Origin of the sequence: Stutzerimonas chloritidismutans AW-1 (assembly GCF_000495915.1) — a bacterium.
GTDB lineage: Bacteria > Pseudomonadota > Gammaproteobacteria > Pseudomonadales > Pseudomonadaceae > Stutzerimonas > Stutzerimonas chloritidismutans.
In genome coordinates this window covers 1-57,671 of sequence record NZ_AOFQ01000006.1, presented here as the reverse complement: position 1 = coordinate 57,671, position 57,671 = coordinate 1, and the positions used below count along the sequence as shown (strand labels likewise).

44 protein-coding genes (1 of these 44 running past the window's edge) are annotated in these 57,671 nt (G+C 65.5%); 30 read left to right on the top strand and 14 right to left on the bottom strand.

Annotated features, from left to right (window positions below; all coding sequences use genetic code 11):
- Positions 1-563 carry the 5' portion of a ribosome biogenesis GTP-binding protein YihA/YsxC gene (yihA, locus tag F753_RS27715; RefSeq protein WP_014818659.1) on the bottom strand. 91 nt of this gene lie to the left of the window's left edge, so only the first 563 of its 654 coding nucleotides appear in the window; it begins with the start codon at positions 561-563; its stop codon lies off the left edge, out of view.
- 267 nt (positions 564-830) lie between these two features.
- On the opposite strand from yihA, the gene F753_RS27710 reads away from it, so the two are divergent.
- The 5 genes from F753_RS27710 (at position 831) to F753_RS27690 (ending at position 5,878) form a co-directional block, all read left to right on the top strand.
- On the top strand, positions 831-1,463 hold the full coding sequence (locus F753_RS27710; RefSeq protein WP_014818660.1) for a c-type cytochrome: 633 nt from the start codon (positions 831-833) through the stop codon (positions 1,461-1,463).
- Between the two features lie 182 nt (positions 1,464-1,645).
- Entirely contained in the window at positions 1,646-2,275 is a 630-nt protein-coding gene (locus tag F753_RS27705) for a thiol:disulfide interchange protein DsbA/DsbL (protein WP_014818661.1), read from the top strand.
- Between the two features lie 6 nt (positions 2,276-2,281).
- Positions 2,282-3,151, top strand: coding sequence for an endonuclease/exonuclease/phosphatase family protein (locus F753_RS27700; RefSeq protein WP_014818662.1), 870 nt, complete (start codon positions 2,282-2,284; stop codon positions 3,149-3,151).
- Positions 3,148-4,959 carry a GGDEF domain-containing protein gene (locus F753_RS27695; protein WP_023444006.1) on the top strand — a complete coding sequence of 604 codons (1,812 nt, stop codon included), beginning with the start codon at positions 3,148-3,150 and terminating at the stop codon, positions 4,957-4,959. The genes F753_RS27700 and F753_RS27695 overlap by 4 nt, the downstream gene beginning before the upstream one ends.
- Positions 4,960-5,089: 130 nt before the next feature.
- A complete protein-coding gene (locus F753_RS27690) occupies positions 5,090-5,878 on the top strand; it encodes an N-acetylmuramoyl-L-alanine amidase (protein ID WP_023444005.1) in 789 nt (262 codons plus the stop codon).
- A gap of 1 nt (position 5,879) precedes the next feature.
- Here F753_RS27690 and F753_RS27685 read toward each other — a convergent pair whose 3' ends face one another.
- Genes F753_RS27685 through algB form a run of 3 tightly spaced genes read right to left on the bottom strand, consistent with a single transcriptional unit; the run spans position 5,880 to position 9,436 of the window.
- Complete coding sequence (locus tag F753_RS27685) at positions 5,880-6,284, bottom strand: DUF1330 domain-containing protein (protein WP_023444004.1); 405 nt, start codon at positions 6,282-6,284, stop codon at positions 5,880-5,882.
- 21 nt (positions 6,285-6,305) lie between these two features.
- Positions 6,306-8,093, bottom strand: a complete 1,788-nt coding sequence (locus tag F753_RS27680) for a KinB sensor domain-containing domain (protein WP_023444003.1) — start codon at positions 8,091-8,093, stop codon at positions 6,306-6,308.
- A complete protein-coding gene (algB, locus tag F753_RS27675; RefSeq protein ID WP_023444002.1) occupies positions 8,090-9,436 on the bottom strand; it encodes a sigma-54-dependent response regulator transcription factor AlgB in 1,347 nt (448 codons plus the stop codon). Before algB ends, F753_RS27680 begins: the two co-directional genes overlap by 4 nt.
- A 307-nt stretch (positions 9,437-9,743) precedes the next feature.
- On the opposite strand from algB, the gene F753_RS27670 reads away from it, so the two are divergent.
- The 4 genes from F753_RS27670 to F753_RS27655 all read left to right on the top strand — a co-directional run bounded on the left by F753_RS27670 (position 9,744) and on the right by F753_RS27655 (position 12,525).
- Positions 9,744-10,175, top strand: coding sequence for a ferritin-like domain-containing protein (locus F753_RS27670; RefSeq protein WP_023444001.1), 432 nt, complete (start codon positions 9,744-9,746; stop codon positions 10,173-10,175).
- Between the two features lie 179 nt (positions 10,176-10,354).
- A complete protein-coding gene (locus tag F753_RS27665; protein ID WP_003303271.1) occupies positions 10,355-10,591 on the top strand; it encodes a hypothetical protein in 237 nt (78 codons plus the stop codon).
- Between the two features lie 109 nt (positions 10,592-10,700).
- Positions 10,701-10,871 carry a DUF1328 domain-containing protein gene (locus F753_RS48900; RefSeq protein WP_003282841.1) on the top strand — a complete coding sequence of 57 codons (171 nt, stop codon included), beginning with the start codon at positions 10,701-10,703 and terminating at the stop codon, positions 10,869-10,871.
- 424 nt (positions 10,872-11,295) lie between these two features.
- A complete protein-coding gene (locus tag F753_RS27655; RefSeq protein WP_014818670.1) occupies positions 11,296-12,525 on the top strand; it encodes a nucleoside recognition domain-containing protein in 1,230 nt (409 codons plus the stop codon).
- 111 nt (positions 12,526-12,636) lie between these two features.
- Here the strand turns inward: F753_RS27655 and F753_RS27650 are convergent, their stop codons facing one another.
- Complete coding sequence (locus tag F753_RS27650; RefSeq protein ID WP_023444000.1) at positions 12,637-15,189, bottom strand: TRAP transporter permease; 2,553 nt, start codon at positions 15,187-15,189, stop codon at positions 12,637-12,639.
- A gap of 120 nt (positions 15,190-15,309) precedes the next feature.
- Entirely contained in the window at positions 15,310-16,275 is a 966-nt protein-coding gene (locus F753_RS27645) for a TAXI family TRAP transporter solute-binding subunit (protein WP_014818672.1), read from the bottom strand.
- Positions 16,276-16,884: 609 nt separating this feature from the next.
- Here F753_RS27645 and F753_RS27640 point away from each other — a divergent pair.
- The 5 genes from F753_RS27640 to F753_RS27625 all read left to right on the top strand — a co-directional run bounded on the left by F753_RS27640 (position 16,885) and on the right by F753_RS27625 (position 24,822).
- The gene (locus tag F753_RS27640) at positions 16,885-18,468 is read left to right on the top strand and encodes a methyl-accepting chemotaxis protein (protein ID WP_023443999.1); all 1,584 of its coding nucleotides are present in this window, start codon (positions 16,885-16,887) and stop codon (positions 18,466-18,468) included.
- A gap of 297 nt (positions 18,469-18,765) precedes the next feature.
- Complete coding sequence (locus F753_RS49675; RefSeq protein WP_014818674.1) at positions 18,766-18,930, top strand: hypothetical protein; 165 nt, start codon at positions 18,766-18,768, stop codon at positions 18,928-18,930.
- A gap of 123 nt (positions 18,931-19,053) precedes the next feature.
- Entirely contained in the window at positions 19,054-20,640 is a 1,587-nt protein-coding gene (locus F753_RS27635; protein WP_023443998.1) for a methyl-accepting chemotaxis protein, read from the top strand.
- 131 nt (positions 20,641-20,771) lie between these two features.
- Positions 20,772-22,694: a sensor domain-containing diguanylate cyclase gene (locus F753_RS27630; protein WP_023443997.1), complete on the top strand. Its 1,923-nt coding sequence runs from the start codon at positions 20,772-20,774 to the stop codon at positions 22,692-22,694.
- A 208-nt stretch (positions 22,695-22,902) separates the two neighbouring features.
- Positions 22,903-24,822: a sensor domain-containing diguanylate cyclase gene (locus F753_RS27625; RefSeq protein WP_023443996.1), complete on the top strand. Its 1,920-nt coding sequence runs from the start codon at positions 22,903-22,905 to the stop codon at positions 24,820-24,822.
- Between the two features lie 14 nt (positions 24,823-24,836).
- Here F753_RS27625 and F753_RS27620 read toward each other — a convergent pair whose 3' ends face one another.
- On the bottom strand, positions 24,837-26,237 hold the full coding sequence (locus tag F753_RS27620; protein ID WP_023443995.1) for a sensor histidine kinase: 1,401 nt from the start codon (positions 26,235-26,237) through the stop codon (positions 24,837-24,839).
- Positions 26,230-26,901 (bottom strand): response regulator, encoded by a 672-nt coding sequence (locus F753_RS27615; RefSeq protein ID WP_014818677.1) that lies wholly within the window; start codon positions 26,899-26,901, stop codon positions 26,230-26,232. The genes F753_RS27620 and F753_RS27615 overlap by 8 nt, the downstream gene beginning before the upstream one ends.
- A 181-nt stretch (positions 26,902-27,082) precedes the next feature.
- Between F753_RS27615 and F753_RS27610 the strand changes: the two genes are divergently transcribed.
- The 5 genes from F753_RS27610 to F753_RS27590 all read left to right on the top strand — a co-directional run bounded on the left by F753_RS27610 (position 27,083) and on the right by F753_RS27590 (position 32,409).
- Complete coding sequence (locus F753_RS27610; RefSeq protein ID WP_023443994.1) at positions 27,083-28,345, top strand: OprD family porin; 1,263 nt, start codon at positions 27,083-27,085, stop codon at positions 28,343-28,345.
- Between the two features lie 27 nt (positions 28,346-28,372).
- Positions 28,373-29,347 carry a Bug family tripartite tricarboxylate transporter substrate binding protein gene (locus tag F753_RS27605; protein ID WP_023443993.1) on the top strand — a complete coding sequence of 325 codons (975 nt, stop codon included), beginning with the start codon at positions 28,373-28,375 and terminating at the stop codon, positions 29,345-29,347.
- Positions 29,348-29,425: 78 nt separating this feature from the next.
- Complete coding sequence (locus tag F753_RS27600) at positions 29,426-29,869, top strand: tripartite tricarboxylate transporter TctB family protein (RefSeq protein WP_023443992.1); 444 nt, start codon at positions 29,426-29,428, stop codon at positions 29,867-29,869.
- Position 29,870: 1 nt separating this feature from the next.
- Positions 29,871-31,385: a tripartite tricarboxylate transporter permease gene (locus F753_RS27595; protein WP_023443991.1), complete on the top strand. Its 1,515-nt coding sequence runs from the start codon at positions 29,871-29,873 to the stop codon at positions 31,383-31,385.
- 1 nt (position 31,386) lies between these two features.
- Positions 31,387-32,409 (top strand): AbrB family transcriptional regulator, encoded by a 1,023-nt coding sequence (locus F753_RS27590; protein WP_023443990.1) that lies wholly within the window; start codon positions 31,387-31,389, stop codon positions 32,407-32,409.
- A gap of 16 nt (positions 32,410-32,425) precedes the next feature.
- Here the strand turns inward: F753_RS27590 and F753_RS27585 are convergent, their stop codons facing one another.
- Positions 32,426-34,114, bottom strand: a complete 1,689-nt coding sequence (locus tag F753_RS27585; RefSeq protein WP_023443989.1) for a Na/Pi cotransporter family protein — start codon at positions 34,112-34,114, stop codon at positions 32,426-32,428.
- 140 nt (positions 34,115-34,254) lie between these two features.
- Positions 34,255-35,151 carry a cache domain-containing protein gene (locus F753_RS27580; protein ID WP_023443988.1) on the bottom strand — a complete coding sequence of 299 codons (897 nt, stop codon included), beginning with the start codon at positions 35,149-35,151 and terminating at the stop codon, positions 34,255-34,257.
- A gap of 226 nt (positions 35,152-35,377) precedes the next feature.
- Here F753_RS27580 and recC point away from each other — a divergent pair, with 226 nt between their 5' ends.
- The 4 genes from recC to F753_RS27560 all read left to right on the top strand — a co-directional run bounded on the left by recC (position 35,378) and on the right by F753_RS27560 (position 44,717).
- Positions 35,378-38,680 (top strand): exodeoxyribonuclease V subunit gamma, encoded by a 3,303-nt coding sequence (recC, locus tag F753_RS27575; RefSeq protein WP_023443987.1) that lies wholly within the window; start codon positions 35,378-35,380, stop codon positions 38,678-38,680.
- Entirely contained in the window at positions 38,677-42,225 is a 3,549-nt protein-coding gene (gene recB, locus F753_RS27570) for an exodeoxyribonuclease V subunit beta (protein WP_023443986.1), read from the top strand. The genes recC and recB overlap by 4 nt, the downstream gene beginning before the upstream one ends.
- 70 nt (positions 42,226-42,295) lie before the next feature.
- Positions 42,296-44,143 carry an exodeoxyribonuclease V subunit alpha gene (gene recD, locus F753_RS27565; protein WP_023443985.1) on the top strand — a complete coding sequence of 616 codons (1,848 nt, stop codon included), beginning with the start codon at positions 42,296-42,298 and terminating at the stop codon, positions 44,141-44,143.
- A 130-nt stretch (positions 44,144-44,273) separates the two neighbouring features.
- Complete coding sequence (locus F753_RS27560; RefSeq protein ID WP_023443983.1) at positions 44,274-44,717, top strand: hypothetical protein; 444 nt, start codon at positions 44,274-44,276, stop codon at positions 44,715-44,717.
- Here F753_RS27560 and F753_RS27555 read toward each other — a convergent pair whose 3' ends face one another.
- Complete coding sequence (locus tag F753_RS27555) at positions 44,718-45,626, bottom strand: AEC family transporter (protein ID WP_031297162.1); 909 nt, start codon at positions 45,624-45,626, stop codon at positions 44,718-44,720.
- Between the two features lie 227 nt (positions 45,627-45,853).
- On the opposite strand from F753_RS27555, the gene F753_RS27550 reads away from it, so the two are divergent.
- Complete coding sequence (locus F753_RS27550) at positions 45,854-47,005, top strand: GGDEF domain-containing protein (RefSeq protein ID WP_023443981.1); 1,152 nt, start codon at positions 45,854-45,856, stop codon at positions 47,003-47,005.
- 8 nt (positions 47,006-47,013) lie between these two features.
- Here the strand turns inward: F753_RS27550 and F753_RS27545 are convergent, their stop codons facing one another.
- Entirely contained in the window at positions 47,014-47,415 is a 402-nt protein-coding gene (locus F753_RS27545) for an acyl-CoA thioesterase (protein WP_003303235.1), read from the bottom strand.
- Positions 47,416-47,638: 223 nt separating this feature from the next.
- Here F753_RS27545 and F753_RS27540 point away from each other — a divergent pair, with 223 nt between their 5' ends.
- The 5 genes from F753_RS27540 (at position 47,639) to phoU (ending at position 54,607) form a co-directional block, all read left to right on the top strand.
- Positions 47,639-48,607, top strand: coding sequence for a PstS family phosphate ABC transporter substrate-binding protein (locus F753_RS27540; protein WP_023443980.1), 969 nt, complete (start codon positions 47,639-47,641; stop codon positions 48,605-48,607).
- Between the two features lie 201 nt (positions 48,608-48,808).
- Entirely contained in the window at positions 48,809-51,085 is a 2,277-nt protein-coding gene (locus tag F753_RS27535; protein ID WP_023443979.1) for an ABC transporter permease subunit, read from the top strand.
- Between the two features lie 71 nt (positions 51,086-51,156).
- Positions 51,157-52,827, top strand: coding sequence for a phosphate ABC transporter permease PstA (pstA, locus tag F753_RS27530; RefSeq protein WP_023443978.1), 1,671 nt, complete (start codon positions 51,157-51,159; stop codon positions 52,825-52,827).
- Positions 52,828-52,901: 74 nt separating this feature from the next.
- The gene (gene pstB, locus F753_RS27525) at positions 52,902-53,732 is read left to right on the top strand and encodes a phosphate ABC transporter ATP-binding protein PstB (RefSeq protein WP_023443977.1); all 831 of its coding nucleotides are present in this window, start codon (positions 52,902-52,904) and stop codon (positions 53,730-53,732) included.
- 146 nt (positions 53,733-53,878) lie between these two features.
- Positions 53,879-54,607, top strand: coding sequence for a phosphate signaling complex protein PhoU (gene phoU, locus F753_RS27520; RefSeq protein ID WP_003303228.1), 729 nt, complete (start codon positions 53,879-53,881; stop codon positions 54,605-54,607).
- Positions 54,608-54,725: 118 nt separating this feature from the next.
- Here phoU and F753_RS27515 read toward each other — a convergent pair whose 3' ends face one another.
- Entirely contained in the window at positions 54,726-55,640 is a 915-nt protein-coding gene (locus F753_RS27515) for a LysR family transcriptional regulator (protein WP_023443976.1), read from the bottom strand.
- A gap of 88 nt (positions 55,641-55,728) precedes the next feature.
- Here F753_RS27515 and F753_RS27510 point away from each other — a divergent pair, with 88 nt between their 5' ends.
- On the top strand, positions 55,729-56,640 hold the full coding sequence (locus F753_RS27510) for a DMT family transporter (protein ID WP_031297159.1): 912 nt from the start codon (positions 55,729-55,731) through the stop codon (positions 56,638-56,640).
- Between the two features lie 30 nt (positions 56,641-56,670).
- Here F753_RS27510 and F753_RS27505 read toward each other — a convergent pair.
- A partial coding sequence (locus F753_RS27505) for a DUF3482 domain-containing protein (protein WP_023443974.1) occupies positions 56,671-57,671 on the bottom strand: 1,001 nt, incomplete at its 5' end.

The following is a 57,671-nucleotide window of genomic DNA, read 5'->3' as shown; positions in this document are numbered from 1 at the left end:
CGCTTCGGTGCCGAGAACAGCTGGACGCTGACGTCGGCGCCCCAGCCCTTGTGAATGTCGCGCTGGATGGCCAGCAACGCGTTCTTCGCGGCGCCGAAGGCCAGCTTGTCGGACTTGGTCAACAGGATGTGCAAAGGCATCTGGCTGGCGCTCGCCCAGTCCAGCATCATGCGGTCGAACTCGGTCAGCGGATGGCGGATATCCATCATCAGGAACACGCCGGCCAGGCTCTCGCGGCTGCCCAGGTAGGCTTCCAGGTGGCGCTGCCAGTGCTGCTTGAGCGGGATCGGCACCTTGGCGTAGCCGTAGCCGGGCAGGTCGACCAGTCGGCGTTCGTCATCGAGGCGGAAGAAGTTGAGCAGCTGGGTGCGGCCCGGGGTCTTCGAAGTGCGCGCCAGGTTGGCATGGGTCAGGGTGTTCAGCGCGCTCGACTTGCCTGCGTTGGAACGGCCGGCAAAGGCTACTTCCAGACCCTCGTCGGCCGGGCACTGATCGACCTTGGCGGCGCTGATCATGAAGGTGGCCTGTTGGCAAAGGCCGAGAATCGGGTTTTTCGGTAGCATGGTCGTTCCGGTGAGTGCACGCGGGTGCGGCAATGGTTCGTTTCCGTTTCAGAAACGGGAGTATATAATGCCGCAGTTTTTATGTGCGCTTTGGCCTGATATCGGGCCACGTGTGGTGTTCAGCCTGATCCGGACGCCGGTGCGGCGGTAGTTGCCACCGCAATGCGGATGCCCAGCGTGCCACTATAACGAGCGTCGCCCCGGTTCGATGGCCGTGCGCGACCCGATGAATTCCTTTCAAACCCTTAGCCGTAGTTGGATTAGCTGATGAACAAAGTACTCGTGAGTCTGCTGTTGACCCTTGGCATCACCGGTATGGCCCACGCGGCTGGAGACGCCGAAGCTGGTCAGGGCAAAGTTGCAGTGTGTGGTGCGTGCCACGGTGTCGATGGCAACAGCCCGGCGCCGAATTTCCCGAAACTGGCTGGCCAGGGTGAGCGTTACCTGCTCAAGCAACTGCAGGACATCAAGGCTGGCAGCACACCGGGTGCCCCGGAAGGCGTAGGTCGCAAGGTGTTGGAAATGACCGGTATGCTGGACCCGCTGAGTGATCAGGATCTGGAAGACATCGCCGCCTACTTCTCAAGCCAGAAGGGCAGTGTTGGTTACGCCGATCCGGCTCTGGCAAAGCAGGGCGAGAAACTGTTCCGTGGTGGCAAGCTCGATCAGGGCATGCCGGCGTGCACCGGTTGCCACGCACCCAACGGTGTCGGCAACGACCTGGCTGGCTTCCCCAAGCTGGGTGGGCAGCACGCGGCGTACACCGCCAAGCAGCTGACCGACTTCCGCGAAGGCAATCGCACCAACGACGGCGACACCATGATCATGCGTGGCGTCGCCGCCAAGCTGAGCAACAAGGACATCGAAGCGCTGTCCAGCTACATCCAGGGCCTGCACTGATAACAGCGGCAGGTTGAACAGAAGGGCGTCGGGGCCGTTGGCTCCGGCGCCCTTTTGCGTTTTCACGCCTGGCTACACAATCTTCGTCACGGCTTTACACGCGCGGATGAAAAACGCTGGCGAGTCCTGACGTTTTGCTGCAGCCTGTTGCGCCATCGGTCCGTCGTAAACAGGAGTATTTCATGCGCAATTTCCTACTCACTGCCGTTTTTGCCGCTGCGAGCCTGTTCGGTGTCGCAGCCCAGGCAGCGGAGTTTCAGGCCGGCAAGGAATATGTCGAGCTGAGCAGCCCGGTCCCCGTTGCCGACCCGAGCAAGATCGAGGTGGTCGAGCTGTTCTGGTATGGCTGTCCGCACTGCTATCAGTTCGAACCGGTGATCAAGCCCTGGGCCGAACAGCTGCCGGATGACGTCCAGTTCAAGCGTATTCCGGCCATGTTCGGTGGCATCTGGAATGCGCATGGGCAGCTGTTCATCGCCCTGGAATCCATGGGTGTCGAGCCGAAGGTGCATGACGCGGTGTTTGCCGCCTATCACCAGGAGCGCAAGAAGCTCGCCACTCCCGAGGAAATGGCTGACTTCCTCGCCGGTCAGGGCATCGACAAGCAGGCGTTTCTCAAGGCCTACAACTCCTTTGGTGTACGTGGCCGGGTTGAGCAGGCGAAGAAGCTCGGCATGGCTTATCAGATCACCGGCGTACCGGTGATGATCGTCAACGGCAAGTACCGCTTCGACCTCGGCTCGTCTGGCGGCCCGGAGCGTACGCTGCAGGTGGCGGACTTCCTCATCGAAAAAGAACGCGCAGCGCGGTAACCCGCGATGCTGCGCCGTTGGAGCGCTCCGCGCCTTGCCGGCCCAGGCAAGGCGCGCGTCAATTCGCAGTGCCTGGCCAGTAGCGGGCTGCCCGCCGATGGGCGGCTAAGACTGCTTAGCTTCAACATCCAGGTTGGCATCAGCACCGAGCGCTACCACCACTACCTGACGCGCAGCTGGCAGCATTTGCTGCCGCATCCCGGTCGCGCCAGCAACCTGCAGCGCATCGGCGAAGTACTGGGTAACTATGATTTGGTCGCCCTGCAGGAAGCCGACGGTGGCAGCCTGCGCTCCGGTTACGTCAATCAGGTCGAGCACCTCGCCCATCTGGGCGCCTTTCCCTACTGGTATCAGCAGCTCAATCGCAATCTCGGGCGTTTCGCCCAGCACAGCAACGGCGTCCTCAGCCGGCTCGAACCACAAGGCCTGGAAGATCACCCGCTGCCTGGCCCTTCGGGGCGCGGGGCGATTCTGTTGCGTTTCGGCGAGGGACCGGAGGCGCTGGTGGTGGTGATGATGCACCTGGCCCTGGGAGGCGGGGCGCGGACGCGCCAGCTGGCCTATATCCGCGAGCTGATTGGCGGCTATCGGCATCAGGTGTTGATGGGCGACATGAATACCCACGCCAACGATCTGCTGGAAAATTCGCCGCTGCGCGATCTCGGCCTGCTCGCGCCGCAGATCGAAGCGACCTTCCCGAGCTGGCGACCGCAACGCTGTCTGGACCATATTCTGCTAAGCCCGAGCCTGACGCTGGAACGCGTCGATGTGCTGGCGCTGCCGATCTCCGACCATCTGCCGGTGGCAGTGGAGATCCGTTTGCCGGACTCGCTTCAGGCCGATTCCCTGCCGGTACAGGTACAAGAAACGAAATGAGCGAAGAAGTCGAACGCTGGAAGGAAAAGTATCTTCAGCTCGCCGAGCGGCAGGAGCAGCTCGAAGCGCGCTGGGAGCAGCGCGTCGATCTGCTGCGGCGCAGCCTGGTGCGTAGCAGCCTGGCGGTGGAGGGTGCCGATCCCGCGGTCGAGCGCTGCCTGCACGAAATGCGAGAGATCCTCCGCGACGGCGATCTGGATGAGGGGCTCAGCCAGCTGGTGCCGCGCCTGGAGAAGGCTGTGCTGGAATCCGAACGCCACCGCCAGGAGCGGGCCGTTCGCCTGACCGAGGCTTTGCATCGGCTGGTCTCCCAGCTACTGGGCATGTCGGTGCCGGCGGAGCTGCGCAAGCCGCTCAAGCGATTTGCCAAGGAGCTGGACCAGCGTGCCGCCAGGCTGCGTGAGCTGCCGGTGCTGCTCGGCGAGCTGAGTGACCTGCAGGGCCAGGTGCTGGATCTGCAGGGGCTGGCGGCGCCGCAGCAGAGCGGTTTTCTGAAGCGCCTGTTTGGCGGGCGGGACACGCCGCTGGCGCCGCCTGCAGCCGAGCGGGGTGAGGAAACCCCGCCGCCCGCCGCAGTCAATGAGGTCGACGCTGGCCCGGTAGTAGTGGAAGCGCTAGGGCTGCCCAAGCCTGCCGTTCAGGCTGCCCCGCTGCTCGAGGACATGCCGCTTGCCGAGGTACCGGCCGACGAAGAAGCTATCGCGGAAACCGAGGCGGAGCAGAACGCTGCTGCGTATGCCCTGCCGGATTCGCCGGAGCCCGCGTTCAGCGTCGTCGCGGACCGCGTGGAGGCGACCCTCGGCAGCCTGCTGGACAGCCTTCATCTGCCGGAACACCCCCAGCCGCAACTGCAGACCCTGCGGGCGCGCATCCAGCACGGCTTGAACTGGTATGAACTGGTGCCGGTGCTGGACGATCTCGCGATGCTGATGATCGCCTTTAGCGACCAGGGTCAGCGAGATTTCGAAAACTACCTGCAGACGCTCAACGAGCGCCTGACTGCGATGCAGGAAAATCTCCTCGCCGCGCACCAGGGGCATAACGAAGGACGCGACGCCGCTCAGGCGCTGGATGCGGAGTTGCGTGAACAGGTTGGCGGGTTGCAGGACAGCATGCGCCAGGCCAAGGATCTGACCAGCCTGAAGCAGGTGGTCGAGGCGCGCCTGGATGGCCTGCTGACCACGGTGGACACCTACCGGCAACAGCGCAGCGAGCAGGAACAGAAGCTCGGTGAGCGCCTGCAGCAGCTGGTCAGCCGGGTCGGCAGCCTCGAACAGGCAGCACGCGGCCTGCGTGGGCACCTGGAGGAGCAGCGTCAGAAAGCGCTGCAGGATCCGCTGACCGGCCTGCCCAACCGGGCGGCATGGAACGAGCGTCTGGAGCTCGAGTTCGCCCGCTGGCAACGTTACGGCGGCGACCTGCTGCTGGCCGTGCTGGACGTCGACCACTTCAAGCGGGTCAACGATGGCTACGGTCACCTGGCTGGTGATCGGGTGCTGAAGATCATTGGCACCGAGCTGCACAAGCGTCTGCGCAAGACCGATTTCATCGCCCGCTTCGGTGGCGAGGAGTTCGTCGTGCTGCTGCCCAACACGCCCTATGAGGCAGGCCTGCAGCTGATGGAGTCGCTGCGTGAGTCGATCGGCAGCTGTCCGTTCCACTTCAAGGGCGAGCGCGTTGCCATCACGCTCTCGGCCGGCCTGACCGCGTTCAGCGAAGGTGACAGCACCGAGCGCGCTTTCGAGCGTGCCGACAGCGCGCTCTACCGGGCCAAGGATTCGGGGCGCAATCGCGTCGAGGCGGCCTGACCGGCTGCCCTGGCCCGGACCCGATCGGCCGGTATAATCACGCCCCTCACCGCACCGACATGAGCGGAGCCCCGCGCAACGGGCTGCTGCTCATCTGCGTCATTTCGCCGTCGACACAGAGGTCGTCCCGATGAAAACCATCCCCGCCGTCCTGATGCTCCTGCTGCTGGCCGGTTGCGCCAGTGGTCCGCGCATCGATACCAGCTACAGCTCGACCGGCCACGATAGCCGCGCCCAGTTCATCATCCTGCATTACACCTCGACCGACCTGCCCCGCTCGCTGCAGCTGCTCAGCGGCCGCGACGTCAGCAGCCACTACCTGATCGGCGAATCGCCGGCGACCATCTACCGGTTGGTGGATGAAAACCGCCGCGCCTGGCATGCCGGCGAGAGTGAGTGGAACGGGCGCACCTGGCTCAACGCCACATCGATCGGCATCGAGCTGGTCAACCGCGGCTACGTGGAAAGCGCTGACGGGCGCCGGCTCTGGTATCCGTACTCCGAAGAGCAGATCGACGCGCTGGTGGTGTTGCTCAAGGACATCATGGCGCGTCACGACCTCAAGCCGGGCGCCATCATCGGCCACAGCGACATCGCTCCGCAGCGCAAGGTCGATCCGGGGCCGCTGTTCCCCTGGAAACGCCTGGCCGAGGAGGGGCTGCTGCCCTGGCCCGATGCCGATGCGGTGGCGGCCGAGCGGATGCGCTATGCATCGGCCGGGCTGCCGACGATCACCTGGTTCCAGGATGCATTGGCGGCGCAGGGTTACCGGGTGCCGCGCCACGGCCATCTGGACGACGAGACGCGCAATGTGATCGCTGCGTTCCAGATGAAATACCGCCCGGCTCGCTTCGACGGCGAACCCGATGCCGAGACCGCCGCGATGCTGCAGGTGCTCGGCAATCAGGCGGGGCGCTGACTCAGCAGCGGGTCGTGCCGATCAGTCTCGAGTCGGCCAGCGCTGCGCTACGGTGCTCGGCTGCAGCCTGATAGTCGCTGTCGCCGATCATCGCCAGGAAGGCTTCCTTGGATGGATAGCTGACCAGCAGTATGTCGTCCCACTGCTCGTCCGGCGGGGCGATCAGCGCGGCATGGGCCTTGGTCCTGACTTCCACCGCGCCACCGCTGGCCTGCACCTTGGCCAGCGCCACGCGGCTGTAGCGCGCGTAGGCCTCGCGACCACTGCACGGACTGTGCTGACTACCTGGCGGATAGGTCGCCTGGTCGTTATAGCGCAGCAGGTTGAGCATCAGGATCGGCACGCCCGAAGGCATCGACGCCGCGAAGTCGGCGAGCTGTTCGGGGCTGGGGTTCAGGCTCGGCATGTGGCCTCCTCGATGGCGCTGTCAGATCGGCAGCGCAACGTAGAAGATGGTGCCGTGGCCGATCCGTGAATGCACGCCGATACGCCCACCATGCAGCTGAGCGATTTCCTTGCATAAGGCAAGGCCCAGTCCGGCACCGCCACGGCGGCGACCGATCTGCACGAACGGCTCGAAGATGCGCGCCTGCTGGCTGTAGGGAATGCCTTCGCCGTTGTCCTCGACGCTGAGGATCATCCGCTCGCCGTGGTGCCGCGCCAGCAGCCGAACCTCGCCGCCCTTGGGCGTGTGGCGCAGGGCATTGCTCAGCAGGTTGTCCATCACCCGCTCGATCTGCTGGCGGTCGAGCATCAGCGTCGGCAGCGGCTGCTGCAACTCCAGCTTGAGCTGAACCTCCTGTTCGGCGGCGTTGACCTCGAAGCGTTGACGCGCGGCCTCGAGCAGTTCGGGGATGTGGCACTGCTCCAGCTCCAGCTTCTGCTGGCCACTCTGATAGCGCGAGAAGTTGAGCAGGTCATTGATCAGCCTGACCAGTCGCTGCATTTCCTCGTGTACGGTGTCGAACAGGTCCGACTCGCGGCTGCCGGCCGGGTAGCGCAGGCGTTCGCGCAGCAGGCTGAAGGCCATCTGCATGCCGGTGACCGGCGTGCGCAGCTCATGGGAGGCCCGCAGCACGAACTCGTTGCGCACCCGCTCGAAGGTTCGTTGATCGGTGACATCGTGCAGCACCATGACCGCACCGCTGATGCTGCCGTCGTGGTGGCTCACCGGGCTGATGCGCCAGGCCAGCAGGCGGCGTTCGCCGTCCGCCTCGATGATCAGGTCTTCGGGTGGGTCGGACAGTGGTTTGTCGTCCAGCACCTGCCGCGCGGCATTGTCCAGGTCCGGGTAGCCGAGCGCTTCGCCGAGGGTCGAGCCGAGGTGCTCGTTCTCCCAGGCCAGCTGCCGCTGGGCGACCGGGTTGGCGTGCTCCAGGCGTCCGTCGCGGTCGACGATCAGCAGGCCGTCGTCGATGCTATCGAGCAGTGCCTGCAGACGCTGCTGGCCGTTGACCAGCGCCTCCACGTTGGTCTGCTTGAACTCGTGCAGCGCCTGAGCCATCAGGCCGAAGCGGCGGCTCAGCGAGGACAGCTCCGCGATGTGCGGCGTCGGCAGGGAAATGTTGAAGTCGCCGCGGCCGATCTGGTCGGCGGCGGCGGACAGCCGTTCGATCGGTTCGCCGAAGCGGCGGGCGAAGCTGTGCGCGGTGATGAAGCCGATCAGCAGTACCGCGATCGCCGTCAGGCCCAGCAGCCCGGCGAGCAGCGATGCCCGGTCACGGCTGCGCAGCTCGGTATCGCGGATCTTGTCGTACGCCGTGCGCTGCATGTCGGTCATCAGGCTGCGCACCTGATTGAAGGCCTGGCTGAGCGGATTGTCTTCCAGCAGCGTCAGGTTCTGGTTGCGGGCGGCATCGACCTGCTGCAGGAAGCTGGCGTAGGCGCTGGCGACGGCCTGGAATGCCTGCCGGTCGGTCTCGTCGCTGGCTTCGGCGATGCCGCGTTCGAGCGTCTGCTGAAACGATTGGCTCAGCGGTTCCAGCGCTTCACTGCGACCGCTGTCGGTGAGCATCACGATCAGGTGGTTGCCCAGCGTCTGCCGCAGCTGCTGGTTGATCTCGATGATGGCGAAGTTGTTGCGGATCAGCTGTTCCTGGCTCTTGGCCATCTGCATGACGCTGACCAGCGCCAGCAGCAGGCCCAGCAGCGCAACCGTCATCAGCGCGGAGAAGCCGAGAAACAGGCGGGTCCGCAGCTTCATCTGGAGTTTCATAGGCCGTACTGCTTGCGTTTTCGGTAGAGGGTCGAGGCGTCGATACCCAGAATGCGCGCGGCCTGCTCGAGGGTGTCGCTGGTGCTCAGCACGCCGGCGATATGGGCTTTCTCCAGCGCCTCCAGGCTGAGCGGCTCACCGATGCGTGGCGCGTTGCTGCCTACCTGTTCGCCCAGCCCGAGGTGGCTAACTTCGATCATCTGCTGCGGGCAGATGATGCTCGCCCGCTCCACCACGTTGCGCAGTTCACGCACGTTGCCCGGCCAGCGGTAGGTCTTCAGTGCGGCCACCGCCGCATCGCTGAAACCGCGCGCAGGGCGGCCATAGTTCTTCACGAACGAGGCAAGGAAGCGTTCGGCCAGGGTCAGCACGTCCTCGGGGCGCTCGCGCATGGGCGGCAGGTTGAGGGTGATGACATTGAGGCGATACAGCAGGTCCTCGCGGAACTTGCCCTCGCGCACCATTTCTTCGAGGTTCAGGTTGGTCGCCGCGAGGATGCGCACATCGGCGCGGCGGGTGACCGGGTCGCCGACCCGCTCGTACTCCTTGTCCTGGATGAAGCGCAGCAGCTTGGGTTGCAGCGCCAGCGGGAAGTCACCGATCTCGTCGAGGAACAGCGTGCCGCCGTCGGCCTGGTTGACCCGGCCCAGCGTGCTCTCCGTCGCGCCGGTGAAGGCGCCGCGGTTGTGTCCGAACAGCTCGCTTTCCATCAGGTCGGCGGACAGCGACGGGCAGTTGATGGTGACGAAGGCCTTCTTCGAGCGCCGGCTCCAGGTGTGGATGGCACGCGCCAGTTCGCCCTTGCCGGTACCCGATTCGCCAAGGATGAGAATATTGGCGTCGGTGTCTGCCACCTGCCGCGCGGTTTCCAGCACGGCCATCATCGCCGGGCTGTGCGAGCCGAGGGCGTCGCTGCGTTGCTTCATCTCGCCTTCCAGCGCTTCCAGTCGGGCCGCCATCTGGCGGACTTCCAGCTGCTTGGCGGCGGACAGGCGAAGCTGTTCCGGGCTGCATGGCTTGAGCAGGTAGTCCGCGGCGCCGGCCTGCATGGCGTCCACGGCGGTGTCCACGGCCGAATGGGCGGTGACGATCACCACGCGCATCCAGGGCGCGAGTAGGCGCATCTGCTGCAGCACGTCCAGGCCGTTGTCTTCGCCAAGTCTCAGGTCGAGGAAGCACAGGTCGAATACCTGACGCTGCAGAATGGCCTCGGCCTGCGCCGCACTGGCTGCAGTCATGACCGTGTAGCCGCGGTCCTCCAGGCAGTAACGAAAGGTACGCAGGATCGCCGCTTCGTCATCCACCAGGAGGATGCGCCCGCCGTTGTCCGTCGTTTGGTCCATGGATGCTCCCCATCAAAAGGCGTATCGGTCGCTGAATTGCTCGGATTATGTGTGTCGAGCGCCGGGCGGCGCCGTTGCGTTGCTGGCGAGACCTTAGTCTATGAAAAGTCTTGCAAGTTGCACGGTGTCAGCACGGCTTTCCTGCATGCTGCACTCCGAGGCCTGCAATGGCATCGCCCAAGTGGCTGATTTGGTTACCGCTGGCGCTTGCGCCGGCCTGGCATGGGGCTTGCGACCCTGAACACAGGGCGTCACTTCCCGCCGAGCGGGCGTGTGGCGAATCTGTCGCAACCATGCAGGAGGTGTCATGAATCAGTCCATGAATCAGCTCAATGAGCTCATTGAGATCACCCGCGACGGGCAGCGTTTCTACCAGCATGCCGCCGACGAAGTAAAGGACGTCGAGCTGCAGCACCTGTTTCGCGATCTGGCGCAGGCCAAGACGCAGATCATCCAGGCCCTTAGCGTGAAGGTTGCAGCCAACCATGAGCACCCGTCGCAGGGCGGGACGCTGACCGGCCGGATGCGCGAGCTCTATGCCGACGCCCGATCACGCATCGGCGACCACGACACCGCCTATGTCGACCAGCTGGAGCAGACCGAAGCGAACATTCTGCACGCCTTCGAGGATGCTGTAGGAGACGCCGAGCCGGATATCAGAGCACTGCTCGCCATCGAGCTGCCGAAGCTGCGTGCCTGTCACGAGCGCATGTGCCGCCTCAAGCAAACCAGGCATTAAGCGTTCGTGCAAAACGCCCGGCATTGCTGGGGTGCTCATGCAAATTGAGTTGATGCAATGCTGGCCTTTATGTCTAAGCGATTGATTTATAAGCATTTTAAATAGTGGTGCAGCCTGGCACGACGCCTGCAATGTCTCACTCAACGAAACGACGTCGCCACGCTTAGAAGGAGTTGAGGATGAATCGCCAAGCCCGCTTTTCATTGGCCAGCAAGGGGTTCCTCTCTGCTGCGGTTGTCATGCTGATCATGGGTGCCGAGCGCCCGCTGTCGCAACCGCTCAGCCAGGCGCAACAGAATTCAGCGGAACGAATCGGCATGTATGACGCTCAACCTATTGAGCTCATGCGGACCGGCCAAGAGCCGCAGACCATCGACTATCGCCAGGCGCCTTCTGAACAGCGCTGGGTATTCTGAGCAACGAAGGGGACGTGCAAGCGAATCAGCAAGGATGCTTTACACACTCGATGCCGATCGGACTGACCGATCCGCTGAGAACCGTTCCTGAAACAAGAGGAGTCACACCATGCTGAGTTGGGCCATTACCTTCCTGATCATCGCCATCATCGCTGCGGTACTGGGCTTCGGTGGCATCGCAGGCACTGCAACGGGTATCGCCAAGATCCTGTTCGTGGTCTTCCTGGTTCTGTTCGTAGCGTCGCTGATCTTCGGCCGCGGCCGCGGTCCACGCGTGTGATGCAATCGATGGCCGCCCGCAAGGGCGGCTGATTGAGGAGTTTCAGCGGCATAGGAAGCCAATTTCGCCGGGTCATGTTCGGCTTTCGAAGGTGATCCAGAGCGCGCGGGCCTAACCGTTCCGCGCGCTTCACCCCTCAGCGGGGGGAACCAGGGGGTCGGGTTGTTCTGCATCGCGGAGCGACCTAGGGGTACAGGGAGTACCTCCTAATCGGACCGGGTTCTGTGAAGCTGCGGCCGGGGGCGCTATCGCTCCCGGCATGCAGCAACAAATGTCCGATCTGCTTCATCGTCTTTCGCAGTCTCTCCACTCATCTCGCAGTACCTCTACCTCATCGTTTTCCTCTTGCCGTCTACTGATCTGCGGATGACCCGTGCGCGCGCGCACCGCTATCATCGCGTCCAGCTTTCGACGGGAGAACGACATGCTCAACGGCCTCTGGCTGGGCTTTTTTCTGATCGCCGCGGTTGCCGCCCTCGGGCGCTGGCTGATCGGTGGCGACCCTGCAGTGTTCGCCGCGCTGGTGGAAAGCCTGTTCGCCATGGCCAAGCTGGCCGTAGAAGTGATGATCGTGCTGTTCGGCACCTTGACGTTGTGGCTGGGCTTTTTGCGCATCGCGGAAAAGGCCGGGCTTATCGAACTCCTCGCGCGTTTGCTCGGGCCATTGTTCCGTCGCCTGATGCCCGAAGTGCCGGCAGGCCATCCGGCGCTGGGACTGATCACCCTGAACTTCGCCGCCAACGGTCTCGGACTGGACAACGCCGCCACGCCAATCGGCCTCAAGGCGATGCGCGCGCTGCAGGAGCTCAATCCGCTGCCGACCGTGGCCAGCAATGCGCAGATCCTGTTTCTGGTGCTCAACACCTCGTCGCTGACGCTATTGCCGGTGTCGATCTTCATGTACCGCGTACAGCAGGGCGCGGAAGACCCGACGCTGGTCTTTCTGCCGATCCTCCTGGCGACCAGTGCGTCTTCGCTGGCCGGCCTGCTGGCGGTGGCACTGGTGCAGCGGCTGCGCCTTTGGGACCCAGTCGTGCTGGCCTACTTCGTCCCCGGTGCGCTGCTGCTCGGTGGCTTCATGGCGCTGCTGGCCGGGCTGTCGGCGACCGCACTGGCGTCGCTGTCTTCGTTGCTGGGCAACCTGACCCTGTTCGGTCTGATCATCGCCTTTCTGGTCGTCGGCGCGCTGCGCAAGGTGCCGGTGTACGAGGCATTCGTCGAGGGCGCGCAGGAAGGCTTCGATGTCGCCAAAAGCCTGTTGCCCTATCTGATCGCCATGCTCTGTGCGATCGGCGCCCTGCGTGCATCCGGCGCGCTGGATTTCGGTCTGGAAGGCATTCGCTGGATGGTGGAGGCGCTGGGCTGGGACACGCGCTTCGTCGATGCTCTGCCGACTGCGCTGGTCAAACCGTTTTCCGGCAGTGCGGCGCGAGCGATGCTGATCGAGACCATGCAGAGTCAGGGCGTGGACAGCTTCCCGGCACTGGTGGCGGCGACGGTACAGGGCAGTACCGAGACGACCTTCTATGTGCTGGCGGTGTACTTTGGCGCGGTAGGCATCCAGCGCGCGCGCCATGCGGTGGGCTGCGCGATAGTGGCGGATCTGGCCGGCATCATCGCCGCGATTGCCGTGTGCTACTGGTTCTTCGGCTGAGCCGAAGCCGCGCACTGCCCGGCTCCGAATCTGACGGGCGTTTATAGCGCTTAAAAAAAGAAACCCCGACCACATGTCCTGTGGCCGGGGTTTCTCTTGCAGCGACTGCAGTCAGCGCTGTCGGCGGCGCCGCTGCATCCAGACGATCAGCCCGAACAGCAGGAAGCCCGGAATCCACATGAATTCCTTCGGCCAGCGATCGGTCGGCGCGCGTACGCGCAGGATCTGCTGGTCGAACTCCAGGCCTGCTTCGGCGGCCGGGCTGCCGAAGGTGACGCTATCGATCAGCACCTTGCCATCGTCCTTGTAAGTCATCAGGCCGATCTTCTCGAGCTTTTCCTCACCGCTTTCGCCGTCAGGGATTGCCAGCAGCACGACGAACTCGCGCGGGTCGCCCACGTCATCCTCACCCAGCACGCGCAGGCGCAGCTGACTGTCTTCTTCCACCCGTTCCAGCGTCTCGACCAGCGCGGCTGGCTCGATGTCGCGATAGGGGTCGTGGATGATGTCCATCCAGAATCCCGGGCGGAACAGGGTGAAGGCCACCAGCAGCAGCAACAGGCTTTCATACCAGCGGCTGCGCACCAGGAAGTAACCCTGGGTGCCGGCGGCGAAGATCAGCATGGCGATGGTCGCCACGACAAAGATCAGCACGCCGTGCCAGAAGTCCACGTCGATCAGCAGCAGGTCGGTGTTGAAGATGAATAGGAACGGTAGCGCCGCCGTGCGCAGGCTGTAGTAGAAAGCGGTGATACCGGTCTTGATCGGGTCGCCCTTGGACACCGCCGCGGCAGCGAACGATGCCAGGCCCACCGGTGGCGTGACGTCGGCCATGATGCCGAAGTAGAAGACGAACAGGTGCACCGCGATCAGCGGCACGATCAGACCATTCTGCTGCCCCAGCGCCACGATCACCGGCGCCAGCAGGCTGGACACCACGATGTAGTTGGCGGTGGTCGGCAGGCCCATGCCGAGGATCAGGCTGAGGAAGGCCGTGAGCAACAGCATCAGCAGCAGGTTGCCCATCGACAGCAGCTCGACCAGGTCGGCCAGCACCAGGCCGACGCCGGTCTGCGATACCGCGCCGACGATGATGCCCGCCGCCGCTGTGGCGATACCGATGCCGATCATGTTGCGCGCACCGGCGATCAGGCCCTCGCGCAGATCGACGACGCCATCCATGAAGGTGCCGTGCTCGTGGGTGCCGTCCTTGCGCAGCATCGACAGCAGCGGCCGCTGCGTGAGCAGGATGATCACCAGCATCACCGAGCCCCAGAATGCCGACAGGCCGGGCGACAGGCGCTCGATCATCAGGCACCAGACCAGCACCACCACCGGCAGCAGGAAGTGCAGGCCGGAAAGCAGCACCGGACGCGTCTCCGGCAGATGCTCGAGCGGGGCATCAGGGTCTTCATGGGGCAGTGGCGGATTGCTTGCGGCAATCTTCAGCAGGCCCAGATAGACCAATGCCAGTAACGCGCCGATGGCCCAAAGCGCGGAATCGCCAAGTGCCGGTTTCAGCCAGCCAAGACCGTAATAGACGCCCAGGGACAGGCCGGAAATCAGCGCCGCGCCGAAGGCGAAACCAATCAGGCGCTGCATCCACGGCTTGGCGACGTTGGCCCGCGGCAATGCGGTGAGGCCGAGTTTGAGCGACTCGAGATGGACGATGTAGACCAGCGCGATATAGGAGATCAACGCGGGAAGGAACGCGTGTTTGATCACCTCGACATAGGGGATGCCGACGTATTCGACCATCAGGAATGCCGCAGCGCCCATCACCGGCGGCATGATCTGGCCGTTCACCGATGAGGCGACTTCCACCGCACCGGCCTTCTCGGCCGAGAAGCCGGTGCGCTTCATCATCGGGATGGTGAAGGTACCGGTGGTCACCACATTGGCGATCGACGAGCCGGAAATCAGGCCGGTCATGCCCGAGGCCACGACCGCGGCCTTGGCCGGGCCACCGCGGAAATGCCCGAGCATGCTGAAGGCCAGCTGGATGAAATAGTGGCCAGCACCAGCACGTTCGAGCAGTGCACCGAACAGCACGAAAAGAAAGACGAAACTGGTGGAAACGCCCAAGGCGATACCGAACACGCCTTCGGTGGTGATCCATTGGTGGTTGGCCAGCGCGGTGAAACTCACTCCGCGATGGGCCAGCAGGCCGGGCATCCAGGGGCCGGCGACGCTATAGACGAGGAACACCAGAGCAATGATCGCCAGTGGCGGGCCAAGCGCGCGACGCGTGGCTTCCAGCAGTAGCGGAATGCCGAGGCAGGCCGTGATCAGGTCCATGGTGGTCAGGTTGCCGGGGCGCTGCGCCAGTTGTTCGTAAACGATGAACAGGTAGGCGGCGGTGGAGGCAGCGATCAGCCCCAGGGCGATGTCGAACAGCGGTACGCGGTCCCTGGGCGATCTCTTGAAGGCCGGGTAGGCCAGAAATGCCAGCAGCAGCGCGAATGCCAGGTGGATCGAGCGGGTCTCGGTGTCGTTCAGCACGCCGAACCCGAGTACGAAGGGCAGCGGCGAGGCGATCCACAGCTGGAACAGCGACCAGAGCAGCGCCAGCCCGGCGATGACCGCGGCCATCGGGCCTTCGGGCAAGCGCGCACCGACATCCTGGGCGATCAGTTCCTCGGTGGACAGTTGTTTGTCTTGCATGAATTGAGGCCTGTTTTTTCAGGTAACGGAACCGCGAAAACCCGTGGCCATGGGGCGCACGGGTTTTCGGCTAAGGCATCGACGTTCAGGGCCGCATCCGCAACGCGGCCCCGCTGAGCCTTACAGCCAGCCGCGTTCCTTGTAGTAACGCTCGGCGCCTTCATGCAGCGGCGCGCTCAGGCCGACTTCGATCATCTCTTCCGGCTTGAGATCCTTGAATGCCGGGTGCAGACGCTGGAAGCGCTCGATGTTCTCGAACACCGACTTCACCAGCTGGTAGACCACTTCGGCATCGACCTTGGCAGTAGTGGACAGCACGGCCTTGCCACCGATGGACTGCGTCGGCTGATCGTTGCCCTTGTACAGGCCGCCAGGGATCTCAGCCTTGGTGTAGTAGCTCTTGGCAGCCAGCAGCTTGTCGATTTCCGGGCCGGTGATCGGCACCAGAACTGCATCGACGGTGGTGGTGGCTTCCTGGATGGCGCCATTCGGATGACCGACGAAGTAGGTCATGGCGTCGATGTTGTTGTCGCCCAGAGCGCTGGCCTGTTCGGCCGGCTTCAGTTCGGCGGCGAGGGAGAAGGCCGACTTGTCCCAGCCCTTTTCCTTCATGATTTCTTCGAGGGTGTCGCGCTGGCCAGAACCGGGGTTGCCGATGTTGACGCGCTTGCCCTTCAGATCATCCAGGCCCTTGATGTTGGCGTCGCGACGCGCCAGCACGGTGAAGACTTCGCTCTGCAGCGAGAAGACGGCACGGATGTCGTCCATCTTGCCTTCTTTCTCGAACGGCGCCACGCCTTCCATCGCCTTGTACTGATGGTCCGACTGCATGATGCCGAAGTTGAACTCACCGCTGCGCAGGCCGTTGACGTTGGCCACGCCGCCGCCGCTCGCCGGCGCGTTGCACTTGATGTTTTCCGCGTTGCGGTTGACGAAGCGGCAGATCGATTGCCCGGCAACGTAATAAACGCCGGTCTGGCCGCCCGTGCCGATGGTAACGAACTTCTCTTGCGCCTGTGCCACTGCGCTCAGGCCGGTTCCCGCCAGAGCAGCGGTAAAGATCCATGCCAAGGATTTGCCTTTCATGGATGCACTCCTTTTTGGTTGTTTTCGGATTCCCGGCATCCCTTGTGAGTCTGCGCGGAACTTGAGTCTAGCAGGCGACCGCGTCGGTAACAGCCAGCGGACCTGCCATGTCGATCCGCGCAAGCGTCGCGTCCCACTGCTAGGACCGGACTACGGCAGAAGGGTTGCGCGTGAGGTGTCATATTTTTATGTACAAATACTGTACAGACTGTATTATCTGTACAGCTTTGATGGCTTATTGATATGTTGCTTGGAAAAGCCGACCGGCGGAGTAGGACTTCAGTCGCATTGCCAGTCGAGATCGATGATATCAATCTGATATCAGTCTCCAGGCGAGGAGACTTGCTGATCGGACAGGACCACGGGCCTGCCGACTGAAGCGCCATCAGGGGCCATCCAGAGGGGTGGATCAATGCTGGCGCTTTTTTCGTGCCCGTCTTCGGCGCTACAAAACCGATACAAACGACCCGCTGGGCCGTCCGCAGCAAGGAGCGATCACCGCAGGGTGGCGATATTGGCAGGGAGTGCACGAGGTACCGAAAAGGTGCATCGACCGAGACGTCCGTGGCGGAGAAGAACAACACGCTTTGCCTTGTTCACGAGACCACCATGCGCATGAACCTGCCGGTCACTGGCCGCGACGTTTCCATCAGCGACACCGCCAATATTCTCTCCACCACGGATCTCAACGGTGACATCACCTATGTGAATCCGGACTTCATCAAGATCAGCGGCTTCGAGGAAAGCGAGCTGCTTGGTCAGCACCACAACATCGTCCGCCATCCGGACATGCCCACCGAGGCCTTCGCCGACCTGTGGTCGAGCGTACGGGGCGGCAGCTCATGGATGGGTATGGTGAAGAACCGCTGCAAGAACGGCGATCACTACTGGGTCAGCGCGTTCGTCACGCCGATCAGCCGCAACGGTCGGGTCGTCGAATACCAATCGGTACGCACCAAGCCCGCGCCGGCTCAGATCGCAGCCGCCGAGCAGCTGTACGCGCAGTTGCGCGACAAGCGTCCACCGGTCGCGCTGCGCCGTGCACCGCTGAGCGCCCGCAGTCGCGTCGCGCTTCTGGCGGCGCTGGGTGCCGCGCCGTGCGTGGTCGGCGCGCTGTTGGCTGGAGCGGGTCTGATCGCTGCGCTGGCCACCGCCGCTGCCGCCGTGCTGGGCGCAGGTGCAATGGCGTATGTCGCGCTGACGCCTCTGCAGCGCCTCGCCGAGCAGGCACGCAGGGTCGGTGACAACCCGGTGGGGCAGCTGGTCTATGCCGGCCGGCGTGATGAATTCGGCCAGATCGCCTTTGCCATGAAGATGCTGGAAACCGAGGCCGGCGCCATGGTCGGCCGTATCGGCGATGCCTCGCGTCAACTCAGCCAGCATGCCCACGAACTGCTCGGTGCGATGGACAGCAGCACGCAGAGCGCTGCACGCCAGCAAAGCGAAACCGATCAGGTCGCCACGGCGATCAACCAGATGGCGGTCAGCGTGCAGGAAGTGGCAAGCAACGCCCAGCGCACCGCCGAGGCAGCCAGCCGCGCGGACAGCGAAGCGGCGACCGGCACCGAGGTGGTCAACCGTACCGGGGCGGCCATCGGCCGACTGGCGCAGGACATCCAGCAAGCCGGTGACGTGATTCATGAGCTGGAGGCGCACAGCAATGACATCACCAAGGTGCTCGACGTCATTCGCGGCATCGCCGAGCAGACCAACCTGCTGGCGCTGAACGCCGCCATCGAGGCGGCGCGGGCCGGCGAGCAGGGCCGTGGCTTTGCCGTGGTCGCCGATGAAGTACGCAGCCTGGCATCGCGGACCCAGCAGTCGACCCAGGAGATCAACAGCATGATCGGCGCGCTGCAGGGCGGTGCACGGCAGGCGGTGGAGGTCATGCAGCGCAGCCGCGAGCAGGCCATGCAGAGCGTCGAACATGCGGCCCAGGCGGCGCGCTCGCTGCAGGGCATCAACAGCCGGGTCAACGAGATCAGCGCGATGAGCATACAGATCGCCGCGGCCGTCGAGCAGCAGAGCGCGGTCAGCGAGAACATCAACCAGAACATCGTCAGCATTCGCGGCGGCTCCGATCAGCATGTGGAGAGCGGCCTGCGCAGCCGGCAGAGCGCGTCGGGCGTCGCCGAGCTGGCGAGCAGCATGGAGATGTTGGTGCAGCAGTTCTGGACGCGGCGACGCGGCTGAAGGCTTGCCGATGCGCCGAAATGGTGCGTGCTGGAGAGGGCGCGGCGCATTGCCCGCGCCATCTGCGCCGGGCTTGTTACGCTGCGCCCGTAAAGGCAAAATGCCACTAGTTTCGCATGCTGCGAAAGCTGCTTTACCGCTCAGGACAACCGGACCTGATAGCTAAGGCGCCAGCCGTGACATTCCCTTGGGGGTGCACCACGGCTGGCGCCTTTTTTTTGGGCTCGTTTCGCTGCAAGGCGCGCCCTGACAGAGATCGGCACTCAACCTGCATGTGCTTGCACGAAAGATGAATCAATGCTGACCGAAGAGACGCTGCGCACTGCGCTGGAAGAAACCATTCAGGTACTGGAACGCACGCGACGCTCGTTCAAATCGCGCGAGCTCGGCCAGCTGCGCCGGCGCCTGATTGAACTGCTCGAGCAACTGGAAACTGACACGGGAGAGAAGGGCGAGCGCTGATCGCCAAACCGTAACCGGCCCCCTGTACAAGGATGTCCGCCGCATCCATGCGAGCGCTGCCAACAGAAGCGGCGCCGAACCTGCCTCGCGTACTCAGACCCCATTTCCAAGGAAGATCTGTTTATGCGCACCAACCTCCCCGTCAACGACCGCGAAGTCACGGTCGGCGAGACGGCGAACATCCTGTCCACCACCGATCTGAACGGCACCATCACTTACGCCAATCCGGATTTCGTGGCGATTTCCGGCTTCAGCGAAGACGAGCTGCTCGGTGAGCCGCACAACCTCGTGCGGCACCCCGACATGCCCGAGGCCGCTTTTGCCGACCTCTGGCAAACGCTGCAGGCGAACAGGTCGTGGATGGGCATCGTCAAGAACCGCTGCAAGAGCGGAGATCACTACTGGGTCAGCGCGTTCGCCACACCCGTCGGCCGCGACGGCAAGGTCGTCGAATACCAGTCGGTGCGGACCCGCGCGCAGCCCGAACAGATTCGCGCCGCCGAGGCGCTTTACGCACGCCTGCGCGAGGGCCGTGCCGCAGGCGCATTGCGCGCTTCGCCGCTCGGGTTGCGTGGCCGGGTGGCGCTGCTGGCTGGCCTCGGCAGTGCCGCAGGCGCGGCGCTCGGCGCGTTGCTGCTCGGTGCGCCGCTGGCCGCCGGTGCCGCCGCGGTCGTGCTAGGCGGTGCGGTGGCCACTGGGTTGGCGGCGCTGGCGCTCGCACCGCTGACGCAGCTGGCGCGCCAGGCGCGACGCATCGGCCACAACCCGGTCAGCCAGTTTATCTACACCGGACGCCGCGACGAGATCGGCGAGATCGCCTTCGCCATGAAGATGCTGGAAACCGAAGCCGGCGCCATGGTCGGGCGCATCGCCGACTGCAGCCGCCAGCTCAGCAGCCACGCCCGCGACCTGCTCGGTGCCATGCATGGCAGTACCGAAAGCGCCTCGCGCCAGCAGCAGGAAACCGATCTGATCGCCACGGCGATTCGGCAGATGACCGCCAGCGTGCAGGAAGTCGCCCTCAACGCGCAGCGCACGGCCGAGGTGGCGGCCCGCGCGGACAGCGAAGCGGCCAGCGGCCGGGAGATCGTCGGCCTCACCGGCAGCAGCATCACGCGGCTGGCCGGGGACATCCAGCAGGCCGCCGAAGTCATTCATCAGCTGGAAAGCCACAGCCAGGAAATCAGCCGCGTGCTCGAGGTGATTCACAGCATTGCCGAGCAGACCAACCTGCTCGCGCTCAATGCCGCCATCGAAGCGGCGCGTGCCGGCGATCAGGGCCGCGGTTTCGCTGTGGTGGCCGACGAGGTGCGTCAGCTGGCATCGCGCACATCCAGCGCGACCACCGATATCCAGAGCATGATCGGCTCGCTGCAGGCCGGTGCGCGCCAGGCCGTGGACGTCATGCAGCGTAGCCGCGAGCAGGCTCAGCACAGCGTCAGCCATGCCGACCAGGCCGAGCATTCGCTCGGCGGCATCAACAGCCGGGTCAACGAGATCAGCGCCATGAGCAGCCAGATTGCCGCAGCGGTGGATCAGCAAAGCTCAGCCAGCGAGGAGATCACCCAGAGCATCGTCAGCATCCGCGGCAGCTCAGACAATCACGTTGCCACCGGCCTGCACAGCCAGCGCAGCGCCTGCGGCGTCGCCCAGCTGGCCGATGGCATGCTCGAGCTGGTGCAACAGTTCTGGGCGCGGCGGCGGGCGTGATCGCTGCAGTCTGTCGCTTGCACGGGACAGACTGATATCAGAATGGCATCATGCGCTCGTCGGCGCTTATTAAATGACGCCGGTTGGCTGGCACTTCGCTGGCCATTGCCGCGCCGACGAGGCATTTCCACATGATGCGCGCCTTACTGCTGATGGTCGCCTGCCTGACGTTGCTGCCCTGGACCGGCAACGCGATGGCGGCTGAGCCATCGCCGGTGCTGCAGACGAGGGGGGCGGCGACGCTGCAGGTCGGCGCAGTGGAATACCTGCTGGGCAGGCCGGACGCGGATTACACCCAGATCGCCGCAGCGGATCTGCCCTGGCAGCGGCTGAACAAACCCAACCTTGGCAAACAGCGCGACGGTGCCTGGCTGCGCCTCCGGCTGCATAACACGGGCGACGCCGCGAAGCGCTGGTACCTGCTGCTGAAATGGCCGGTGCTCGACCGCGTCGCGGTGCGCCTGTATTACCCGGACAGCGACCGCTGGGGGCAATCCATGCTGGCCGGGGATGCCGTGGCACTGAGCAGCCGACCGCTGGCCGACCATCACTTCGTCTACCCACTCGAGCTGCCGGCGGGCGAGCGAGCGGTGGTCTATCTGCAGCTGCAGGCCAGGGAAACCCTCGCCCTGCCGCTGGAGCTGATCGACGAAAAGCAGCTGATCGAGGGCAAGCTCCGCGACGTCACGCTGGTCAGCCTGTTCTTCGGCGGCATCCTGGTGATCGTGCTGTACAACTGCAGCCTGCTGATCTTCACCCGCGACGGCAGCTACTTCCTCTACGTGCTTTACCTGCTCAGCGCGGTGTTCTACGTGCTGACCATTACCGGCTTCGGCCAGCTCTACCTCTGGCCGGAAATTCCCGAGCTGTCGGCACGCTTCTACGGCCTTTCCGCGGCGCTGTGCTTCTTCACGCCGATGCTGTTCGCCCTGCGCTTTCTCGGCATACGCCGCTATGGCGGCTGGGTCTGGGCGGTGTCCATTAGCCTCACCGGCTACTGGGGCGTGGCGGTGCTCATGCTGCTACTGGCACCGACCCTGGCGCGCTATCTGTTCATGGACAGCGTCGCGCTGCTGCATTGCGTCGTGACCATGGCCGTGACGCTCAACCTGTGGATGCGCGGCAATCCGTCCGCGCGGCTGTTCAGCATCGCCTGGAGCACCTTGCTCGGCTTCACCGTGGTCAACCTGCTGGCGCTCAACGGCACCTTGCCACTCAACGCCTGGACGCTGAATGGCCAACTGATCGGCATGTTCGCTGAGTTCGTGCTGCTATCCATGGCGCTGGCCGAGCGCATCAACGTCGAACGCAACCGGCGCATCGCCGCGCAGCAACTGGCATTGCACGCCTCGGAATCGCTGGCCGAGGAGCGCGCACTGCGCTTGCAGGCCAAGCAGGAGGCGCTGGATCTGCAACTGCGCGCCAACGAGGTGCTCGAAGCGCGGGTGTACGAACGCACCCGTGCGCTGGAAGAAGTCCGCCACGGCCTGGAAGCCGCCAATGCCGAACTGATGCGCTTGAGCACCACCGATTCGCTGACCCAGCTGGCCAACCGCCGGCGTTTCGATCGTCTGCTGGACGAGGAAATCCGCCGCGCGCGGCGCGCCGGCAGCCCACTATCGGTGTTGCTCGCCGATATCGATCACTTCAAGCGGGTCAACGACAGCTACGGCCACCCCTTCGGTGACGAGTGCCTGCGCCAGGTCGCGGCAGTGCTCGCCGCCCACTGCCAGCGCGCCGGCGACGTCGCGGCGCGCTATGGCGGTGAGGAGTTCGTCGTCCTGCTGCCGGGGCTCGACGCCGAACAGGCCGTCGCCCTGGCGGAATCGATCCGCTGCACGATCGCGCACCTGCAGCTGCAGCATGGCGAACAGCCGGTGGCGCTGACCATCAGCCTTGGCGTCGCCACGCTGACCCCCTCGCTCGTCGCGCCGGCCGATCTGCTGGCGGCGGCGGATGCGGCGCTCTATCAGGCCAAGAACGCTGGTCGCGACCAGGTGGCTCTGGCCGCTGAGGTAAATGCTGGAGAGCAGACTCCGGCCCTCAACGCTTGAGCGGTATGAAACGGTCCTGCGCGAGGTCCGCGCGGCTCGCTGGCATGCCCTGAAAAAGGGACCGCCCGCTGCGCGCCTAAATACAAAAAGTTACATACAATGACCCGCTTCAGGCTCCGGTCGCCCGGCGGGGCCGCGCCGATACCACCACGCCCTTCCGAAGCGTTTCCGGCTCGATTCCGGCGGCGCTACCGGCCATGAGAAATCGATGCCGTTCAATGCACTGCTGATCCTGTGCTTCATGCTTCTGCTTGGTGCTGCGCCGGGCCGGGCTGTGGCCGAAGACAGCCTGATGATCGAAAGCCGGCACGCTCCCGGGCTGCAGGTTGGCCAACCGGAGTACGCGCTTGGCCGGCTGGAGTCTGGCTTCGACCAGGCACGCAACGACGACCGGGGTTGGCAGCCGCTGCAGGTACCCAATCTGCTCCGACAGCCAGCAGGCGCATGGCTACGATTCCCGGTGCACAACCTCCAGGCAAATGCCAGCAGCTGGTATCTGTTGCTCAAGTGGCCCGTGCTCGACCGCGTTACGCTGCGCGTCTACTACCCGCGCCGGGACCGATGGGGTGAGCCCATGGTCGCTGGCGATACGCTGGCGGTCAGTCAGCGGCCGGTGGTCGATCACAACCTGGTCTTCCCGCTGAACCTGCAGCCGGGCGAGCAGGCGGTGGTCTATCTGCAGCTGGAGGCCAGCGAGCTGATGGTGCTGCCGCTGGAGCTGGTCGACGAGACGAGCTTCATCGAGGGCAAGGTGCTCGATACGGCGCTGTTCAGCCTGTTCTTCGGCGGCATGATCGTCATCGTGCTGTACAACCTGAGCCTGCTGATTTTCACCCGCGACCTCAGCTATCTGCTGTACGTGCTGTATCTGCTCAGCGCAATGTTCTACGTCGGCACCATGAGCGGCTTCGGCCAGCTGGTGTTGTGGCCCGGCGCACCGCCGTTCTCGGCGCGCTTCTACACGCTGTCGGCAACCCTGTGCTTCCTTACTCCGCTGCTTTTCGTCGTACGCTTTCTGCAGGTTCGCCAGTACGGCGGTTGGGTCTGGCACATCACCTGGGTGCTGGGCTGCTACTGGATCACGGTGCTGTTGGCGGTGCTGCTGGTTCCGGAGCATGCACACTGGCTGTTCATGGAATACGTGGCGCTGCCCTACTGCCTGATCAGCCTGGCGGTGACGCTCACGTTGTGGGCCCGCGGCAACGTATCGGCGCGGCTGTTCAGCATCGCCTGGATAACGCTGCTGGGTTTCACCGTCATTCACCTCCTGGCGCTGTGGGGCTACATGCCACTCAATCGGCTGACGCTGCATGGCCAGCTGATAGGCATGTTCATCGAGTTCGTGCTGCTATCGATGGCGCTTGCCGAACGGATCAACCTGGAGCGCGATCAACGTATCGCCGCCCAGCAGCTGGCGCTGGAGACCTCGCGCAGCCTGGCCGACGAACGCGAGCAGCACCTGCAGGCCAAGCAACAGGCGCTGCTGATCCAACAGCGTGCCAATGAAGAGCTGGAAACGCGCGTAGTGGCGCGCACCAAGGCGCTCGAGGAAGTCCGTCACGGCCTCGAGCTGGCGAATGCCGAGCTGCTCAGGCTGAGCTCCACCGATCCGTTGACGCACCTCGCCAATCGCCGCCAGTTCGATCAGCTACTCGAAGACGAGGTCCGTCGCGGACGCCGCAACGGCACGCCGTTGACGGTCCTGCTGGGCGACATCGATCACTTCAAGCGAGTCAACGACAGCTACGGCCATCCGTTCGGCGACGAGTGCCTGCGCCGGGTCGCGGCGGTACTCCAGCAGCATTGCCAGCGAGCCGGTGATCTCGCGGCGCGTTACGGTGGTGAGGAGTTCGTCATCACGCTGCCGGCAACCGGCGGGCCGCAGGCGGTGCTGCTGGCCGAGCGGATGCGGCAGGATGTCGAGCGGCTTGAGCTCGACTGCGACGGTGAGCGCGTCAGCCTGACCATCAGCTTTGGCGTGGCTACGCTCGATCCGCAAGCCGCGGCGTCGCCGCTGGAGTTGCTCAGTGCAGCAGACCGTGCGCTCTATGAGGCCAAGCGCAGCGGCCGCAATTGCGTGGTCGAGGCCGCCGACCTCGGACCGGATGGCGCGACCGTGTTTGCCTGAGGCGCGGCCGCCCCTCAGCTCTCGGCCGGTACGAAACGCACCCGCACCAGCAGGCCGCCGAGAGCGCCCTGATCCAGGCTGATCTCGGCGCGATGGGCGCGGACGATTTCGCCGACGATGGCCAGCCCGAGGCCGGCACCATGGCCGCCGGTGTCGCGGCGGTAGAAGCGCGCGAAGACGCGATCGCGCTCGGCGGCCGGAATACCCGGGCCGTCGTCCTCCACCTCCAGCACGGCGCCGTCAAGCACCCGCAGCACCACGTTGCCGCCGTCGCCGGTATGCGCCAGCGCGTTGTCCAGCAGGTTGCTCAGCAGTTCGCTGATCAGCGTCGGCTCGCCGTCGATCCATACCGGTGCCTCGGCCTCCAGCGCCAGGGCGACGCCGCGCTTGTGCGCCAGCGCGGCCATCGCCAGGCCCAGCTCGCGGGCCAGCTGCGACAGGTCCAGGCGCTGCGCGCCGCCTTCGGCGATGGATTGCGCGCCGCTTTCGATGCGCGCCAGCGAGAGCAGCTGGTTGGCCAGGTGGATGACCTTGTCGGTGCTCTGTCCGGCGTCTTCCAGGGTGCTGCGCCAGACCGCCGGTTCGGCTTCGCGCAGGCCCAGCTCGATCCGCGCCTTGAGCGCCGCCAGCGGCGTGCGCAACTCGTGGGAGGCATCGGCGATGAAGCGCGCCTGGCGTTCGAACTGGCCGCGCAGGCGTTCGGTGAAGCCGTTGAGCGCGACCACCAGCGGGCGCAGCTCGCGTTGCACGCTGACCAGCGGCAGCGGCCGCAGATCGTCTGGTGTGCGCTCCTGCACCGCCTCGCTGAGCCGGCCCAGCGGCCGCAGCGCGGCACTCACCGCCAGCCATACCAGCAGCAGCGCGGCGACGGCCATCAGCCCGACCCGCCACAGGGTATCGGTGAGCAGGCTGCGTGCCATGCGCTCCCGGGCGCCGAGGGTCTCGGCCACGCGGATCTCGGCGATGCCGTTGAGCTCCGGCTCGCTGACCGGCTGCAGCAGGCTCACCAGTCGCACGCCCTGGCCCTGGAATTCGCCATCGTAGAAGCGCGCCAGGGCCGGGTAATCGTCGGTGCGCGGGGTGTCGGCGGCAGGGGCGGGCAGGTTCTCGTAGCCGCTGACCAGGCGCCCCTGGATGTCCAGCACCCCGTAGTAGATGCGTCCGGCGCTGTCATAGGCGAAGGTGTCCAGCGCCACGTAGGGCACGTTGGCGCGCAGCACGCCCTCGTGAGTGACCAGGCCGTCGGCGATGGCTCGGGCCGAGGCGAGCAGGGTGCGGTCGTAGGCGGTATCGGCAGCGGCACGGCCGTTCCAGTAGGCACTCCAGCCGCTGAACAGCAGCAGCAGCGCGAGCAGGATCGCCAGCCGCCGCAGCAGCCGCGCGCGCAGGCTGCCGGCGAGCGCTTCCTCAGCCATCGAGCGCCTCGAGCAGGTAGCCGAGGCCGCGGAAGGTAACGATGCGTACCGGCTGGCCCTCGAGCTTCTTGCGCAGACGGTGGATGTAGATCTCGATGGCGTCGGCGCTGGCGTCCTCGTCCAGGCCGAATACCTGGGCGGCCAGCTGATCCTTGCTCATCACCCGACCGGGGCGGGCGATCAGCGCTTCCAGCACGCCCTGCTCGCGGGAGGTCAGCGTCAGTGGCTCGTCGGCCAGGCTGAAGCGCCGCGCATCCAGATCGTAGACCAGCGCGCCGCAACGCTGCTGGCGTTCGCCGCCGCCGACGCTGCGCCGCAGCAGCGCCTTGACCCGTGCTTCCAGCTCGGACAGTTCGAACGGCTTGGCCAGGTAGTCGTCGGCGCCGAGGTTGAGCCCGTGCACGCGATCACTGACCTCGCCACGCGCGGTGAGCATCAGTACCGGCAGCGTCTTGCCGCGCTCGCGCAGGCGCGCCAGCACCTGAAAGCCGTCGAGCCGTGGCAGGCCGACGTCGAGGATCGCCAGCGCATAGTCCTCGCTGGCCAGCGCCAGGTCGGCGGCGACGCCATCGTGCAGCAGGTCCACGGTCCAGCCGGCGGCGCGCATTGCCTGCGCCACGCTTTCGGCCAGCTGGGGGTGGTCCTCGACCAGAAGAATTCGCATTGCCTGTCCTCTGCGATGGCGACGGAGCGCCAGTGTAGCGGCAGAACTTTCACGCCGCTGCTGGCTTTCAGCGCTGAAAGGCTGGCGAAAGCTTGACCGCCTAGGATCGCTCGCAGGTGGCTCGAACCACCACGCGCGGCGCATGCGCCGTCACAACAAAAACAATAGTGGAGATACCCCGATGCTGACTGCCGTCAGACGTTCACCCGCTCCTGCCCGTCTCGCTTTGGCCGTTGCCGCCGCCTCGCTGGCACCCATGGCCCAGGCCGCATTCATCGAAGACAGCAGCGCGACCCTGCAGACCCACAACATCTACCTGAACCGCGATTTCCGCGAAGGCAGCGGCCAGTCCAAGCGCGAAGAGTGGACCCAGGGTTTCATCCTCGACGTGCAGTCCGGCTTCACCGAAGGCACCGTCGGCGTCGGCCTGGATGCGCTGGGCATGCTCGGCGTCAAGCTGGACTCCGGCGGTGGTCGCGCCGGCACCGACCTCTTGCCGGTGCAGGACGATGGCGGCACCCCGGACGAGTTCAGCCGCCTGGGCCTGACCGCCAAGGCGAAGATCGCCGAGACCGAGCTGCGCTATGGCTCGCACATCCCGGAGATGCCGGTGGTCAAGGCCAGCGACAGCCGCACGCTGCCGCAGGTGTTCGAAGGCGGCACCGCCACTTCCAAGGATATCGAAGGGCTGACGCTGATCGGCGGGCGCCTGGACAAGGTCATCGACCGCGCTTCGACCAACTCCCAGGACCTGCAGCTGAACAACAAGAACAGCCGTTTCGCCAGTGCCGCCGAGGCCGATCACCTGACCTTCGCCGGGGCCGAATACGCCTTCAACAAGAACCTCACCGGCCGCTACTACTACGGCGAGCTGGATGACGTGTACCGCCAGCATTTCTTCGGCCTGCTGGCGGTCAAGCCGCTGACCGACAACTCCGCGCTGAGCGCCGATCTGCGCGTGATGTTCAGCGACGACACCGGCGCGGCCAACGCCGGCAAGATCGACAACCAGGCCTGGAACGGCATGCTGGGTTACAGCCTCGGCGGGCACAAGGTCAGCCTCGGCTACCAGCAGATGCGCGGCGATACCGGCTATGCCTATATCGATGGCAGCGATCCGTTCCTGGTCAACTTCGTGCAGATCAACGACTTCGCCAACGCCGACGAGCGCTCTTGGCAGGCGCGTTACGACTACAACTTCGCCGCCATGGGCATCCCCGGGCTGACCTTCCTGACCCGCTACATCTCCGGCGACAACGCCGAGTACAGCGGCGGCAACAACGGCAGCGAGTGGGAACGCGACTTCGAGTTCAAGTACGTGGTGCAGAGCGGCCCGCTGAAGAACGTCGCGCTGCGCTGGCGCAACGCGATGTACCGCTCCGACTTCGCCCGCGACGCCGACGAGAACCGTCTGATCGTCAGCTACAGCCTGCCGATCTGGTAAACAGAACAAGAACGCGAGGACTACCCGATGAAAACCAGACTCAGCCGTTTCGCCCTGCTGTCGTCCTGCCTGCTGCTCTCGAGCCAGCTGCTGGCCGAACCCAAGCGCCCCGAGTGCATCGCCCCGGCCAAGCCCGGCGGCGGTTTCGACCTGACCTGCAAGCTGGCCCAGAGCGGCCTGAAGGACAGCGGCCTGCTCGAAGCACCGATGCGCGTCACCTACATGCCCGGCGGCGTCGGCGCGGTGGCCTACAACGCGGTGGTTGCCCAGCGTGCGGCAGAAGCCGGCACCATCACCGCCTTCTCCAGCGGCTCGCTGCTCAACCTCGCCCAGGGCAAGTTCGGTCGCTACGACGAGAACGCCGTGCGCTGGCTCGCCGCGGTCGGCACTGATTACGGCGCCATCTCGGTACGTGCCGACGCGCCGTACAAGAACCTCGACGAGCTGATTGCCGCGGTGAAGAAGGACCCGGGCAGCGTGGTATTCGGCGCCGGCGCCACCATCGGCGGCCAGGACTGGATGCAGACCGCGCTGATCGCCCGCGCTGCCGGTGTCGATCCGAAGAAGCTGCGCTACGTCGCCTTCGAGGGCGGCGGCGAAACGCTCACCGCCATGCTCGGCGGCCATGTGCAGGTCACTTCCAGCGGCCTCGGCGAAGTCACCCCGCAGCTCGACGCCGGCAAGATCCGCATCCTCGCCGTGCTCTCCGACGAGCGTCTGCCGGGCAAGCTGGCCGACATTCCTACTGCCAGGGAACAGGGTTACGACATCAGCTGGCCGGTGATCCGCGGCTTCTACATGGGGCCGGAAGTGCCTGACGAGGACTTCAACTGGTGGAAGACCCAGTTCGACACCCTGCTCGCCGACGAGGACTTCGCCAAGCTGCGCGAACAGCGCGACCTGTTCCCGCTGTCGATGACCGGCGATGAGCTGGAGGCCTTCGTCAAGAAGCAGGTGCAGGACTACAAGGCGCTGGCCGGCGAGTTCGGCCTGGTCAAGTAACGCGAACCGGCCCGCGTTCGCGGGCCGCACGGTCGATCCGGCAGCTGCCGGATCGCCGAATCCCTGAGGTATCCCGTCATGTACGTACGTGTCTTCGCCGCGGCGTGGTTGCTCGCCTGCGCCGGCCTCGCCCTGCTCGCCTGGGGCTTCGAGGCGCCCTTTGCCTACGACCCGGTCGGGCCGCGCGCCTACCCGCTGCTGCTGCTGTTGCTGATGGCCTGTGGTGCGGCGTGGCTGCTGTTCAAGCCGCACGGTGAGCCGACGCCGGCGTTCGATCGGCCCAAGGCGCAGCGCGCCGTGCTGTGCGTGCTGGCCCTGCTGGCCTACGCGCTGCTGTTCGAAACCCTGGGTTTCGTCATCAGCACCGCCCTGGCCGGTTTCGCCCTCGGTCTGCTGTTCAACGGTCGCCTGTGGCCCAGCGTGATCAGCGGTGCGCTGCTTGGCGTGCTGCTCTACGGGCTGTTCGATTACCTGCTGGACGTGCCGCTGCCGCTTGGCCTGCTGCGTCTGCTGGAGAGCTGAAATGGAAACACTGAATTTCTTGATGCAGGGCTTCGATGTCGCCACGCGACCGACCAACCTGCTGGTGGCGCTGTTCGGCGCCTTCGTCGGCACCGTGGTCGGCCTCTTGCCGGGCCTCGGCCCGATCAACGGCGTGGCGCTGCTGCTGCCGCTGGCCTTCGCCCTCGGCCTGCCGCCGGAGACCGCACTGATCCTGCTCGCCGCCGTGTACCTGGGCTGCGAATACGGTGGCCGCATCTCGGCGATCCTGCTCAACGTGCCGGGTGATGCTGCCGCGGTGATGACCACCCTCGACGGCTACCCGCTGGCGCGCCAGGGCAAGGCGGGCATCGCGCTGTCGCTGTCCGCGGTCAGCTCCTTTATCGGCAGCACCATCGCCACCTGCGGGGTGGTGCTGTTCGCCCCGCTGCTGGCCAAGTGGGCGGTGGCCTTCGGCCCGGCGGAGTACTTCGTGCTGATGATCTTCGCCATCGCCTGCCTTGGCGGCATGGTCGGCGACAAGCCGGTGAAGACGCTGATGGCCGCGCTGATGGGCCTGGCCCTGGCCACCGTCGGTGTCGATTCCACTACCGGCGTCTACCGCTTCACCTTCGGCAGCGTCAGCCTGTCCGACGGCATCCAGTTCGTCATCGTGGTGATCGGCTTCTTCAGCGTCAGCGAGATCCTGCTGATGCTGGAGAAAACCCACAGCGGGCAGAAGGCGGTGAAGGCCAGCGGCCGGTTGCTGTTCAACTTCAAGGAGTTCTGTCTGACCTTCTGGACCATGGTGCGCAGCGCCGTGGCCGGCTTCGTCATCGGCACGCTGCCGGGCGCCGGGGCGACCATCGCCAGCGCCATGACCTACATGAGCGAGAAGCGCATGGCCGGCGACAAGGGCCGCTTCGGCGATGGCGACCTGCGCGGCCTGGCGGCGCCGGAAGCGGCCAACAACGCTTCCGCCTGTGGCTCGCTGATTCCCATGCTGACCCTCGGCGTACCGGGTTCGGGCACCACGGCGGTGATGATCGGCGCGCTGACGCTGTACAACATCACCCCCGGCCCGCTGCTGTTCGAACAGCAGCCGGACGTGGTCTGGGGCCTGATCGCTTCGCTGTTCATCGGCAACGTGATCCTGCTGGTGATGAACATCCCGCTGGTCGGCCTGTTCTCGCGCATGCTCGCCGTGCCGAACTGGGTGCTCGTGCCGGCGATCACCGTGATCAGCATGGTCGGCGTGTATTCGGTGCACAGCACCACCTTCGACCTGGTGCTGATGGTCGGCCTCGGCGTGTTCGGCTACTTGCTGCGCAAGCTGGACTTCCCGCTGTCGGCGCTGATTCTCGGCTTTGTGCTCGGCGAGATGATGGAAGACAACCTGCGCCGTGCGCTGTCGATCTCCAACGGTGAGCTGGGCATCCTCTGGGGTAGCCCGATCACCCTGGCGCTGTGGGCGCTGACCGTGGCGATGCTCGGCATGCCGGCGCTGCGCTGGTACCTCAAGCGCCGTCGCGCCAACGTGGTCGAGGCGCAGGCCTGACATGCATCGGCGGCTGCCGGCCTGGTGGGCGACCCCGCTGATCGGTGCGGTCGGCGGCTGGCTGGCAACTCTGGCCAACTGGCCGCTGCCGTGGATGATCGGCTCGCTACTGGCGGTGATCGCCGTGCGCTGCAGCGGCTGGCTGGTGAGCGAGGTGCCGCGCGGCCGTCAGGTCGGGCAATGGATCGTCGCCAGCGCCATCGGCCTGCACTTCACCAGTGAGGTCATGCAGCAGGTGCTGGCGCATCTCGGCGTGATCCTCGCCGGTGCGGTCGGCACGCTGCTGCTGGGCCTGATCGGCCTCTTCATCCTGCTGCGCAGCGGCACCGACCGCGCCACTGCGTTCTTCGCCAGCATGCCGGGTGGCGCCAGCGAAATGGTGGTGCTGGCCAACCGGCACCAGGCTGAACCTGCGCGCGTGGCGGCGGCGCACAGCCTGCGCCTGCTGCTGGTGGTGCTGATCGTGCCGGCGCTGTTCACCTGGGGCCTGCCGACGGTCGCGGCACCGCCTGCGGCCCCGGTGAGCTGGCCCTGGCTAGCCGTGCTGCTGCCGGCCGGCGGTCTGCTGGCGCTGCTCTGGAAGCGTCTCGGCCAGCCCAACCCCTGGATGCTCGGCCCGCTGACCGCCTGCGCCGTGGCCAGCGTAGCATTCGATCTGCACATCGGCCTGCCCGGCTGGGCCGGCGCGCTCGGCCAGTGGCTGATCGGCTGCTCGCTGGCCTGTCATTTCGACCGGCCGTTCTTTCGCAGTGCGCCGGCGTTCCTCGTGCGCATCCTGCTGTTCACGCTGTTCGCCATGCTGGTCGCCGCCGCGCTGGGCGGCGCGCTGGGTTGGATGACCGCGTTGGATGAGGTGTCGCTGATGCTCGGCATGATGCCCGGCGGCATTACCGAGCTATGCCTGACTGCCGAAGCCTTGCAGCTTTCGGTGGCGCTGGTCACCGCGGTGCAGGTGCTCAGGCTGTTCCTGGTGATGTTTCTCGCCGAGCCGCTGTTCCGCCTCTGGCAACGCCGTGCTAGCTGAACGACCTGAATCTGGATCAGGCGGGGCGTCCCGGCAGGTGAGGTTCTCCGGAGATCACTTCCCGCGGCGCGTCGCCGGCTGCTGTGCGCGCTTTGCTGCCGCCGGGACCTTCCAGCGCCGGATAGGCGGCGCTGCAGAACAGTGAATTGAGGCGTTTCATGTCGGCAATCAGCTCCAGGTGCGCGGCGCTGGTCTCGATGCTCTCCACCACCTGCTGGTGCAAGCGCTGCACGTGGGAGTGCGCCAGTTCGCGCTCGAGCTTGCGGAACTGGCGTTTCTGCTGCAGCAGCTGGCGGGCGCTATGGGAATCGCCGGAGATGAAGACCGACAACCCCAGCCGCAGGTTGGTACTCAGCTGGGCGTGCAACTGGCCAAGTTCCTCCAGCCCGCTGTCGGAGAAGGAGCGGCGCTTGGACGTCTTCAGGTTCTGCACCTTGCTGACCATATGCTCGATGATGTCACCGGCCTGTTCCAGGTTGATTGCCAGCTCGATAATCTCTGCCCAGCGCCGGCCCTCCTGCTCGGCGAGGTCTTCGCGCGGCATCTGCGCCAGGTAGAGCTTAACGCCGCTGTAGAGCGCGTCGACGTCATCGTCCAGGCGGCGAATCTCGTCGCCGGGCTCCGGTCGGTCTTCGCGCAGCACCTCCAGCAGCCGCGCCAGCATCAGCTCCACCATGTCGCCGATGCGCAGGGTTTCGCGGACCGCATTGGCCAGCGCCAGGCTCGGCGTATCCAGCGCGGCGGGGTCGAGATGCCGAGGCTGCGCCACGCCGTTGTCCAGCGCACGCTCCGGCAGCAGGTATTCACACAACTGCGCCATCGGCTTCACGGTGGGCAGCAGGATCACGCAGCGCAGGCTGTTGTAGATCAGGTGAAAACCGATCACCTGGGTCTGTGCGCTGACACCCAGGGTGTCCATCCAGGCCACCAGCATGCCGAGAAACGGCAGCACGATCAGCCCGGCCAGCTTGTACAGCAGGTTGCCCAGCGCCACGCGGCGCGCCGAAGCCGGCTGCAGGCTGGCGTTGAACCAGGCGAGCAGGCCGCTGCCGATGTTGGCGCCGATCACCAGACCCAGCGCCACCGGCAGGCTGATCAGGCCGGCACCGGCCAGCGTCGAGGTCAGCAGCACCGCGGCGAGGCTGGAATACGACAGCACGGCGAACAGCGCGCCGACCAGCACCGCGAGCAGGGTGTCGCCGGCCAGCGAGGAGAACAGCACCTGCATGCCGCGCGCCTCGGTGATCGGCTCGGCGGCGTGCACGATCAATTGCAGGGCGAGAATGATCAGGCCGAGGCCGATCAGCACGCGGCCGATCTGGCCGACGCGGGTCTGCTTGCGCGAGAGGAACAGGCAGACGCCGAGCAGCGTCAGCAGCGGCGACAGCCAGGAAAGATCGAGAGTCAGCACGCGGGCCATCAGCGCGGTGCCGACATCCGCGCCGAGCATGATTGCCAGCGCCGTGGGCAGCGCCATCAGCCCCTGGGCAACGAAGGAGATGGCCAGCAGCGCGGTGGCGTTGCTGCTCTGCACCAGCGCCGTAACACCGATGCCGGCGCCGAAGGCCAGCGGCGCATTGCGCATGCTCTGGCCGAGCGCCCGTCGCAGGTGCGAGCCATACACCCGCATGATCCCGGTACGCACGATATGCGTACCCCAGACCAGCAGGGCGATGGACGACAACAGGTGCAACAGGGTCAGCATCGGTCGGGCTCCTGCCCCGGCGAGCAGCAACGACGAAAGCCTGCGTCACAAGGACGCAGATCTTCACCGGGGATACTCGATTGACCCTGGCCTGCCGGCCCCGTTCACCGAAACGTCACAAAGCTTTGCTGGCCGCCCTCTCAGGGGCGGGTGTAGTAGCCCACGCCCAGCAGTACATCGTCGACCCGCTGGATCAGCGTGTGCTTCTGCTCGACCGCGTTGGTCGCCGGGTTGCGCCAGACATAGTCGACGCTGCCGGAGCCCTGCTTGCGGGCCAGTTCGATCATCTCCTTGAACAGTGGCTTGCCGGCGGCATCATTGACGTTGCGCACATCGACACCCACCAGGTTTGGCGAGCTGCCGCTGGCGCGGTAGCGCCCATCGTCGAGGCCGATGACGAAGACGTACTCGTCGTTGAAGACAAAGCCGCCACGCGGATCATTGAAGCTACGGAAGGCGGCGTCGGCGCCCTTGTCCTTGACCTGCTGCACGGCGCGTTCGAGCAGCGCCTTGGCGTGCTCGGCGGTGGCACGCGGGATGTAATAGCCGACGCAGAGCACGTGGTCGCCGACCTTGCGGAACTGGCTGATCTTGTTCTCGACCTTGTTGTCGGCCGGGTTGAGCCACTTGTACTCGACTTCGCCGCTGTCCTGCTTGGCCGACTTGTCGAGAATTTCACGCATAAAGGACTTGCCGGCGGCATCCTTGAGCTCAGCGACGTTCAGTCCGACCAGGCTGGCCGAAGGGCCGCTGCTGGCCTGCATGGTGCCGTCCTCGCCGAGCACGAAGATGTAGTACTGGCCGTGAACGAATTCGCCGTTGCGGTCGTTGAAGGCGGCCAATGCCTGCTCCGGGCCCTTGGCCTGGAAGGTCAACACGGCGCTGTCGAGCAGGGCGCGTGCCTGGCTGGCGTGGCTGCGCTCCACCGAGCCGAGCGTCCGCTGCTGGGCTGGCTCCTGTGCGTGCAGCAGCAGCGGCACGGCGCCCAGCGTGGCAGATAGAGAGAGGGCGAGCAGCTTCTTGCGGTTCCGGTTCATGAACGACTCCTGACCTGATGGCGGGCGACTAAGCGGCCGCCCCGTTGCCCCATGCTAGGCAGCCGCGGCGTAATTGATATTGGTCGAGAGAAGCAAAAGGGCAGGGCGAAAGGAGGAGATGCGCTGCGACACGAGTTGTCGCAACCGGGATACAGACTCAAGTGCACGGCTCGCTCCCTTGCGGAGCGGCCTGTAACCTAGCGACTTCTGTTCACGCGGTGCGCCCATGCTCAGCCTCTACCACGCTCCCGATCTGGAAACCCTCGGCGAACTGGCCACGCGCCTGCTCGCCCAGCCACTCGCCGATCCCTTCGCTCCGGCGCTGGTGGTGGTGCCGAGCCAGGGCATGGGCCGCTGGCTGACGCTGGAGCTGGCGCGCAAGCAGGGCATCGCCATGCAGATGGAGATTCAGCTGCCGGCCAAGTTCGTCTGGGACCTCAGCCGTACCGTGCTGGGCAGCCTGCCCGAGCAATCGGCGTTTTCCCCCACCACCCTGACCTGGCGCCTCTATGGCTGGATTTGCGAGCCAGCCAATCTCGAGCTGGCGCCACGTCTGGCGCAGTACCTCGACGGTGGCGACGAGCGCCGGCGGCTGTCGCTGGCAGCGAAGATCGCCGACGTCTTCGACCAGTACCTGCTCTATCGCGACGACTGGCTGGCGGCCTGGGAGCGTGGCGAAACCTTCAATCTCGGCCCGGACGAAGCCTGGCAGGCGCTGCTCTGGCGTGAGCTGACCAAGGACGGCCATCCGCACCGCGCGCGGCTGCTCGACGATCTGCTGCAACGGCTCTACAGCGACGAGCCCTTGTCGGGGCTGCCGGAGCGTCTGCTGGTGTTCGGTATCAGCAGCCTGCCACCGCACCACCTGCGCGTGCTCGACGGCCTGGCGCAGCATATCGACGTGGTGGTCTGCGCACTCAACCCCAGCCGCGAGGCCTGGGGCGAGATTCGTGATATCCGCGAGCTGGCGCGCCAGCCCGAGAGCGGTGCTGACGATTGGTACCTGGACGTGGGTCACCCGTTGCTGGCCAGCCTTGGTAAGCAGGGCCGGGACTTCTTCGATTCCTTGTTCAGCCTGACAGCCAGCGAAGGCAGCCAGGATTTCGGCCTCTATTCCGAAGACGAGGACCTGCGCGACGACAGCCTGCTGCACGCGCTGCAGAACGACATCTTGCGCCTGCGCACCCGGCAGCCCGAGGAGCGCATCAGCCTGGCCGAGGACGACCGTTCGCTGGAAGTGCATATCGCCCATTCGCCGCTGCGCGAGGTGGAGATTCTGCATGACCAGCTGCTGGCGCGTTTCGCCGCCAACCCGGCGCTGACGCCTGATCAGGTGGTGGTGCTGACCCCCGATATCGAGCGCTACGCACCCTTTATCGAAGCCGTGTTCGCCCCGCGCGAGGGCAGCCCGCGGATTCCCTACAGCCTGGCCGACCGCAGCCTGCGCGCCGAGATGCCGCTGATCGAGGCCTTCCTCGAATTGCTGATGCTGGCGCAGAGCCGTTTTACCGCCGAGGAAGTCCTCGCTTGGCTGGAGCAGCCGGCCATTGCCCGGCGCGCCGGGATCGAAAGCGAAGACCTGCCGCTGCTGCGCGACTGGCTACGCGAAGCCGGCGTGCGTTGGGGCCGCGACGGTAGCCAGCGGGCGCGTCTCGGCCTGCCGGACGAGTCAGCCTTCACCTGGCGCCAGGGGCTGGACCGCCTGCTGCTGGGCTTTGCCGCGCCGCCGCAACTGGCTGGCGACCATGCGCCACTGCTCGGCGAGCACTGGCCGCTGGATGCTCTGGAAGGCGCGCGCGGGCAGTTGCTCGGGCGGCTGGTGGAGTTCGTCGAACGGCTCGGAGTCTTGGCCGATCAACTGGCTCGGCCGCGTCCGTTGGCCGAGTGGGCGGATGACCTGCAAGTGCTGATCGACACCCTGTTCGACGAGCGCGAAGCCGGCGACACGTTGCTCTTGTTGTCCCAGGCATGCGCGGCGTTGCGCGATCAGGCCCAGGCTGCAGACCTGACTCGGCCCATCGAACTGGAACTGGTGCACCAGCAGCTCAGCACCGCCCTGCAGCAGGGCGGCGGCGCCTCGGGCTTTCTCACCGGCGCGGTGACCTTCTGCACCATGGTGCCGATGCGCAGCCTGCCGTTCCGCGTGGTCTGCCTGCTTGGGCTGGACGATGGGGCCTTTCCCCGGCGTACGCCGCCGTCGGGTTTCGATCTGATCGGTCGCCATCCACGCCGCGGCGACCGTGCCCGGCGGCTGGATGATCGCTACCTGCTGCTGGAAACCCTGCTTTCGGCGCGCGAAGCGTTGTACCTGTCCTATGTCGGCCGCGACCCGCGCGACAACGCCGTGCTGCCGCCGTCGGTGCTGCTCAGTGAAGTGCTGGAGGCAGTGGACATGACCGCCGTGCTGCCGCCTACCGCGCAGGCTTCCGAGCATACCGGCGAGTCCGCGCCCAAGACGGCCAGCCAGAAAATTCTCGTCGCCCACCCGCTGCAGCCGTTCTCGCCGCGCAATTTCGGCGACGGGCTTTGCGCCGGTTTCTCCTCGCCCTGGTTTCGCGCCGCCGGGCGTCTGGCCGAGCCACCGCAGACTCAGCCACAGCCGTTCGCCAGCCGGCTCGCAGAGCCCGATGAGGCCTGGCTGACCATCGAGCCGTCGCAGCTGTTGCAGTGCTTCCGCCATCCGGCGCGCTTTCTGCTCGAGCAACGCCTTGGTCTGCGTCTGGCCGATGACCAGGAATCGCTCGCCAGCGATGAGCCGTTCGATTTGGAGATGCCAGCCTGGAACGGCCTGCGTCGGCTGTCGCTGCAGGCGATGGAACACGGCTGGAGCGATGAAGACGAACGGCGCATGGCTTGTGCGGCCGGCTGGCTGCCGACGGGCGAGCTGGGCCAGGCGCTGTGGGGCAAGCTGCGCGGGCCGGTGCGTGCCTTCGCGCCGCGCCTGTTCGAACTGCGCCCGGACGCCGTGCCCGAGCCGCTGCCGGTGGATATCACCCTGGCCGGCGTGCGCGTGCATGGCTGGCTCGACGGCGTGACCCCGGCCGGGCTGTTCGGCTGGAAGCTCGGCCGCCTCGGCGAATGGGACCTGCCGCCGTTCTGGCTGCGTCATCTGCTGCTCAACCTGTCCGCCACGCCCGATATCGAGCGCCACAGCCTGATGCTATCGCCCGCCGGTGACTGGCAGCTGGGGCCGCTGGCCAATGCCGCGCAGCTGCTCGAACCCTGGCTGGCGGCCTATCGCTGCGCCATCCGCGAACCGCTGCCGTTGCTGCCGCGTAGCAGCCATGCCTTCGCCAAGGGCTATCGCAAGCCGGCCCGCGGCAGTGAACCGCTCGACTGCGCCCGCAAGCGCGCCCGCGAAGCCTGGCTGGGTGCCGAGTTCAGCCCCATCGCCGCCGAGGCCGAAGACCCCTGGAACGCCTTGGCCTTCCGCGACCGCGATCCGCTGGACGAGCGTTTCGAAACGCTGGCTCAGGAATTGATCGGCCCTGCGCTGGATGCCTTGGCGCAAGACGAGGAGGAAGCATGAAACTCGACCTGCTCGACTCGCCCTTCGACGGCCGCTCGCTGATCGAGGCCAGCGCCGGCACCGGCAAGACCTGGACACTTACCGCGCTCTATGCGCGTCTGCTGCTGGAGCGGCAGCTGTCGGTGGGGCAGATTCTGGTGGTCACCTACACCACCGCCGCCACTGCTGAACTACGTGAGCGCATCCGGGCGCGGCTGGCCGACCTGCTGGCGGTCTACGACGGCACCCCGAGCAGCGACGATTTTCTCAACCGCCTACACGCCCGCTATCCCGACGAAGCCTCGCGCCGTCGCTTGTTGCTGGCGGTGCACGGCTTCGACGAGGCGGCGATCTTCACCATTCACGGCTTCTGCCAGCGTGCCTTGCAGGACGCCGCCTTCGAGGCCGGGGGCGATTTCGACAGCGAGCTGACCGCCGATGACCGCGAGATCATCGATGCGCTGCTGGCCGATGCCTGGCGCAGCGAGCTGGCCGATGCCGATCCGGCCTGGGCGCGCTTCCTGGCCAAGAGCCGGATCACGCCGGTGTGGCTGCGCCAGCGGCTGCGCAGTCATCTGGGCAAGCCGTACTTGCGGGTGGAACCGCAGGGCGCGCCGGTCGCCGCCGACCTGCGTCCGGTCGAGGCCGTCTGGCAGCGCGCCGCTGAGTTGTGGAAGCAGGCGGGCACCGCCTGGATCGCCGAACTCCGGGCGCACGGTGGGCTCAGCCAAAGTACTCACAAAGGCATCAAGTTCGAGCCCTGGCGGAGCGAGCTCGACGCCTATTTTGCTGACCCGGCAGTAATGTTCGATCTACCCGAGGGCGCGGCCAAGTTCGGTGTCAGAGCGTTGAGCAAGGCCTGCAAGAAGGGCCATGACGCGCCCGTCTGCGAACTGGCCCATGCGCTGGATGAACTGGCCGATCAGGTCGCCGAGGCGCTACCGGCCGGCAAGCAGCGGTTGATCGCCTTGCAGGTCGCGCTGCTGGAACGGCTCAATCGCGAGCTGCCGGAGCGCAAAGCGGCGCAGCGGCTGCTGGCCTTCGACGATCTGCTCAATCGTCTGGACCAGGCGCTGCAAGGCCCGGTCGGCGAAGACCTGGCGGCCTCGCTGCGTGCCACCTATCCGCTGGCGCTGATCGACGAATTCCAGGACACCGACCCGATCCAGTACGCCATCTTCAACCGCATGTATGCCAAGGCGGGCGAGGCATCGCTGTGTTTTGTCGGCGATCCCAAGCAGGCGATCTATGCCTTCCGCGGCGCAGATTTGGCGACTTACATGACCGCCAAGCAGCAGGCCGATCGCGAGCCCTTCAACCTGCCGATCAACTACCGCTCGACGCCCGAGCTGATCGCTGCGCTGAACCAGCTGTTCGATCATCCACAGCCGTTCGCCCAACCTGATCTGCGCTATCCAGCAGTAGGCGCGGCCGACAAGCCGCGTGCGAGCTTGCGGCTGGGGGAGGAGGGCGAGGCGGCGCCGCTGTCGCTCGTCTGGCTGGGTGACGATCCGCTGGGCAAGGGCGAAGCCGCGCAGCTGGCCGCAAGCGACACCGCCCGGCGTATCGCCCTGCAACTGGCGGGCGCCGCCGAGGGCCGTGCTGGCTTCGACAAGGACGGCGTGTTTACCCCGCTCAAGGGCGGTGACATTGCCGTGCTGGTCGCCAACCATCGACAGGCGGGGATGATCGCCGACGAGCTGGCGGCGCGAGGCGTGCCCAGCGTGCGCCGCGGGCGCGACAGTGTCTGGCGCAGCGAAGAGGCTACAGAACTCGCCGCGGTATTGGCCGCCTATGCGGAGCCCGGTCGCGAAGGTCTGCTGCGCTATGCACTGGCCACGCGCCTACTGGGCCGCAGCGCCGCCGATCTGGCCCGCTGCCAGGACGATCAGCAGCAGTGGGACGCAGAGCGCGAAGCCGCCGAACGCTATCACCAGCTCTGGCAGCAGCAGGGGTTCATGCGCGTATTCCGTGCCTGGCTCGACGAGCAGGCGGTGGCCGAACGGCTGCTGGCGCGTGTCGATGGCGAACGTCGGCTGACCAACCTCCTGCATCTGGGTGAACTGTTGCAAGCCGAAAGCCTGCTGCGCCCGGGTCTTGAGCCGCTGCTCGCCTGGTTCAATCTGCAGCGCGGCAGCGAAGGCGCCGGCGAAGAAGCCCTGCTGCGCCTGGAAAGCGATGCTGAGCGGGTGCAGATCGTCACCATCCACACCAGCAAGGGCCTGGAATACCCACTGGTGTTCTGTCCCTTCCTCTGGGACGGCAAGCTGCTCGGCAAGAACCGCGACAGCGCCCGCTGCCACGATGCGACTGGCCAGCCACTGCTGGATCTCGGTAGCTGTGAGCTGGAGGACAACCTCGAACGCGCCCGCCAGGAGGTGTTCGCCGAACAGCTGCGCCTGGCCTATGTCGCGCTGACCCGCGCCCGTGACCGGCTCTGGCTGCACTGGGGGCCGGTGAATCTGTGCAAACCGAAGAAGGACGGCAGCCTGGCCGATGAGGGCCTGCACAGCAGTGCCCTGGCCTGGCTGCTGCATGGGCGTGAACTCCCAGGTGAACAACCGCTGAGCGAGCTGGGCAACTACCTGGCGGACTTCAACGGCGGCAGCCTGCGCCTAGCCATCGAGCGGCTGGTGCAGGGCAGCAACGGCCGAATGGCCTGCCTGCCGCTGGAGTCGCGCGAAGCCAATGCACAGGGTCCCGGCCGCGCCGCGCCGCCTCAGCAGTTGTCGCAGCTCAATCGCAGCCTGCACAGCGCCTGGCGCATCGGCAGCTTCTCCGGGCTGGCCGCCGGCATGCACATGGAAGCGCCCGACCGCGACGCCCTGGCCATGCCCGATGCCGGGGAGCCGGGCAGCGGCTTTTTTGCCTTTCCCCGTGGCGCGCGCGCCGGAACCTGCCTGCACGCGATTCTCGAAGACTGGGCGCGAGGCAAAGGCGAGCTGGAGGCGCTGGTCGAACCCGCTTTGCAGGCCTACGGTCTGCCGCTGGAGTGGAAGGAAATCGCCATCAGCCATCTGCAAAAGGTGCTCGACACCGATATGGATGGCGGCGGCCTGACCCTCGCCGCGTTGCAGTCGGCCAGACGCCTGCCCGAACTGGGCTTCACCTTTCCGGTGCGGGATCTGGACGTGGCGCGGCTGCGCGCATTGCTCGTCGATCCGGCCAACGGCCTCGCCGAACCCTTGCGCGAAGCGGCGGCGCGGCTGGAATTCGACAGCCTCAAGGGCTTTCTCAAAGGCTTTATCGACCTGACCTTCGAGCACAACGGCCGCTGGTACATCGCCGACTACAAATCCAACTGGCTCGGCCCGGACGCCAGCTACTACGGCGGCGAACGGCTGCTGCAGGCGCTGGCAGGCGAGCATTACTACCTGCAATACCTGATCTATCTAGTAGCGCTGCGCCGCTTCCTGCGCCAGCGGCTGGCGGATTTTCAAGACGAGCAGCTCGGAGGCGCTTTCTACCTGTTCCTGCGCGGCATGCCGGAGGCCGGAGTGTATTTCGCCCGGCCGGACGATGCGTTGCTCGATGCGCTGGATCGGTTGTTCGAGGAGGGGCATTGATGACGCGGTTTAGCGGTCTTGACCGCGAATGTGGGCTTAGCGGCGCCTTCATGCATTTCAGGAGCGACATATGACCCTTGCCGATCTGCCCTTCGGCCCACTGGAGCGCGCCTTCGTCGCCAGCCTGCAGCGCCTCGACCCGCATGCGTCCGAGCCGGTGCTGCTCGCCGCCGCGCTGTGCTGTGAAGCCCTGGCGTCCGGAGACGTCTGCCTGCTGCTCCAGCGTTTCGCCGGCAAGCGACCCTGGCCTGAAGTCGACCTGGCTTTGCCTTCGATGGCGCAATGGCGGGCGCAACTGGAGGCCTCGCCTCTGATCGGCACATCTGATGATTACGCGCCGCTGATGCTCGTTGGCGACCGGCTCTACCTGGCCCGTTACCAGGCCTACGAGGAGCAACTGGCGGAACAGCTGCTGACTCGCGCAGCGGACGCACCGGATGTCGATGAAACTCAGCTGAGCGACAGCCTGGCGCGGTTGTTCGCCTTCAATCAGCAAAGCCCCGATTGGCAGCGCCTCGCCGCGGCTCAGGCGGTACGCCGCCGCTTGGCCGTGATCTCCGGCGGCCCCGGCACCGGCAAGACCACCACGGTGGTCCGTTTGCTGGCGGCATTGCTGGAGCAGCCCGGCGGCGAACGCCTCGCCATCGGCCTCGCGGCACCTACCGGCAAGGCCGCGGCGCGCATGGCCGAAGCGATCCGCAACGCCAAGGCCGATCTGCCGGTCAGCGATGCCGTCAAGGACGCCCTGCCGGACGAGGCGCGCACCCTGCACCGCCTGCTCGGCAGCCGCGGCGACAGCCCGAAAGTACGGCATGACGCGGCCAACCCGTTGGCGCTGGACGTGCTGGTGGTGGACGAGGCGTCGATGGTCGATCTGGCGCTGATGGCCAAGCTGGTCGCTGCGCTGCCGCCGAAGGCGAGACTGATCCTGCTCGGCGACAAGGACCAGCTGGCCGCCGTGGAGGCCGGCGCGGTGTTCGCCGAACTCTGTGAAGGGCGCGGTTTCGATAGTCAGGCCGCGACCGATCTGCAACGCATTACCGGGCAGGCCGTACCGGTCGAGACGCCGCGCTCGCGCCTCGGCGATGCGGTGGTGCTGCTCACCCACAGCCACCGCTTCGCCGGCGACAGCGGTATCGGCGAGCTGGCGCGGCGAATCAATGGCGGCGACGCCAAGGGCACGGTGGCGCTGCTGCAGGAAGGGCGCGCCGATCTTGCCTGGAATGCCACGCCAACGTCCGCCGCATTGATCGAGCGACTGGAGCAGGGCTATTCGCCCTATCTGCAGGCCGCACGCCAGGCCGATCCATCCGCCGCGTTCGAGGCCTTCAACGGTTTCCGCGCGCTGACTGCCCAGCGCGAAGGCGCCTTTGGCGTCACCGGCATCAACGAGGCACTGGAAGCGCGCTTCAAGCGCCGCCTCAGCGTGCCCGCCCGCGAACGCTGGTACCCCGGCCGCGCAGTGATGGTCCGGCAGAACGACTACGCCCTGGGCCTGTTCAACGGCGATATCGGCCTGTGTCTGAAAACCGAGCAGGGCCTGCGGGTGTTCTTCGAGGGTGACGAGGGCTATCGCGGCTTCGCCCCGGCACGGTTGCCGAGCCACGACAGCGCCTTCGCCATGACCGTGCACAAGAGCCAGGGCTCGGAGTTCACCGAGGTGCTGCTGGCGTTGCCGGAACAGCCCAGCCCGCTGCTGACGCGCTCGCTGTTCTACACCGGTATCACCCGTGCCAAGCGCAAGGTGGAGATCTGGGCGCTGCCGGCGCGGCTGGCCGAAGCGGTCAATACCCGCGCCGAGCGCGCCGCAGGACTGGCCGAGCGATTGGCGCTCCCCTGCGCTCAGACCAGAGCCACAGAGGCAGTGCCGGTGGCCAAGCCAGATGAGCCAAAAAGCGATCAGCTCAGCCTGTTCTAAACCGTGCGCGCCTGCTCGAAGCCGGCATGATCGCTGCTCATCGCCGCCTGTTTCGTGAAGCGGTTGTGCGTATGGCGCTCGGAATTCTGTTCCGATGCGCTTTCGCCAAAAGCCGACACCGGGACTTGCGATGAGAACCTTCTTTCTTCTGCTATGGGGCGCGCTCAGCCTGTTCATCAGCACCGCGGCGCTGCGTGAACTCTGGCTCGCGCCCTCCGTGGCCAGCGGTTTCGCCCTGCTGCTGGTGGTCTATTACATCGTCTGCTTCTTCCAGCTGATTCGTGCTGCTTACCTGCCATGGGGGCTGCTGGGTGCGTACCGGCGCAGCGGCTACTGGCTGTGCCTGATCCTGCTGCCGCTGACGCTGATTCCGCTGTACGCCGCCTACCAGATCTGGGAGCAGGGCGGTTACGTTGCAGTCGAAGCCTCGTTGCACACCGAATGGCTGCACCTGCTGCTCGGTTGGCTGCAGGACGCCCTCGGTTATCTCGGCCCGCTGCTGGTGCTCGGCGCGCTGGGTGTCGGCATGGCGCTGATGCTGCTGCGTCTGCTACGCGGGCAGGTCGCGCGCTGATCAGCCGTTCAGCAGCGTCAGCACCAGCGGCAGGCTGGCCGCCGCGAGCAGGGTCTGCAAGGTGATGATGCCCGCCATCAGATGGCTGTCGCCGCCGAGCTGGCGGGTGAGCACGTAGGCAGTGGGGGCGGTGGGCAGGGCGAAGAACAGCACCAGGATGGTGGTTTCCATATCGGGCAGGCCGAGCACCATCGCCACACCGTAGGCGAGCAGCGGAACGGCCAGCAGGCGCACCGCGCTGTTCCAGCCCAGCGCCGGGATCTCCCCGCCCAGCTCCTGGGGTTTGAGCGCCGCGCCGACGCAGAGCAGGCCCAACGGCAGGCTGGCGGCGGCGAGCAGACTCAGCAGGCGGTCGGTGCCGCCGGGCAGACCCAGGCCCGACAGATTGACCAGCGCGCCGGCGACACAGGCGAGAATCAGCGGGTTCTTTGCGATGGGCAGCAGCAGACCGCGCACGCTGACGCCGCGCTCGGCGGTCAGCGCCCACACCGACATCACGTTCACCGTCGGCACCATCAGCGCCAGCATCAGCGCAGCCAACGCCAGACCTTCCTTGCCGAACAGGCTGCCCACCGCGGCCAAGCCGAGGTAGGTGTTGAAACGCAGCACGCCCTGGGTGATGGCGCCGAAGCGGCCGGCAGACCAGCCGCGCAACCGCTTGGCGATCAGCAGCGCGATCCAGGCCAGGCCCAGGGCGAGCATCACGGCGCCGGCCAGGCGCGGCAGTGCTGGGTTATCCAGCGGTGCGGTCGCCAGGCTGCTGAACAGCAGAGCGGGGAAGAGGATGAAGTAGTTGATGCGCTCGGCGCCGGGCCAGAATTCCGCACTGGGAAAGGCGCGCAGGTGCAGGAAATAGCCGGCGACGATAAGAGCGAAAAGGGGCCAGAGGGCGAGTAGCAGGGCGGTCACGGATACATCCAACAGTGCATGTAGCGCGATCTTCGATGCTGCCAACGTTCAGTGCAACCTTCATCTTCGAGCTGGCGTGGCGGCAGCGGTGCTACGTCGGTCGGACGGCTGTCTGTTGCGTAGTGGCTTGGTGATATCATCGCGCGTCGAACCTGCGAGCTTCCGATGCGCCACATACCCCCCAGGCCTCTACCGAGGACTTCCGCGATACGCCTTATGGCCGGCAGTTGCATGGCGGGTTCCGCCTGCTGCGCTTTGCGCCGGAGCTGGAGAGGGAGTTTCGGCGCTATCTGGATCGTCATGCGCGAATATCGCAGCGCCTCGCCGCCCTGCTGCTGATCTTTGCGGTCAGCGGTTATCTGTATTGCGAGCACCGGTTGTTCGATCTTGCCGATACCGGCTGGCTGACAACGCTGACGCTGTTGCGCCTCTTGCAGATTCTGCCGGGCGTCGTCGTGCTGGTGCTGACCTTCTACAGCCGCAGGTTTCGCGCGCAGGCCAACCGCATGTTTCCCGTGCTGCTGGTGATGGTCGGCATGCTGGCCGCGCTGATCGACATCCGCTTCGAAACGCTCGATGCGGAGCTGAATTTCCGTTACGGCGCTGGGCTGCTGATCGTCGCGTCGTTCTTCTTTCTCGGCGTGACCTTCTGGTGGGCGCTGCTGTGCGCGGTGCTGATCGTGCTGGCCGACGTGTGCATGGCCAGCCTGATCCTGTCGGCCGAGCAGATGCCGGAACACTGGATCGCCGTCAGCTATTACCTGCTGTTACTGATCATCGGCGCGATCAGTCGCTATGTTCATGAGTACTCGCAGCGCGACCAGTTTCTGACCCGCCAACTGCTGGGCTGGGTCGCCGAGCACGACGCGCTCAGCGGTCTGGCCAACCGGCGCAGTCATGATCGCGCGCTGCCCCAGCGGATCGCCCAGGCCCGTCGAGACCGGCGCCCGCTGAGCCTTCTGCTGCTCGATCTGGATGATTTCAAGGCCTATAACGACACATTCGGCCATCCGGCCGGCGATGCACTGATCCGCACCTTCGGCGAGTTGCTCGCCGGGTTCGCGCGGCGCCCGCTGGACGAAGCGGCACGGGTTGGCGGTGAGGAGTTCGCACTGCTGCTGTACAACTGCGACAACGCCGCCGCGCAGCGCATCGCCCGTCAGGTGATCACCGCACTGGCTGCGCTGGATATCAGGCATCCGCATGATTCGGCGGCGCGGGTGGGGGTCAGTATCGGAATCGCCACGTTGCAGGACGGCCAGCAGGCCGAGCAGCTCTATCACTGCGCCGATACCGCGCTGTATCAGGCCAAGAGTGGTGGCAAGAATCGTTTTGCGGTCGCGGCCGGGCTACTGCGACCCGAGCCACAGCTTCACTAGCGGATGGCTTAGCGGCGCGGTGGCACCGAGCGGGTGCGACCGCTGCCGTCGATGGCGACGAATACGAAGACCGCCTCGGTAACCTTGCGCCACTCGCTGGACAGCGGGTCGTCGCTCCAGACTTCCACCAGCATGCGGATCGAGCTGCGCCCGACCTCCAGCGTCTGGGTATAGAAGGACAGCTGCGCGCCAACCGCTACCGGAACCATGAACGCCATGCGATCGATGGAGACCGTGGCGACACGGCCGGCGGCCACGCGGCTTGCCATCGCGGTGCCGGCCAGATCCATCTGCGACACCAGCCAACCGCCATAGATATCGCCAAAACCATTGGTTTCCCGCGGCAATGCGGTGAGCTGCAGGGCCAGGTCGCCCTGCGGGATCGGATCTTCCTGTTCGTATTCTTTCATTCGGTCGGACTCGCGGCGCGTTGTTGTTCTGGCGCGAAATGCCCGCTCTGGCACGGGCGACGGCGCCGAGTATAGCGGCTGTGTTGCGCTACAGCGACCGAACCAGGTCAACGGTGCGCTTGGTAATCAGATTGTCACACTTGCTTCATAGAGTGTTCACACGGCCTGCAGATACTGGCCCCCGTTCCAACACACTCGAGCACACACCTGCTAGGAGCAAGGTATGAAACTGAATCGTTTGATGGCGGCCCTGACCTTTGTAGCCGCTGGCGTTGGCGCCGCGAGCGCGGTCGCTGCTGTAGACCCGGCCCTGCCGAGCTACCAGAAGACCTCCGGTGTTTCCGGCAACCTGTCCAGCGTTGGTTCCGACTCCCTGGCCAACCTGATGACCCTGTGGGCCGAAGACTTCAAGCGCAGCTACCCGAACGTCAATATCCAGATCCAGGCAGCCGGTTCTTCCACCGCACCGCCCGCTCTGACCGAAGGCACCTCCAACATGGGCCCGATGAGCCGCCCGATGAAGGACAACGAGATCCAGGCCTTCGAAGAGAAGTATGGCTACAAGCCGACCGAAGTGCCGGTGGCCATCGACGCCCTGGCGGTGTTCGTGCACAAGGACAACCCGATCAAGTCGCTGGACATCGAGCAGGTCGACGCGATCTTCTCCAGCACCCGCCTGTGCGGTGGCGAGAAGGACATCAAAACCTGGGGAGACGTTGGTCTGACGGGCGAGTGGGCCGGCAAGCCGATTCAGCTGTTCGGCCGTAACTCGGTATCCGGCACCTACGGTTACTTCAAGGAAGAAGCCCTGTGCAAGGGTGACTTCAAGTCCAACGTCAACGAGCAGCCGGGTTCCGCCTCGGTGGTGCAGTCGATCTCCAGCACCCTGAACGCCATCGGTTACTCGGGCATCGGCTACAAGACCTCCAGCGTCCGTGCCGTGCCGCTGTCCAAGGGTGGCGAGGCTTTCGAGGCCAACGAAGAGAACGCTTTGGCTGGCAAGTTCCCGCTGGCGCGCTTCTTCTACGTCTACGTCAACAAGGCGCCGAACAAGCCGCTGAGCCCGATCGATGCCGAGTTCCTCAAGCTGGTGCTTTCCAAGCAGGGCCAGGAAGTTGTGGTCAAGGATGGCTACATCCCGCTGCCGAAGAAAGTCGTCGAGAAGACGCTGAAGGATCTGGGCCTCAACTGAGACCAGGCCTGGCTCGTGGCGCAAGCTACGAGCTGAGCCGACGCCCGCCACGCTAATGCGCTGGCGGGCGTCGTCGTGTCACCCGGCTGTAATTTTTCTGTCACACGGCTGCATTAAATTAGCGACCGACCGGCCATCAAGCCTGGAAACGACTCGCGCCAAGCAGCGCAGTTAAGCGGCCCGAGCGGCCAGGACCTTCGCATGAACGATATAGAGACCATGAGCGCGAATTCCGATGTGCAACGGCTGGACTTCAACACCCCGGCTCTGCAGCGCAAACGTCGCATCCGTGCGCTGAAAGATAACTTGGCGCGCTGGTATGTCTCCATTGGTGGTCTCGCCGTGCTCGGCGCGATCTGCCTGATCTTCTTTTATCTTGCTCAGGTCGTGACGCCCATGTTTCAGGGCGCCGAGCTGGACGCACGCGACGCGCGGCAACCTGCCTGGCTGGCCGGTGCTGGCGAACCGCTGCTCCTGGCCATGGAAGAGCAGAATCAGGTTGCGATGCGCCTGGGCAGCGATGCCACTGTGCGCTTCTTCAGCGTGAAAACCGGCGAGGCTATACGCAGCGTCGAGCTGCCATTGCCAGCGGACAGCCGGATTGTTTCGGTCGGCCAGGACACGCCAGGCAACCGCCGCATGGTGCTGGGCCTGAGCAACGGCCAGGTTTTGGTTATCGAACACAACTACAAGGTCAGCTATCCGGACGGTAAGAAAACCATCACGCCTCAGTTGGACTACCCCTTTGGCGAAGAACCGCTGAACCTGGATCCGCTAGGTCGGCCAATCGAGCACGCCGCCATCAGCCTGAACGGCGACACGCTTATGGTCGCCGGGGCAACCGACGCGGCGCTGCACGCGTTGAAGATCGCCTCAAGCGAAAATCTGATGACTGGCGAAGTCACGCTGGAAGAGGAGCGCATGGAGCTCCCCCAGCTATCGGAGCCGATCAAGGCGTTGCGCATCGACCCGCGTCACATGTGGATGTTCGCCGTAAGCGGGCGGGCCAGTGTCGATGTCTTCGACCTGCGCCGCAAGCAACTCAATGGCCGCTACAAGCTGCTCGGTGGCACGGGTGAAATCACCACGGTAGCCTCGCTGCTCGGTGGCATATCGCTGATGGTCGGCGACTCTTCCGGTGGCATCGGCCAGTGGTTCATGGTGCGCGGGGACGATGGCCAGGCGGAGCTGAAGAACGTACGTAACTTCAAGCTGGCCGATCAGCCGGTCAGGCAGATCCTTCCGGAGGAGCGACGTAAAGGTTTCCTCGCCCTCGACAGCGATGGCACTTTGGGCATCTTCCATAGCACGGCCCATCGCACCCTATTGACTGAGCAGGTGGCTGACGGCGCCGCTGTTGCCGCGATGTCACCGCGTGCCACCCGCTTGCTGGTGGAGTCGGGTGACCAGCTGCAGCGCTTTGTCATCGACAACCCGCACCCTGAGATTTCCTGGAGCGCGCTGTGGGGCAAAGTCTGGTACGAGAGCTATCCGGAACCGGATTACGTCTGGCAGTCCACTTCGGCAAACGGTGATTTCGAACCCAAGCTGAGTCTCTCGCCGCTCGCTTTCGGCACGCTCAAGGCTGCCTTCTACGCGATGCTCCTGGCCGCACCGCTGGCAATCTGCGCGGCTTTCTACACCGCCTACTTCATGGCGCCTACGTTGCGCCGCAAGGTCAAGCCGGTCATCGAACTGATGGAAGCGCTGCCGACGGTGATTCTCGGGTTCTTCGCCGGCCTGTTCCTGGCTCCCTTCCTGGAGAACCACTTGCCGGGCACCTTTAGCCTGCTGCTGTTGACGCCGATAGGCGTTCTACTCGCCAGCTGGGCCTGGAGTCGGCTGCCTGAGCGTCTGCGGCTTAGCGTTCCGGATGGCTGGGAAGCCGTGCTGCTGATTCCTGTGATCCTGCTGGTTGGATGGGGCTCGATTGCCGCCAGCGGTCACTTGGAGAACTGGCTGTTCGATGGCGACATGCGTCATTGGCTGTCCAACGATCTGGGTATTCCGTTCGATCAGCGCAACGCCCTGGTCATCGGCCTGGCAATGGGCTTTGCGGTGATCCCGACCATCTATTCGATCGCCGAAGACGCCGTGTTCAGCGTGCCCAAGAGTCTCACCCTGGGCTCCCTGGCGCTCGGTGCCACGCCCTGGCAGACGCTCACCCGCGTGGTGCTGCTGACCGCCAGCCCTGGCATCTTCTCCGCGCTGATGATCGGCATGGGCCGGGCCGTGGGCGAAACCATGATCGTGCTGATGGCCACCGGCAACACGCCGATCATGGAGGCCAACATCTTCGAAGGCATGCGCACCTTGGCGGCCAACGTGGCAGTGGAGATGCCGGAGTCGGAAGTAGGTGGAACGCATTACCGCGTGCTCTTCCTCGCCGCGATGGTGCTGCTGATGTTCACCTTCGTGATGAATACGCTGGCTGAGGTCATCCGCCAGCGCCTGCGCCGCAAGTACGCCAGCCTGTAACAAGAGCCGCGCCTTCGGGCGCAGACGCAGCCCGATGTGGCTACGAAAGATTTCGACAAAGGTATCGATCCGTGAAAAAGGATTCGCTGAACACCTGGATCAAGAGCGGCACCCCCTGGATCTGGATGAACGCTGGCGCCGTTTCCATCGCCGTGATCATGACGCTCGGGTTGCTGGCGGTGATAGCGGTGCGTGGTCTGGAGCATTTCTGGCCGTCCGACGTTGTTGTGGCTGATTACCAGATTCCCGGTGCAGAGCCGCGCGTGATGGCTGGTGAGGTGGTGCAGGTAGAAGAAGTGCCGCGGGCACGTCTGGCAGCCAGCGGGCTTCCGGTCGACGTTGAGGGCGGCGAGTTCATGACTCGCGAGCTTCTCAAGGTTGGTAACCGTGAAGTCTACGGCGCGGACTTTTCGTGGGTCGTCGGGGAGTGGTTGAGCAATCAGCGCAAGCCCGCCGATCTGGTGGCGCTGGAGCGCCGCGAATGGGGAAACTTCTATGGCGAGCTGCTCGCTGTGAAGGAAGAGGGCAATCTGGTTGCAGAGGGCGCGGCCGCCTGGGGCGAGCTTCAACAGCGCATCGACCGCATCGACGAGCTGCATGCCCGGATCGCTCGGCTGGAGGCGGTGGACATCGGCCGGATTAACCACGGTCTGGAGCGCCTGCGTCTGAAGACCCGCAAACTTGAGCTGGATGGGCAGCTCGATGCGGCTGCACAAGCCGCTCTGGATGCCGAGCGTGCTGAGTGGGACGCCGAATACAAACAGCTGGAAAGCCAGCTGGTCGCGCTGTACGGGGAGTTCAACCGCGACAGCGTCACCATGCGCACCATGGACGGCCAGGAAAAGGAAATCAGCCTGGGCAAGGTTGTCCGAGCGTACCGTCCGAACGCGATGTCGTTGCCTGAAAAGATGGGTTTCTACTTTGCCAAGCTCTGGGAGTTCGTCAGCGACGAGCCGCGTGAGGCCAACACTGAGGGCGGCATCTTCCCCGCGATCTTCGGTACCGTGCTGATGACCCTGATCATGGCGGTGATCGTGACGCCATTCGGCGTGATCGCCGCGGTCTACCTGCGCGAATACGCCAAGCAGGGCGTGCTGACCCGCATCATCCGCATTGCGGTGAACAACCTCGCTGGCGTGCCCTCGATCGTTTACGGCGTGTTCGGCCTGGGCTTCTTCGTTTACGTCCTGGGCGGGTCGCTGGACCGCATCTTCTACCCGGAAGCGGCGCCGGCACCGGTGTTCGGCACGCCAGGTCTGATGTGGGCCTCGCTGACCCTGGCGATCCTCACCCTGCCGGTGGTCATCGTCGCCACTGAGGAAGGCCTGGCGCGCATTCCGCGGATTCTGCGTGAAGGCTCGCTGGCACTCGGGGCGACCAAGTCCGAGACCCTGTGGAAGGTGGTGCTGCCAATGGCCAGCCCGGCCATGATGACCGGCCTGATCCTTGCCGTTGCGCGTGCCGCCGGCGAAGTGGCACCGCTGATGCTGGTCGGGGTGGTCAAGCTGGCGCCGAGCCTGCCGCTCAATGGCAACTACCCGTATCTGCATCTGGATCAGAAGATCATGCACCTGGGCTTCCATATCTATGACGTCGGCTTCCAGAGCCCCAACGTCGAGGCCGCGCGGCCGCTGGTCTATGCCACAGCGCTGCTGCTGGTGCTGGTGATCGCCATCTTGAACCTGACTGCGGTCGTTATTCGTAACCATTTGCGCGAAAAATACAAAGCGCTCGACCACTAACAGCCGATAACACGCTGGAGGCCGGTGCCGCGATCGCGGCCCGCTTCTAGCCTCCAGCGATACGGAGACATCTCATGTCACAAGCAAAGACGCATTCCATCGACATTTCGGCGCTGGGTCGTGAAAAGCGAGCGCTGAGCCTGAACAACGAAGCCGTGGCCATCGAAGTGCCCGATCTGAGCCTCTATTACGGGCAGAAGCAGGCGCTGTTCAACGTCGCGATGAACATCCCCAAGCAGCGCGTGACTGCCTTCATCGGCCCGTCCGGCTGCGGCAAGTCGACCCTGCTGCGCTGCTTCAACCGCATGAACGACCTGGTCGACGGCTGCCGCATCGAAGGCGCCATCAACCTCGACGGCCATAACATCTACCGCAAGGGCGAGGACGTGGCCGACCTGCGTCGCCGCGTCGGCATGGTGTTCCAGAAGCCCAACCCGTTCCCCAAGAGCATCTACGAGAACGTGGTCTACGGCCTGCGCATCCAGGGCATCAAGCAGAAGCGCGTGCTCGACGAGACTGTCGAATGGGCGCTCAAGGGCGCTGCGCTGTGGGATGAGGTGAAGGACCGTCTGCACGAATCGGCTCTCGGCCTCTCCGGCGGTCAGCAGCAGCGTCTGGTCATCGCCCGCACCATCGCCGTGCAGCCGGAAGTACTGCTGCTCGACGAGCCGAGTTCGGCCCTCGACCCGATCTCCTCGCTGAAGGTCGAAGAACTGATCTACGAACTGAAGGCCAAGTACACCATCGTCATCGTCACCCACAACATGCAGCAGGCCGCGCGGGTTTCCGACTACACGGCGTTCATGTACATGGGCAAACTGATCGAGTACGGCGATACCGATACGCTGTTCACCAACCCGGCCAAGAAGCAGACCGAAGACTACATCACCGGCCGCTACGGCTAGCCGGCTATGGCAAATCGCGCTGCGCGTTGTCGGCGGCGCTTGCCGTACCTGGTTCGTACTGTCTGCGCGCCGCCTCCTAGCGCAGCACGATTTGCCAAAGGCCGGACCGTCCGGCGAGAGAACAACAGTTTCGCAAGGGTTCGCACATGATCAGCAAAGACAGCCACACCCAACACATTTCCCAGCAGTTCAACGCCGAGCTGGAGGAGGTGCGCAGCCACCTGCTGGCCATGGGCGGGCTGGTGGAGAAGCAGGTCAATGACGCGGTGACCGCCCTGATCCAGGCCGATTCGGGCCTCGCTCAGCAGGTGCGCGACGTCGATGACCAGATCAACCAGATGGAGCGCAACATCGACGAGGAGTGCGTGCGCATCCTCGCCCGCCGTCAGCCGGCAGCCTCCGATCTGCGCCTGATCATCAGCATTTCCAAGTCGGTGATCGACCTTGAGCGCATCGGTGACGAGGCGACCAAGATCGCCCGCCGCGCCATCCAGCTGTGCGAGGAAGGCGAGTCGCCCAAGGGCTATGTCGAGGTGCGCCACATCGGCGACCAGGTACGCAAGATGGTGCAGGAAGCGCTCGACGCCTTTGCCCGCTTCGATGCCGACCTCGCGCTGTCGGTGGCGCAGTACGACAAGACCGTCGACCGCGAATACAAGACCGCGCTGCGCGAACTGGTCACCTACATGATGGAAGACCCGCGCTCGATCTCCCGCGTGCTCAGCGTGATCTGGGCGCTGCGCTCGCTGGAACGCATCGGCGACCACGCACGCAACATCGCCGAACTGGTGATCTACCTGGTGCGCGGCACCGACGTGCGCCACCTGGGCCTGGCGCGCATGGCCGAGGAAGTGGAAGGCTCGAAGGAGCGCTGATTCGCGGTCGCGGGGCGGGCAGCGATGTCCGCCCGGCGCCAAAATCTGCGGACAGAGCCGCCGCTGGCGTTGAGGCTCGACCCATCCACCTGCATCGGTTCGCCCGCACGGATGCCGCTCAGGTGCGGATCAGCGCCTCGCTCAGATAGTCGATCAGTGCCCGCGTCTTCGGTGGCAGATGATGATTCTGCCGCCACAGCAGCCAGGCCGCGCCCTGGTATGAACCGGTGTAGCGCCACTGCGGCAGCACTTCGCGCAAACGACCCTCAGCCAGCGCCTGGGCCGCGGTGAAGTGTGGCAGGCAGGTGATGCCCAGGTGTTCCAGCGCCACCAGCAGCCGCGCCTCGCTGTGGTTGCTGATGTAGCGACCGCGCACCGTCACCGTCTCCTGCTGCTCCCCGCGGCGCAGGTGCCAGCGATTGTCTCCCGCCGTTTCTCCCAGATACAGACAGCTATGGCGCAGCAGGTCCTGCGGATGTTGCGGCTCGCCGTGACGCTGCAGGTATTCGGGGCTGGCGCAGAGCAGCTGGCGTACCGGTCCGAGTGGCTTGCCGGCCAGGCCTTCGGGTGGGTTGTCGGTGACCAGTACCAGCAGGTCGAAGCCGTCCTCGATCAGGTCCGGGCTCTGGTCGCTGATCCGCAGCTGCACATCGACCTCGGGGTAGCGCTGCAGAAAGGCCGGCATCAACGGCCCGACGACGAACTTGCCATAGGCCTTGGGTACGCTCAGGCGCACCAGCCCGCCTGGGCTGCGCATCAGCCGTTCGCCGATGGCGACGGCCGCGTCGGCCGCATCGAGCATATCCCGGCAATGCTGGTAGAACTCCGCCCCGGCCTCGTTCAGCCGCAGCTGGCGCGTCGTGCGTTCCAGCAGGCGCAGTGCCAGAGCCTGCTCCAGCCGGGCCACCTGGCGGCTTACCGCCGACGGTGTGCTGCCCAGCCGCCGCGCGGCGCCGGAGAAGCTGCCGGCCTCGACCACCCGCACGAACACGGCCATGTAGGGCAGCAGAGCTGTGCTGTCATTCGTTCCCATGCGGAACAGGTCCTGTGCTGTTTCGCTGGATTATCGACCGTGGCGGCGGGCCCGACAATCAGCGCCTGATTGGTGCGGGGATTCGAACATGAAAGGCACGTTGAGACAGGGGCTGTGGCTGGCCGATGGCATGCTGCTGATGGTGGCGCTGATCTGGGGCAGCAGCTATGCAGTGGCCAAGCAGGCGCTGCTGTTCTATCCGGTGCTGGGTTTCCTGGCGATTCGCTTCGGCCTGACCTTCGTCCTGTTGCTGCCGCAACTGCGCGGGGTCGGCCGCCGGGCGCTGCGCCCCGGTCTGCCGCTGGGGCTGGTGATGCTGGCGATCTTTCTCTGCGAGACCTGGGGCGTGATGCTGACCAGCGCCAGCAATGCCGCCTTCTTGATCAGCCTGTGCGTAGTGATCACGCCGTTCATGGAATGGCTGCTGCTGCGCCAGCGGCCGCACAACACGCTGTTCCTAGCCTGCGCGATGTCGCTGGCGGGCGTCTGGCTGCTGACCGGCGGCCCGCAGCTGTCGCTCAATCTCGGCGATGCGCTGATGCTGGCCGCCGCGTTGCTGCGCGCGGTGCTGGTCTGCCTGACCCGGCGATTGACGGCCGGCCGGGAAATCCCGGCACTGGCGCTGACCGCGGTGCAGAGCGGAGTCGTTGCGGCGGGCTGCATCCTGCTCGGCGTGTCGCTGCCGGGCGGACTGCCGGCGCTGCCAGTGGAGCCGGGCTTCTGGTTCGCCATGCTGTATCTGGTGCTGTTCGCCACGCTGTTCGCCATGTTCGCGCAGAACCGCGCGCTGGGGCGCAGCAGTGCAACGCGGGTGTCGCTGCTGATGGGCTCCGAACCGCTGTTCGGCGCGATAATCGCCGGTCTCTGGCTGGGTGAGCGGTTGGGGCCGATGGGTTGGGCGGGTGGGTCGCTGATCATGCTGGCAACGCTGTGCACCCTGGGCATCGGCCGCCAGCCCGCGCCGAGCGCGGCTGGCGATGGTGCGCCGATCCGTGCCTAGCGCGTACGCACGGCGGGGCCTGCAGACCGGTCAGCTCTGTCGCAGTTCGGCCTGCAGCTCATCCAGCGCCGCCTGGCGCTCGCCGTCCTGCAGGCGGGCGCCGGGGTTGAGCGAGGACCACTCCGGATGCGCGCGACAGCGTTGTAGGGCTTCGGGCAGCTTGCCCTCGCGCCAGCCCTGATCCTGCGGAGTGGCCAGGCGGATCGCTTCCGTGGCAGCGTGCCCTCGGGTGGCGAGCACGGCGAGCAGTTGGCGCTGTCGCAGGGCGAGCAGGCGCAGCACGGCGTCATCGACGCTCAGTTCACGCTGGCCCTTTAATTTGCCCAGTAGGCGATTGCCATAGTGCCGCGCGGTCTGCGCGCCGCCGCCGGCAAGGGCGCCGAGCAGTGCCGCCGCGCCGAGGGTGATGCCACCGACCATCAGATCGACTCCGGCACCGGCGGCCGCGCCTGCGGCCATACCACTGCCGATCTTCACGCCCAGCTGCTTGAGTGTTTCCGGATTGAACAGGTCGTCGCCCCAGCGGCCGTCGAGCAGTGGCAGGTCGCTGGCTGCCGCCTGCTCCTTGCGGAAGGCATACAGGCGCAGCAGGGATTCGACGCAGCGCTGTTCGCGGCCACGCACGGCGTCGTGCAATTCACGTATGGCGCCGCGCTCCAGCTCCGGCTGTGCGGCCACGCTGCGTCGGCAGGCGGCGACGTCCACCAGCAGCTCGGCGATCAGCCGCTGGCCGCTGACCAGGCGCGCCGCGGCCTGGGCTTCATGGTCCTCGATCAGCCGCTGCAGCTTGGGCCGCGCCTGTTCCAGCAGCAGCGCCAGGCTCTCGTACAGCCGGCGCTCGCCGTCCACGGGCGGCGCCACGCTGTCGAAGCGCACCAGCGCATGCAGGCCGAGGCGGGCCAGCGCCTGACGCCATTCCTCCTCGCGATGGCCGGGCTGGGCGACGAAGTTGAGCACCGGCAGCAGCGGCTTGCCGCAGCCGGCGAGTACCGCCAGCTCGTCCTTGTACTTGGCCAGTACCGGCTCCCCGG

Bases quoted from the DNA above. Each gene is read 5' to 3' on its own strand.
- F753_RS48900 (WP_003282841.1), top strand. From the start codon at position 10,701: ATGCTGAGTTGGGCCATTACCTTCCTGATCATCGCCATCATCGCTGCG.
- F753_RS27560 (WP_023443983.1), top strand. From the start codon at position 44,274: ATGAGAACCTTCTTTCTTCTGCTATGGGGCGCGCTCAGCCTGTTCATC.
- F753_RS27710 (WP_014818660.1), top strand. From the start codon at position 831: ATGAACAAAGTACTCGTGAGTCTGCTGTTGACCCTTGGCATCACCGGT.
- phoU (WP_003303228.1), top strand. From the start codon at position 53,879: ATGATCAGCAAAGACAGCCACACCCAACACATTTCCCAGCAGTTCAAC.
- F753_RS27540 (WP_023443980.1), top strand. From the start codon at position 47,639: ATGAAACTGAATCGTTTGATGGCGGCCCTGACCTTTGTAGCCGCTGGC.
- algB (WP_023444002.1), bottom strand. From the start codon at position 9,436: ATGGACCAAACGACGGACAACGGCGGGCGCATCCTCCTGGTGGATGAC.
- F753_RS27650 (WP_023444000.1), bottom strand. From the start codon at position 15,189: ATGCAAGACAAACAACTGTCCACCGAGGAACTGATCGCCCAGGATGTC.
- F753_RS27510 (WP_031297159.1), top strand. From the start codon at position 55,729: ATGAAAGGCACGTTGAGACAGGGGCTGTGGCTGGCCGATGGCATGCTG.
- F753_RS27670 (WP_023444001.1), top strand. From the start codon at position 9,744: ATGAATCAGTCCATGAATCAGCTCAATGAGCTCATTGAGATCACCCGC.
- F753_RS27665 (WP_003303271.1), top strand. From the start codon at position 10,355: ATGAATCGCCAAGCCCGCTTTTCATTGGCCAGCAAGGGGTTCCTCTCT.
- F753_RS27695 (WP_023444006.1), top strand. From the start codon at position 3,148: ATGAGCGAAGAAGTCGAACGCTGGAAGGAAAAGTATCTTCAGCTCGCC.
- F753_RS27545 (WP_003303235.1), bottom strand. From the start codon at position 47,415: ATGAAAGAATACGAACAGGAAGATCCGATCCCGCAGGGCGACCTGGCC.
- F753_RS27535 (WP_023443979.1), top strand. From the start codon at position 48,809: ATGAACGATATAGAGACCATGAGCGCGAATTCCGATGTGCAACGGCTG.
- recB (WP_023443986.1), top strand. From the start codon at position 38,677: ATGAAACTCGACCTGCTCGACTCGCCCTTCGACGGCCGCTCGCTGATC.
- F753_RS27700 (WP_014818662.1), top strand. From the start codon at position 2,282: ATGCTGCGCCGTTGGAGCGCTCCGCGCCTTGCCGGCCCAGGCAAGGCG.
- F753_RS27690 (WP_023444005.1), top strand. From the start codon at position 5,090: ATGAAAACCATCCCCGCCGTCCTGATGCTCCTGCTGCTGGCCGGTTGC.
- recC (WP_023443987.1), top strand. From the start codon at position 35,378: ATGCTCAGCCTCTACCACGCTCCCGATCTGGAAACCCTCGGCGAACTG.
- F753_RS27625 (WP_023443996.1), top strand. From the start codon at position 22,903: ATGCCGTTCAATGCACTGCTGATCCTGTGCTTCATGCTTCTGCTTGGT.
- F753_RS27595 (WP_023443991.1), top strand. From the start codon at position 29,871: ATGGAAACACTGAATTTCTTGATGCAGGGCTTCGATGTCGCCACGCGA.
- F753_RS27615 (WP_014818677.1), bottom strand. From the start codon at position 26,901: ATGCGAATTCTTCTGGTCGAGGACCACCCCCAGCTGGCCGAAAGCGTG.
- F753_RS27620 (WP_023443995.1), bottom strand. From the start codon at position 26,237: ATGGCTGAGGAAGCGCTCGCCGGCAGCCTGCGCGCGCGGCTGCTGCGG.
- recD (WP_023443985.1), top strand. From the start codon at position 42,296: ATGACCCTTGCCGATCTGCCCTTCGGCCCACTGGAGCGCGCCTTCGTC.
- F753_RS27600 (WP_023443992.1), top strand. From the start codon at position 29,426: ATGTACGTACGTGTCTTCGCCGCGGCGTGGTTGCTCGCCTGCGCCGGC.
- F753_RS27590 (WP_023443990.1), top strand. From the start codon at position 31,387: ATGCATCGGCGGCTGCCGGCCTGGTGGGCGACCCCGCTGATCGGTGCG.
- F753_RS27605 (WP_023443993.1), top strand. From the start codon at position 28,373: ATGAAAACCAGACTCAGCCGTTTCGCCCTGCTGTCGTCCTGCCTGCTG.
- F753_RS27630 (WP_023443997.1), top strand. From the start codon at position 20,772: ATGATGCGCGCCTTACTGCTGATGGTCGCCTGCCTGACGTTGCTGCCC.
- F753_RS27515 (WP_023443976.1), bottom strand. From the start codon at position 55,640: ATGGGAACGAATGACAGCACAGCTCTGCTGCCCTACATGGCCGTGTTC.
- F753_RS27655 (WP_014818670.1), top strand. From the start codon at position 11,296: ATGCTCAACGGCCTCTGGCTGGGCTTTTTTCTGATCGCCGCGGTTGCC.
- F753_RS27680 (WP_023444003.1), bottom strand. From the start codon at position 8,093: ATGAAACTCCAGATGAAGCTGCGGACCCGCCTGTTTCTCGGCTTCTCC.
- F753_RS27705 (WP_014818661.1), top strand. From the start codon at position 1,646: ATGCGCAATTTCCTACTCACTGCCGTTTTTGCCGCTGCGAGCCTGTTC.
- F753_RS49675 (WP_014818674.1), top strand. From the start codon at position 18,766: ATGCTGACCGAAGAGACGCTGCGCACTGCGCTGGAAGAAACCATTCAG.
- F753_RS27610 (WP_023443994.1), top strand. From the start codon at position 27,083: ATGCTGACTGCCGTCAGACGTTCACCCGCTCCTGCCCGTCTCGCTTTG.
- F753_RS27585 (WP_023443989.1), bottom strand. From the start codon at position 34,114: ATGCTGACCCTGTTGCACCTGTTGTCGTCCATCGCCCTGCTGGTCTGG.
- F753_RS27640 (WP_023443999.1), top strand. From the start codon at position 16,885: ATGCGCATGAACCTGCCGGTCACTGGCCGCGACGTTTCCATCAGCGAC.
- F753_RS27685 (WP_023444004.1), bottom strand. From the start codon at position 6,284: ATGCCGAGCCTGAACCCCAGCCCCGAACAGCTCGCCGACTTCGCGGCG.
- F753_RS27635 (WP_023443998.1), top strand. From the start codon at position 19,054: ATGCGCACCAACCTCCCCGTCAACGACCGCGAAGTCACGGTCGGCGAG.
- F753_RS27645 (WP_014818672.1), bottom strand. From the start codon at position 16,275: ATGAAAGGCAAATCCTTGGCATGGATCTTTACCGCTGCTCTGGCGGGA.
- pstB (WP_023443977.1), top strand. From the start codon at position 52,902: ATGTCACAAGCAAAGACGCATTCCATCGACATTTCGGCGCTGGGTCGT.
- F753_RS27580 (WP_023443988.1), bottom strand. From the start codon at position 35,151: ATGAACCGGAACCGCAAGAAGCTGCTCGCCCTCTCTCTATCTGCCACG.